The sequence below is a fragment of the Ferrovum myxofaciens genome, from assembly GCF_000735045.1.
Classification (GTDB): Bacteria; Pseudomonadota; Gammaproteobacteria; order Burkholderiales; family Ferrovaceae; genus Ferrovum; species Ferrovum myxofaciens.
The window spans coordinates 1-57,055 of the sequence record NZ_JPOQ01000074.1; the positions used below are offsets into that span (position 1 = coordinate 1).

The following is a 57,055-nucleotide window of genomic DNA, read 5'->3' on the forward strand; positions in this document are numbered from 1 at the left end:
AGGAAACAGAAGACGTGCGCCCAGACAAAGACGCAAAGCCCATCGCTCAGGCCCTTGGCCGCCCCCCTCCCCCAACCGGACCGGTTGCCCCCAACGCCCCCGAACGCCGGATCCGGGCTGTGGCAAACGCCGATAAAGCGCGTCCAGAGCACCGCGTTCCAAGGGATTTCCTGAAGCTCCGCACACTTCAAAGGAGAAAATAGTGGGATGCACATCCCACAGTTCCAGGTCACCGCTCCGCTCCAGCCTTGGCATGGATTCCAGGGCTACGGCGGGCCAACGTCCGACCTGCTGTTCTAATGCCGCCTGAAACCTTGCCAGATATCTGCCCAAACCCTCTTTTGGAACGAGGTGCCAGCGTTTCATTTCCGTCAGCGCCGCAACCCAACGCAACAGGACGCCCACGCCCAAAACCTGTTCCTTCGATTCAAATTCTTTATGACAGGTACGGGAATACAACAACGCCCCCGAAAAAGGAGGCCCTCCGATAAATTTTGACCCCGTGATGGCCACCGGCCAATCCCAGTCCAGATAATCTTTCACCCTCGACCAGGCAACACGTAACTGACAAGCATCCACCAACACGTGAAGTTGCCCAGGATAACGGGCGACCATTTCCCGCGTGCCGTCCACACCTGGAACCACCTGCCCCGTCTTGGTTCCATCCGTCAGTACCAACAAAACTTGTCTGCCGGACTTCAGCCAAGGAATCACCTGGGTCCAGCACAGTTCATCCCGCAGCGCGGCAGGAATCAAGTCCCCGCTCTTTGCGCGCACCGGCAGGGATATGACCTCTGCCGGCGTGCAACCCAAAGCATTCTGAAGCGCTTCGGGAACCCGACTTCCGGTTTCGCTGCCCTGACACAGGATCAGAACGGGGTTTTTCATCTGTCTGAGCAAATGCCGCCCTCCCTCGCCCAATGCCCCACTCCCCGATGAATACAGGTTCGCTCCATAATGAACCGCATCAAGTTCCATGACCTGCAACAATTCCTGAGCCAGGGTTTCTTGGATCTGGCGTCGTTCCGGGTTCTCTGCCACCGTGGGCCACCATTGTCTCAAAACTTGAAAACTTCTCTGGGACAGGGCGGAAGCCGTGGCCGAACCCCACTCCCCTACCTCGTCCTGGGGTAATGGAGGAATCCCGTAAGCATTGACACCAGTGTATGGGTCGAGGTGCAGACGGGGGTCAGCATCCTCAGCCAACAAACAGGCAATGCGCTGGTCCATGCTTCCCCTGTTTTTCAGTGATCGGATTTCGTGGGAGGACTGCAACGCTCGCAGTCCTTTCCCGAGCAATGGGAACTGAAAAAAACACGACGTATGGAGTAAACGATGGCGGCGGCTACGATGGTCAGGGTGATCAGGGTATCCCACATGGTTATGCTCCTGTGAAGGCCAATGCAACATGATAGGTGATAAAAGCCGCTCCATAAGCCAGTCCGAAGAGATAGACGAGCATGAGAGAGGGGATTCGCCAAGAGCCTGTTTCGCGCCGTACCGCGCTCAAGGTGGCGACACATTGGGGGGCATAGACGTACCAGGCCAGTAAGGCCAGTGCAGTGGGTAAACTCCAGGAATGAGCCAGCACGGGCGCGAGCGCCTCGCTGACGCTGTTACCTCCTTCCCCGGAGAGGGAATAGACTGTACCCAGTGCCCCCACCGCCACTTCCCGTGCGACCATTCCTGGAATCAGCGCAATACAGATTTGCCAGTTGAATCCGATGGGGGAAAAAAATACCCCGAGGACCTGGCCGATCATGCCTGCAAAACTGTGGCGGATGGCAGGGCCGACCAGACCCGGGGGAGGGGGAGGGAAAGCGCTTAAAAACCAGATGACGATGGTGATGGGCAAAATGATGGTGCCTGTGCGCATGATGAACAGGGCTCCCCGTTCTACCAGACCCATGACCAGATTGCGCAGATTGGGCAAGCGGTAGGCAGGCAGTTCCATCATCAAGGCCTGGTAACGATGGCGGGCACGTTGTTTCATGATCAGGGCAACGCCCATGGCTGAAATGATTCCGGCACAGTAAAGAATGAACAAAACCACCCCTTGCAGGTTGAATAGACCCAGTACCGGACGATTGGGAATGAAGGCCGAAATCAGCAGTGCATAGACGGGAAGTCGAGCCGAACACGTCATCAGGGGCGCAATCAGGATGGTGGTCAGACGATCCCTTGGGTTCTGAATGGTACGCGTGGCCATGATGCCAGGAATGGCGCAGGCGAAACTTGACAGGAGCGGGATGAAGGAGCGCCCGGACAGGCCGACGGTGCCCATGACGCGGTCCAGCAGGAAAGCCGCCCGAGGCAGATAGCCCGAGTCCTCCAAAGCCAGGATGAAGGCAAACAGGATCAGGATTTGGGGCAGAAACATCAGGACACTGCCGGCGCCATTCAGGACTCCATCGGCCAGAAGGCTACGCAGCAGGCCGGCGGGCAAGATTTGGTGTACCCAGTTCACGGCTATTCCCACCACTCCCTTGATCAGATCCATGGGAATGGTGGCCCAGGTAAAAACCGCCTGAAAAGTCAGGAACAGGACCAGGGCAAGAATGAGCATTCCCCACAAGGGGTGCATGACCACCCGATCGATGCGCTCGTTCCAGTGGTCATCGCGCTTCGACTCATCGCAGGTCGCTGCCAGAATGGTGCGCACGCGCAACTGAATGGACTGTAGTTCCTGAGGAGTCGGATCTTTCCAGGGCACGGTTCTTGCCGGAACGGCGAAGGGCGTATTTTGGTCGATGAAGGCCACCAGACCGGCTGCTCCGCCACTGTCCACTGCGATGGTTTCCACCACAGGCAGATCGAGTTCGCGGGACAAGGCGGGAACATCGATGAGGATACCGTGGCTCCGTGCCAGATCCATCATGTTGAGGGCCAGAACCAGAGGGCGTCCCAGGCGTTTCAGTTCCAGTACCAGACGCAGGTGCAGACGCAGGTTGGTGGCATCTACCACGCAGACCAGCAATTCCGGCGGGGTTTCCTCCTGCAACTGACCCAGGACAGCTCGGCGCGTGATGGATTCATCGAGAGAGGTGGGGGTCAGGCTATAGGTGCCTGGCAAGTCCACGATTTGAATTCGCTTGCCCTGAGGTGAAGTGAGAGAACCTTCCTTGCGTTCCACGGTGACGCCTGCATAGTTGGCCACTTTCTGGTGGCTTCCCGTGAGTCGGTTGAACAGGGCTGTTTTCCCGCAATTGGGAGCCCCAACCAGCGCAGCAACCGTGGAATGACTCATGCGTCGTCCCGAATGACCTTGATCGCTGCCGCTTCGGTTCGGCGCAAGGCGAATGTGGAATTTCCCACCCGTACGGCAATGGGGTCCCCGCTGGGGAAACCGCGCCGGATCACACGCAGATGCTCTCCAGGAATGAAGCCCAGTTCCACGAGGCGACGCACGCCCTCCTCGCCCAGACGGACATCTGCTCCCTCGTCCAGGCTGACCTGGGTAATGGTGCCGGATTCTCCAGGAGCCATATGGGTGACGCGAAAGATTCGGTTTTTCATGAATGCATAAACCCCCTATGGAGAGATTTTAAACGAGAATGCTTCCTATTTGCAAGTTCAGAGTCTGCCCTATAAAAAATGGTTCCCATCCTTCGGTTTTTTGAGGGGTTTCTCCCTTGACCCGCATCATTGCTTAGCCTATAGTGGCGAAAAGTAGGAATTAATGGGAATTTGTGGGGGGAACTTTTCCGGTTGGGGGGTATGTGTTCCAAGGGCCATCAGAAATCAGCCTGGATTCCAAAGGACGGCTAGCGATTCCCACGCGCTACCGCGAGATTCTTCGCGCCCAATCGGAAGGGCAGTTGGTGATTACAGCTCATCCTCATCGTTGCCTTCTCCTCTATCCTCGTCCCGCCTGGGAACCCATTCGGGATGCCATCATGAAAACTTCCGGTTTGGATCGTCAAACCACTTTGCTTCAGGGATTATTGGTGGGGCATGCCGACGATGTGGAAATGGACAGTGCCGGACGGGTATTGGTGTCGGCGGCCTTGCGTCGTTTTTCCCGCATAGAGCGAGAGGTAATGATGTTCGGACAGGGCAGTCACTTCAAATTGTGGGCACCGGCTGCCTGGGAAGAACAGTTTGCCGAAATCGAGCGTCTGGGGGCTGGCTTGGTGCCCGCCGGCCTGGAATCCCTTTCTTTCTGATCCTCATGGCCCAGTCATTCCATTCCGATATCCATCACAGTGTCCTGCTCCAGGAAGCGGTGCAGGCACTTGATCTGCGTCCGGAGGGTATTTATGTGGATGGTACCTTTGGGCGCGGAGGGCATAGTCAGCGCATTTTGCAGGAAATGGCTCCCACCGGCCAGATCGTGGCCCTGGATCGGGATCCGGCTGCCATCGCCGCAGGCCGACAAGCACTGCAGGATCCGCGCATGATTTTGCGTCAAGCGCGCTTCTCTCAACTGGAAGAGGTCCTTCTCTCTTTGGGGATCACGGGGGTGGACGGGATCCTTCTGGATCTGGGTGTCTCTTCACCCCAACTGGATCAAGCTGAACGTGGATTCAGTTTCCGTCAGGAAGGTCCCCTCGATATGCGGATGGATCCGGGTGAAGGGATGACGGCTGCGACCTGGCTCAATCAGGTGGATGAAAAAGAACTGGCCGAGGTCATTCACAAACTGGGTGAAGAGCGTTTCGCCCGCCAGGTGGCCCGTGCCATCATTCAGGCCCGTGCCCAGCGACCACTGGAAACCACCCGTCAACTGGCTCAAATCGTGGCCACCGCCGTGCGCACGCGGGAAGTGGGGCAGGATCCGGCAACCCGAACATTTCAGGCGATTCGTCTGCACATCAACCGCGAACTGGATGAATTGGCGGCGGTGCTTCCTCAGGCGCTGCGTGTATTGAAGAGCGGAGGGCGCCTGGTTATCATCAGTTTCCACTCCCTCGAAGACCGGTTGGTTAAACATTGTTTTCAGGCCCATTCTCGTCCACCAGAAATTCCTCGGGGCATGGCCGTGCGCGAATCCGATCGGCCTGCACCGCTTTTGCGTTTGGTGGGGCGGGCTCAACGTGCCGGTCGTGCCGAGGTGGTTCGTAACCCCCGTAGCCGGAGTGCCATTCTGCGCGTTGCGGAAAGGACGGGCGCATGACACGACGCGATGTACTGCTCTTTCTGTTGGTTATGGTCCTGGCTCTGGGTGTGATTCAAAGCCAGCAAGAGACCCGCCGCCGGTATATCGATTTGCAACAGGAAAAGGACCGTCAGGTGCAGTTACAAACCGAGGACGATCAGTTGCAGATCGAGGAGGGCACACTTTCTGCCAGTCACCGCATTGAAGCCCATGCCCTGCATGAACTCGGCATGCAATTGCCTACCCCCGCCCAGAAACATTTGCTGGTGGTGGCTCCACTGGCCCGAGGTGAGACGCGGTGAAAATGCGTAAGGGGATTCCCAAGGTCGGGAAACTGGAAATTCGACTGGAACGCTGGCGTTCATTCCTGATCCAGGGGCTATTGTTGAGCGGTTTTCTGGTGCTGGGCGTGCGTGCCTTCTGGTTGCAGGGGATACATGCAAATTTTCTGCAACAGAAAGGTGAAGAGCGCTACAGTCGGGTTCTGCCGATTCCTGCCAGTCGGGGCATCATTCGTGACCGCAATGGACAGGCTCTGGCCATCAGTATTCCCGCCGTATCGGTTTGGGCCAATCGAGAAGATCTTGAGATCGATGGGGCCCAACGCATCGCACTGGCCCACCTTCTGAACGAAAATCCTGTGGAAATTGCGCGCCGTTTGAAAGGTGAGGATGGGGTCGTGTACCTGAAACGGCAATTGCCGCTGGATGAGGCCCAGCGCGTGATGGATCTAAAGATCCCCGGAATCTATCTGCAGCATGGTTTTCATCGAGCCTATCCAAAATCCAGTGAAATGGCGCATCTCGTGGGCTTTACAGATGCGGATGACAAGGGTCAGGAAGGGGTGGAACTGACTTATCAGGCGCAACTCCAGGGATTGGCGGGCGCCCGTCGGGTGATTCGGGACCGGGCCGGGCATGTGATTGAAGATGTGGAAAACATTCGCTCGCCCCGTCAGGGACAAGATGTCTTGTTGAGCGTGGATGCGCGCATCCAGCACCTGGCCGCACGCGAACTTCATCGGGCTATTGAATCCAGTCACGCCAAGGCCGGGGCCATCGTGGTGCTGGACAGCCGTACCGGCGAGGTGCTGGCACTGGTCAACAGCCCTGACTATGATCCCAATCAACGGGGTGGCTTGTCAGGAACGGAATTACGCAACCGCGCCATTACAGATACCTATGAACCGGGTTCGACCATTAAACCTTTTACCATTGCAACCGCCTTGGAAGTCGGAAAAATTCGACCCGATACGGTGATTTCAACCCACGGAGGGGTGTTGGCCATTGGCAATCATCTGATTCATGATGATCATGTGGCCGAATCCTATACCGTCTCTGAAGTGATCGAACATTCCAGCAATGTGGGCGCCGCACGGATTGCCCTGGATTTGCCTCCGGTAAAGATGTGGGATCTCTTCACGGATGTGGGATTTGGCCAGAAACCTCGACTGGGCTTCCCCGGAGAGGCCGGGGGGCGGCTGCGTCCCTATCAGAACTGGAAGCCCATCGAACAGGCAACGATGGCCTTTGGCAATGGCATGAGCGTGAGTTTGGTACAGATGGCGCGGGCATATACCGTATTTCCCAATGATGGAATCTTGCGCCCTCTGTCCTTGATCAAGGTGAGTGCCCTTCCTCCAGGACGTCCGGTATTGTCTGTGCGCACGGCACGGGAAGTCACGGCCATGCTTGAAACCGTGGTGAGCGCAGAAGGAACGGCTCCTGAGGCACGGGTCGCAGGCTACCGGGTGGCGGGTAAGACAGGCACCGCCCATAAGGTCGTGGGGGGGCGGTATGTGAACAAGTATGTGGCGTCTTTCATCGGTTTTGCTCCGGTTTCCGCACCGCGCATCGTGGTGGCCGTCATGATCGATGAACCCGCGGGGAGTCGTTACTATGGGGGACAGGTGGCGGCTCCGGTATTTTCTGCACTGACCGGCGAAATCATGCAACTTCTGGACATTCCCCCCGATGCGCCAGAGCCCCCCACCATAGCCGGTTCTCCCGCTGTAACCGGGGGCCACCATACATGATCCTCCCTAAAGAAACTGTGCAAACAACGGGCCTGGACGGGAAGAATTTCGCCAGGCCCGAACCTATTTGGGTTGAGGGAATGCGTTGCCTGGACCTCTGTTCGGACAGTCGGCAGGTCCGCTCCGGAGGGACTTTTGTGGCGTATCCCGGAGAAGTCCGGGACGGGCGACGTTACATTCCGGAGGCCCTTGCGCGCGGCGCAGCCAATGTGCTGTGGGAAAGCGACTGTTTTGAATGGGATGAGGGATGGTCTGTCCCCCATCGGTCTGTATCGGGACTGCGGGGCAGGATCAGCACTCTGGCAGGACAACAATGGGGACACCCTTCCCGAGCGCTGCGGGTCATCGGGGTGACGGGGACCAATGGAAAAACCACCTGTAGTCACTGGTTGGCGCAACTACTGGAATGGCAGGGATATTCCAGCGCGGTAATCGGCACCTTGGGAAATGGTTTTCCAGGAAAACTGATGCCCACGACTCACACGACTCCCGACCCTATTCAGTTGCAAGAGTGGTTGGCACGAGTACGGGGCCAGGGTGCGCAACATTGCGTCATGGAAGTGTCGTCTCATGCGCTGGCGCAGGAGCGCGTGGCTGGAGTCACCTTCCGCGGAGCAATTTTTACCAATTTGACTCGGGATCATCTGGATTACCATGGGACGTTGGAGGCTTATGGGGAAGCCAAAGCACGCCTTTTTCGTGCATTTGATCTCAACTATGCCTTGCTCAACCTGGACGATCCGTTTGCGAAAATACTTTACGCGCAAGGGGGGGCTACGGACAGGGTGATCGGTTATACGCGCGGAACGGCACGAATAAATCTGGCGATCGAACAATTGGTGGCCAGTTCCGTCCATTGGACCCTTCAGGGAGTGAGTTTTGAACTTTCCAGTCCCTGGGGAAAAGCGCACATCGAGGCCCCCATTCTTGGGGACTATAACCTGTCCAATTTGCTCGCCGTATTGGGCGCGGCCTTGCTGGAAGGGATTCCTCTGGCGGCTTTGGTAGAATCCACTCCGCATCTGGTGGCTCCAGCAGGACGCATGCAAGGTTTTGGGGGGGGGGATCATCCGTGGGTGGTGGTGGATTATGCCCATACTCCCGACGCGCTGAGTCAAACACTGGAAACCTTGCGCAGTCGAGTGGCGCGGGGTGGAAAGTTATGGGTGGTATTCGGTTGCGGGGGTGAACGGGATGAGGGTAAACGACCGTTGATGGGACGGGTGGCAGAACAGGGGGCAGAACGTGTGGTTCTGACCAGCGACAATCCGCGCGATGAAGATCCCCGGCACATTCTTCAGCAGATCAAAAAAGGGATGGAGGCTCCTGCTTTTCTCATTGAGGAAGACCGGGCCAAAGCCATTCAGAGTACGTTGAGCGCAGCCCGTTCGGGGGATGTCGTGTTGATCGCGGGGAAGGGGCATGAAACGGTACAGATTTTGGCACAGGGCGAAGCGAAGCCCTTCAGTGATGTGGAAATCGTACAGGCATGGCTTGGAGATCATTCATGAACTGGACGTGGCACGAAGTGGTTCATCTTCTGGGGGGGGTACCCAAGGGCAGTAATCCGGAATTGTTGCGGATCACTACCGACAGTCGGGACTGTGGGCCAGGAGATCTGTTCATCGCCATCAAGGGTGAGTTTTTTGATGGGCACGATTTTTTGGGAGAAGTGAGAACTCGGGGTGTGGCTGGGGCCATTATCGAACGGGATGTGCCTGCAGTACAGGATTGGGACTGCTGCTGGCAGACGGATTCGACGCGCGTGGCATTGGCCCAACTGGCGCGTGCTCGGCGTCGCCAGGTTGATCCGCGTGTGGTGGCAGTGACAGGAAGTAACGGCAAAACCACCGTCAAGGAAATGGTGGCGGCCATTCTCCGTGCTTCTGACCCCGCTGGCGCACAGACAGTGTGGGCAACCCCGGGTAATTTCAATAATGACATCGGGTTGCCGTTGACTTTATTGGCCCTGCGTCCTGAACACCGCTGGGCCGTCATTGAAATGGGGATGAATCATGCCGGTGAAATAGCCCGGTTGACCCGGATCGCCGAACCGGAGGTGGCGGTGGTCACCAATATACAGCGTGCTCATCTGGGCCATTTGGGTTCATTGGCAGAGATCGCGCGGGCCAAGGGAGAAATATTTGAAGGGTTGGGTGTCACAGGAGTGGCCGTTCTTCCGGAAAACGGACCTTATGGCACAGTGCTGCGAAGTGCAGCGGCCCCCCACGAAATGTTGACCTTTGGCTTTGAAGAGAAGGCGAGCGTGCGCGGCGAATCTGAGCGTGGATTGCTGCACATTCGTGGGTCAGCGGAATCCGTGACGGTACGTTTGCAAGTTCCTGGGCGACATAACCAGGAAAATGCCTTGGCGGCCACGGCGGTTGCCTTGGCGCTGGGGGTGAACATGGGGGCTGTGCAGCGAGGTCTGGAAAATTTTGCCGGCATGCCGGGGCGGTTGCAAAGCCGTTTTTCTTCCTTGGGTGCCCTCATTCTGGATGATACCTATAATGCCAACCCGGATTCGGTGCAAGCAGCTTTGGAAGTTTTGGCCCAGCGTCCGGGACGGCGGATTTTTGTGCTGGGGGATCTGGGTGAATTGGGCCCCGAGGGACCCGCGCTCCACGCCGAAGTAGGGCAATTGGCGCGTACTTTGGGGATCGATGAATTCTATACCCTGGGGAATCTGGCGCGGGAAGCCAGTTTGGCCTTTGGCCCCTCGGCCCGGCACGAAACCGAAACCCGGCACCTGATCCAGGTGCTTCGTCCTCAGCTGAATGCGGACACAGTGGTATTGGTCAAGGGATCGCGTTTCATGGGCATGGAAGCGGTGGTGGAGGGATTGATTCAATGAACATTTATCAGGAAAAGGACTCATGTTATTGGCATTGACCCACTGGTTGGCAGCCGGCGTGAGAGGGTTTCACGTATTCGAGTACCTGACACTCAGGGCAGTGCTGGCGACACTGACTTCCCTGGGGATATCCTTTCTGTTTGGACCCGCCATGATTCGTCAGTTGACGGCATACAAGATTGGACAGGCGGTGCGCAATGATGGGCCTCAGACCCATCTGGTCAAAAGCGGCACGCCGACCATGGGCGGCGCTTTGATTCTGGTGGCGATCTCTGTGACGACGGTACTCTGGGCAGATTTGACCAATCGTTACATCTGGTTGGTATTATTGACTTTACTGGGCTATGGAGCCGTGGGTTGGGTGGATGATTACCGCAAGGTGGTTCATCGAAACCCCAAAGGACTGTCTGCCAAAACCAAGTATTTCTGGCAGTCCCTTATTGCAGTGGTGGTTTCGGTTGCCTTGCTGAAAATGGCGACCACGCCCGCAGAGACACAACTCATCGTGCCCTTTTTCAAGACGGTGGCTTTGCCTCTGGGTGGGGCGGGGTTCGTGATCCTGACGTATTTTGTCATTGTGGGTACCAGCAATGCGGTCAATCTGACCGATGGTCTGGATGGTTTGGCCATACTTCCCACCGCCATGATTTCAGGGGCTTTGGCTATATTTGCCTACGTGGCCGGGAACAAAGTGTTTGCGGGTTACTTGGGCTTTCCCAGTATTCCGGGGGCAGGCGAATTGGTGATCTTCTGTGCTGCGATGACGGGAGCGGGACTGGGTTTTCTCTGGTTCAACGCCTATCCGGCCGAGGTTTTCATGGGGGATGTGGGTGCTCTGGCCCTGGGAGGGGCCCTGGGGTTGGTGGCGGTGATCGTACGACAGGAAATCGTGTTGTTCGTGATGGGTGGTGTGTTCGTATTGGAAACTCTATCGGTGGTATTGCAGGTGGTATCCTTCAAATTGACGGGTACCCGTATTTTTCGTATGGCCCCCATCCATCATCATTTTGAACTGAAAGGCTGGAAGGAAAACCAGGTGGTGGTGCGTTTTTGGATCATTACCACCGTATTGGTTCTGGCTGGCCTTTCTACCCTCAAGATTCGCTGATCATGATGAAACCCTTTTACCCTTCTTTGATGCCTGCGGGACACCGGGTCCTGGTCCTGGGGTTGGGCGACACAGGTTGGGCCGCTGTGCGCTGGTTGGTACAGCAAGGATATGACGTACGCGTGGCGGATACGCGCATCCAGCCTCCCCATCGGCAGGTATTGGAAGAAACCTATCCGACCGTGGAGTTTATTGGCGGTCCCTGGCAGGACAGTTTGTTTCAGACGATGGATTGGGTGGTTATCAGCCCGGGAGTCGCGCTGGGTGATCCCCTGATTCATGGATGGCATGCGCGTGGGATGTCTTTTCTGGGTGATGTGGAGGTGGCCGCCCGGGTGTTGGCGCGACATCCCCAGCGCCCCAAAATTCTGGCGGTTACAGGGTCCAACGGGAAAAGTACGGTGGTCTCCTTGTTAGGCGATATGGCTCGAACCCAGGGCTTGCGTACCATCGTGGCAGGGAATATTGGCGTTCCCTTGCTGGAGGTCCTGATGACCTCGCCCTGGCCCGAAGTGTTGGTGCTGGAATTGTCCAGTTTCCAATTGGAAACCCTCGTTTCCCTGGCTCCGGACAGTGCCGTGGTCCTGAATGTAAGTGAGGATCACATGGATCGTTATCCGGACATGGCAACCTACGCTGCGATGAAAGCACGTATTTATCAGGGGTGTGAAAGCCCGCTGGGAAATCGTGAAGATCCCTGGGTGCAAGCCATGGTTTCAGCGGAGGCAATTACTTTTGGTCTGGATGCCCCCGTCAATACAGGGGATTGGGGGGTTATCCTGCAAAACGGGGAGCGCTGGCTGGTACAGGGGAATCATCGGGTTCTGCGGCGTACCGAAGTGCCCCTGTGGGGGGAACATAATGTGGCCAATGTATTGGCGGCGTTGGCCATGGGGCAGGTCTTGGGCTGGGCGGTACCGGCCATGCTCACTGCCGTCAGGGAATTTCGGGGGTTGCCCCATCGAGTGGAATGGGTTGCCGAGGTGGCGGGGGTGCGTTTCTTTGATGATTCGAAAGGCACCAATGTGGGGGCTACCGTGGCTGCCTTGAAGGGCGTGGATGCGCCAGTGGTATTGATTGCAGGCGGAGATGGCAAGGGCCAGGATTTCTCTCCTCTCCGTCCGGCAGTGGCGACTCATGCCCGGGCGGTGGTTTTGATTGGACGGGATGGCATGAGGATTGATGAAGTGCTCGAAGGACTGGCCGTTCCTCGTATCTTTGCGGCAGATATGCAGGATGCCGTGCAGCGGGCCTTTGCCCTGGCACGGCCGGGAGAGAGCGTCTTGATGTCTCCGGCCTGTGCGAGTTTTGATATGTTTCGCAACTACCTCCATCGTGCGGAAGTTTTTTGTGCGGCAGTGCATGCTCTGGCTCAAAGCGGGGAGGAAAAACGGTTATGAAACGTTTTAATTTCCCCCTCGGGATCGCGGAACAGTCCGAGTTTGATCTGCCCCTCCTGTGGGCCATCATGACCTTGCTGGCATTCGGGTTGGTCATGGTGTATTCCGCCTCCATTGCCAGTGCGGAAGCCGATCGCCATCTGGGGTTTCGCTCCACATATTTTTTTGTTCGTCAGCTCTTCTATGTAGGCATCGCCCTTCTGGCGGGATGGGCTGCATTTCAGGTACCTCTGGAACGCTGGAAACAATATGCACTCCCGCTTTTCGGGGTGGGAGCACTGGGGTTGTTGCTCGTGCTGGTTCCTGGCGTAGGCAAGGAAGTCAATGGCAGTCGACGCTGGTTGTCCTTTCTGGGATTTAATGTTCAACCATCCGAATTCATGAAGTTTTTCGTACTTGTTTATGCGGCAGATTATACGGCTCGCAAGGCCGCAGTCATGCATGACCTCAAGAAAGTGTTTTTGCCCATGTTGATCGTGATGTTTCTGGTGGGGTTACTCCTGCTCAAGGAGCCCGATTTTGGAGCCTTCGTGGTGATGATCGGGATTGCTGGCGCGATACTCTTTCTGGGGGGGTTTGACGGAAAATGGTTTGTATTTCTCATGGTTCTTTTGGCCATTTCTTTTGCTTTACTGATCGTTCTCTCTCCTTATCGTTTCAATCGGCTGATCTGGTTTTGGAATCCCTGGGCAGATCCTTTTGGCAAGGGTTATCAGTTGACGCACGCGTTGATCGCCTTTGGGCACGGGGGGTTATGGGGGTTGGGGTTGGGCGCCAGTGTAGAAAAACAACTCTATCTGCCCGAGGCGCATACCGATTTCCTGATGGCAGTGATCGCTGAGGAACTGGGGTTTCTGGGGGTGCTGGTGACTTTGGGCTTGTTTTCTTTCCTGATCGCGCGGGCTTTTGTCATCGGCCGTCGTGCGGCTTCCATGGAACGTTATTTTGAAGCCTTGCTGGCGCAAGGTGTGGGGGTATGGTTTGCCCTGCAAAGTTTGGTCAATATGGGCGTCAATATGGGGCTACTGCCCACCAAGGGTTTGACCTTGCCTCTGCTCAGTTATGGGGGCAGCGGAATCATGGCCAATGTGGTGACGCTGGCAGTGCTTTTACGCATCGACCATGAGACTCGTCAAAAAATGATGCGACGCGGAGGTTCGCGATGAGTCGTTGCGCCTTGATCATGGCGGGGGGTACCGGGGGTCATGTTTTCCCAGCCCTGGCTCTGGCAGAACAGTTGCGGACCCAGGGGTGGCGCGTGGTCTGGCTTGGTACGGCACAGGGGATGGAAGTGCAGTGGGTCGGCGCATGCCACTTCCCCTTGGAAACCGTTGCGATGGGCGGGGTGCGGGGCAAGGGATGGGGACGACGCCTATGGACTCCTTTTATGGTGACGCGGGCTGTTTTGCAAAGCATGGGGGTTATCCTGCGTCAACGTCCCCATGTGGTGGTTGGATTCGGTGGCTATGTGGCCTTGCCGGGAGGGCTGGCGACAGTATTGCTGCGTCTGCCCCTGCTCATTCACGAACAGAATGCGGTGGCAGGTTTGACCAATCGCATCCTGGGGCGCTTGGCCCAAAAGGTTTTCGAAGGATTTCCCGGAGCCTTCCGGCAGCCATCGGCTCATCCTCTGACGCCTTGGTTGGGTTATCCCAAGGTTGTGGAAACAGTGGGCAACCCGGTGCGGCGCAGGATCATCGATTTACCCGAACCCCGTCTGCGTTTTGCTTCACGCCAGGGTAATCTGCGGCTGCTGGTGCTGGGCGGCAGTCAGGGAGCCCAGGCCCTGAACCAGTGGATTCCCCGTGCACTGGCTTTGATTCCTCAGGCAGTACGTCCCATGGTGGTACATCAGGGCGGAGCGCACCATCAGGCCGAATTGGAAGCCAATTACCGGGAAATGGGTGTGCAGGGAGATTTGCGTCCCTTCATCGAGGATATGGCAGCGGCCTACGCCGAGTGTGATTTGGTGATTTGTCGGGCGGGTGCCCTGACCTTGGCCGAGTTGACAGCTGCCGGCGTGGGGAGCGTGTTAGTGCCCTATCCGGCGGCAGTGGATGATCATCAGACAGTCAATGCACGTTTTCTGGAAAGTGCAGGAGCTGCCCGTCTGTGGCCCCAAAGCCAATTGGAGAACGCTGACCTGGCACAGTGGTTACAGGGCCAGACCCGCCTCCTGTTGCTGGGCATGGCAGAGGCAGCTCGTTGCCTCTTTCAGGGAGCGGCGGTGGCGCGTTTGAGCCAGGCCTGTGAGGAGATGGCCGAATGAGGCACCGAATTCAACACGTGCATTTTGTAGGAATTGGTGGCGCAGGCATGAGTGGCATTGCCGAAGTATTGCTCAATCTGGGGTATGAAGTGACGGGGAGCGATGCCCTCCAGAACCCGGCCACTCGTCGCCTCGCCGGATTGGGCGCACGGGTATGGTTGGGACATGATGCGGGACACATCGAGGGGGCGGATGTGGTGGTTACTTCCACCGCCGTCCTGCCGGACAATCCGGAATTGAAGGCGGCGCGGACGGCTCAGATTCCCGTGGTGCCGCGTGCGCTCATGCTTGCCGAACTGATGCGCTTGCGCAAAGGGATCGCAGTGGCCGGGACCCATGGCAAAACCACCACCACCAGTCTGGTGGCCAGTGTGTTGTCCGAAGCAGGGCTGGATCCTACCTTTGTGATTGGAGGAAAGTTGAACAGTTCTGGTACTCATGCGGCATTGGGAACCGGTGAGTTCATGGTGGTGGAAGCCGATGAATCCGATGGATCTTTTCTTCTGTTGCAACCGGTCATGGCGGTGGTTACCAATATTGATCAGGACCACATGGAAACCTATCACCATGATTTTGATCAGTTGCAGGCGGCCTTCCTGAAGTTCCTCGAACATTTGCCCTTTTATGGGTTGGCTGTGCTCTGTTTGGAGGATCCTGTGGTACGCGCTTTGGTGGGTCGGGTGGGTAGGCCGGTACGGACTTATGGATTTGGTGCGGAAGCCCAGATCCGAGCCGTGGATGTGCGCGCCGAGGCAGGAGGAATGCGTTTTGGAGTGGAACTGCGCCTGGCTCGGGACGGTACTCTGGAACGTCGTCTGGAGGTGACTCTGGCTTTGCCGGGGCGACACAATGTCCTGAATGCCCTGGCTGCCATTGCGGTGGCCATTGAAGTGAATGCGGCCTATCCGGCCATTGTGCGCGCCCTTGCTTCTTTCAAGGGGGTGGGGCGGCGTTTTCAACGCTATGGAGATCTGCCCCTACCGCAGGGAGGCATCATTACGCTGGTGGATGACTATGGGCATCATCCGGCAGAAATGGCTGCTACTTTGGAAGCGGCACGGGGAGCCTTTCCGGGGCGACGTCTGGTATTGGCCTTCCAGCCTCACCGTTATACCCGTACCCGCGATCGCTTTGCAGAATTTGTGAAAGTGCTGGGGGAAGTCGAGCAGGTTGTTCTGGCTCCAGTTTATGGAGCGGGCGAAACGCCCATTCCGGGAATGGATTCTTCGGCTTTGGCACAGGCTCTGGCGCAGAAGGGCGTTGTGGTGGCCGCAGGGATGGACGTCATGGGGGATCGGGTGCTTGAGCAGGTATGTGCCGGAGATGTGGTGATTACCATGGGAGCGGGAAATATCAGTCAACTCCCCGGACAGTTATGTGAACGACTGGGGGAAGGAATGCACACATGATGCCGGCACATCAGGGGGATTCAGGTGAATTGCGGCGGAATGAACCCATGAGCCAACACGTCAGTTGGCGGGCCGGAGGGAGGGCCCGTCAATTCTATCGTCCCCGTCACCGGGAGGATTTTCTGGAATTTTTGCATGCCCGACCAGCGCAGGAAACCCTGTTTTTGCTTGGGTTGGGCAGTAATCTGCTGGTGCGAGAAGGGGGAATCGATGCGACCGTGGTCCAAATGCATGGTGCGTTGAAAGAAGTGAAGTGGGAAGAAGGGTGCCTGAGGATAGAAGCCGGTGTTCCTGCCCCCAAGGTGGCTCGTCTCGCGGCCCGCGCTGGTTGCTCGGGCGCGGAGTTTTTGGCGGGGATACCGGGCACCATGGGGGGGGTTTTGGCCATGAATGCAGGATGTTATGGGGCAGAGATCTGGAACTTCGTGTGTCAGGTGGAAACCGTGGATCGACTGGGTGTGCTGCGCTGGCGAACCCCCGGTGATTATGACATTGGTTATCGTTCCGTGCGTCTCCGGGAGGAATGCCGGTTAGGCCCGGAAGAATGGTTTTTGTCCGTGTTGCTGCATTTTCCGGAAGGGGATGCTGAAACGGCCAGGACACGCATCCGTTCTTTGCTGGCGCAGCGGGTGGCTGACCAACCCCTGGAGTTTCCCAATGCCGGCTCGGTATTCCGTAATCCGGCAGGGGGTTACGCAGCGCGTCTCATCGAAGGTTGTGGTCTCAAGGGAAAACGTATCGGAGGAGCTGAAGTATCCCTGAAACATGCCAATTTCATTGTCAACCGGGGGCAGGCTACGGCAACGGATATAGAAATACTGATTGCGGAGATTCAATCCCGGATTCTGGCGGAAAAGGGGGTATGCCTGCATCCGGAAGTGCGCATCGTGGGAGAAAGGGCATGAATCAAAAAACGAGGAGATCGAGGTGGCCGTAAGCGGTATTTCCTGGGACAAGAACTCAGGGACAAAAAGGGAATTGAGAAACTCTGGTCGGCAAGGATCGTCCCAACGCCATTCCGCGCTGGAAACCCCGGGTTTTCTGGGGCGGGTACGGAGTTGGGTGGGCGCCCACTGGCGTGGGTGGGTGGCGGTGTGCCTCCTGCTGTTTTTTATTGCGGGGGTGAAAGTGGGCCTGCACTGGGTGATTCATCGTCCCTTTTTTCAGATTCAACACACGGTGATTCGTGGAAACCTGCATCAAGTCGACCCGGCGTTGGTTACCAAGGCCGCACAACGGGTTCAGGGGGATTTCTTTACGGTGGATCTGGGGGCGGCTGCGGCAGAATTGAAAACCATTCCCTGGGTACGGGTGGTTCATTTGCACAGGATCTGGCCCAATGCCCTGGAAGTACAGGTGGAGGAACAAATCCCTGCCGCTTATTGGGGGGATGAGGGACTGCTCAATATTTTCGGCGAGCCCTTTGTGGCGGACTATCTGGGGGAGTTGCCCCATCTTTCCGGACCGCGCGAGGCGGGTCCGGAAATGCTCCAGGCCCTGAATAGATTCAACCGCGATCTTGAACCCCTGGGACGGTCTGTGGCAGGCCTGGTGCTGAGCGAACGGGGCGCCTGGACCTTGACGCTGGATGACGGTTCCCATTGGTTGTTGGGACGTGAACCCGACGCAGCACGCTGGCAACGCTTTTTGAAGGCATGGCCTGAATTGCATCAAAATGGCGTGATCCCTGCAGGGGGCACTGTGGATTTGCGTTATGCCAATGGATTTACGGTGCGCGGTCCAAGACCCGTGTCAAAAGAGGACTGAGAAATGTTGACGACACATCGTGAAAACCGTTCTCTGATCGTGGCTCTGGACGTGGGTACCTCAAAAATTGTTGCGGTGGTGGCTGAGATTAATCCGGAGGAAACGGCGTACGAAATCATTGGATTCGGACAAGTACCTTCCAAGGGTTTGCGCCGTGGCGTGGTCGTGGATATCGAGTTGGCCGTCCAATCCATCCAGCGTGTGCTTGAAGAGGCCGAATTGATGGCCAATGTCAAAATTCGGGAAGTCATCACCGGAATTGCGGGAAGTCATGTCAGAAGCAAGAACAGTCATGGGATGGTGGCGATCCAGAACAAGGAAGTGACTCCGGGAGATGTGGAACGGGTCCTGGAAACGGCACGGGCGGTGAATATTCCTAACGATGAACAGGTATTGCATGTTTTAACCCAGGAATTCATCATCGACGGCCAGGAAGATGTGCGCGAACCGGTGGGAATGAGTGGATTGCGCATGGAAGTACGCGTGCACATCATCACGGGATCGGTCTCCGCCACTCAGAACATTATGCGGTGTATCCGGCGTTGTGGGCTGGAGGTGAGTGAATTGATCCTACAGCCCCTGGCTTCTGCCCGGTCTGTGGTGACTTCCGATGAAAAGGATCTGGGGGTCTGTCTGGTGGACATCGGAGGCGGAACTACGGATATCGCGGTATTCGTCAAGGGAGCCATTCGCCATACTGCGGTGATTCCTTTGGGAGGAGACCAGATCACCAGCGATATTGCCATGGCTCTGCGCACCCCCCTGGCGGCGGCAGAGGAGATCAAAATTCAGCAGGGGTGTGCCTTGCGTCAACTGGTGGAAGGCGATCAAAAGGTGGCTGTTCCTGGGGTAGGAGAACGGGGGATGCGTCAGATGGCGCGTCAGACACTGGTAGAAGTGATCGAACCGCGGGTGGAAGAGATGTTTTCCCTGGTGCTGACCGAGTTACGTACCAGTCGGCAGTTGGACCTGATTCCCTCCGGAGTGGTGCTGACGGGGGGGAGTAGTGCCCTGGAAGGAATGCTGGAATTGGGGGAAGAGATTTTTCATGTCCCCGTGCGGTTGGGCGTGCCTTTTTATCGCGGACCGTTGGCGGATGTGGTGCGTAAGCCCCAGTTTGCCACGGTCATGGGATTGTTGGCTTTTGGCTTTGAGGAACACCAGAAGGCGCGGGGGGGGCGATCCAGCCTTCTGACGCTGGGGTATTCCTGGGAACGAATCAAGCACTGGTTCAAAAGTTCATTTTGAGTGGTGGAGTTGGGTACAATCTGTGGAGAGAGGTGAATCATGGCAAACTTTGAAATTCAGGAATGTCCAATGTTGGATGCGGTAATCAAGGTAATCGGCGTGGGGGGGTGCGGAGGAAATGCCGTGGCCCATATGGTGGAACAGGGGGTATCCGGGGTCGAATTCATTGCCATGAATACCGACAGTCAGGCACTGCGACGCAGTCGTGCGACCCATCAGGTGCAACTGGGTGAAACTCTTACCAAGGGACTGGGTGCCGGGGCAAATCCTGACGTGGGACGGCAGGCGGCTCTGGCGGATCGTGAACGGATCGCGGAAATGGTGTCCGGTGCAGATATGCTTTTCATCACGGCGGGAATGGGCGGCGGGACCGGAACCGGAGCTGCGCCTATCGTGGCTGAAATTGCTCGTGAAATGGGAATATTAACAGTGGCTGTGGTGACCAAACCTTTCGAGTTCGAAGGGCGACGGATGAAGTCAGCCCTCGAAGGAATCGAGCAGTTATCCCAGTATGTCGATTCGCTGATCATCATTCCCAACGAGAAATTGCTGCAGGTATTGGGCAATGAAGTGAGCATGCTGGAAGCTTATCATGCCGCCAATGATGTCCTTCAGGGGGCCGTGGCCGGGATTGCGGAAGTGATCAATTGTCCGGGTATGGTTAACGTGGATTTTGCCGATGTGCGTACGGTTATGTCGGAAATGGGGGTGGCCATGATGGGCTCCGCCAAGGTTGGAGGTATCGATCGGGCAAATATGGCTGCTCAACAGGCCATTGCCAGTCCCTTGCTGGAAGATGTGAACCTGACCGGAGCGCGGGGTGTACTGGTGAATATCACGGCCAGTGCCAGCATGAAACTGAAGGAAGTTCATGATGTCATGAATACGATCCGTTCCTTTACGGCTGAGGATGCGACGGTGATTTTTGGCAGTGTGGTGGATGAAACGATGGGTGACGAACTGCGGGTCACCATTGTGGCCACGGGATTGGGGGGGAGTGCGCGGCGGGCACAGAAGCCATTGACCGTGGTTCGGACGGGAACGGACAATGCGCCGCTGATTTTGGGGCAGGAAGGAACCCACGCCTCCGTGATTCGCACCGCCCGCAATAGCCATAACGTTGTGGAAGCCATGCGCGAAAATGGTGTGGATCTCTATGATATCCCGGCATTTCTCCGGAAGCAGGCAGATTAATCAGAATAGAAACGTTTATACTGGAAGCATGGGACAACAGCGTACACTCAAGTCTTCTGTCCGGACCAGCGGCGTAGGGCTCCACACGGGAGTCAAGGTGGAAATCAACCTCTGTCCGGCGGGTGTGGACCAGGGCATTCGTTTCATTCGGACCGATTTGCCTGGGCGGCCCGAGGTCCCTGCCCTGGCGGATTTTGTGACGGATACCCGTCTTTCCACCCTGATCGAGCAGGGCGAGGCCAAGGTCAGTACGGTGGAACATTTGATGTCCGCGCTGGCTGGTTTGGGCGTGGACAATGCCCGGGTGGAAATTTCAGGGCCGGAAGTGCCCATTCTGGATGGGAGTTCGGCGCCTTTCGTCTTTTTGTTGCAATCCACCGGATTGGTGGAGCAGTCTGCGCCCCGTCGTTATATCCGGATTCTCGAACCGGTGGAAGTAGTGCAGGGCGACAAGGTGGCACGTTTTGAACCCTATGATGGGTTTCGCGTTACCTATGAGGGGCATTTCGATCATCCTGCCATTACCGCGACGGGGTCCTCCGTGACTGTCGATTTTACGCACACCTCTTACGTTCGTGAGGTGGCGCGGGCACGAACTTTCGGATTTACGCGCGAAGTGGAGTATCTGCGTCACCAAGGGTTGGCGCTGGGAGGAAGCATGGACAATGCCATCGTGATGGATGAATTTCGGGTGCTCAACGCAGATGGTCTGCGTTATGCCGATGAGTTTTTGAGGCACAAGATACTGGATGCAGTGGGCGATCTTTATCTGCTGGGGCATCCGCTGATTGGGTCGTTCACCGGTTTCAAATCGGGACACGCGTTGAATAATCTGGCAGCACGTGCCCTGTGGTCGCAACGTTCGGCCTGGACTTGGGTGACCCTGGCCCCAGGACAACAGGCCCCTTCCTCTTTCATAGAACCTTTGCCGCAGATTCAGCCCTCCTTTTGAGGACGGCCACGCTGGCGGAGGAGGGAATGAATGGCGTTTTGCAAGGGGGAGGGCGTCAATACCTCGGCCAGTTCTTCAAATTCCTGCAAGGTACGCACCGTGAGATCCTGCGTAGGGGATGAGGGAAAGCGAGTAACGGTGGGACGCAGGGTAACTTTCAGTGTGGGGGAGGGTGCGAGTCCCAGTTTGGCGACCAGTGAGGGGCCGAGTTGCCGTAAGCGTGCGGCTACCGCATTGAGGGAAGTTTCAACGCGGAGCACAGCTCCTTCATCTTCCAGACGGGTAATGTAGGCTAAATTTTTCAATTCCTGGGGAAGGCACCGTTGAAAACGGCTATTCAGTTCCCGGATTTGTTCGATCTTTGGCAGGTAAGGCGCCAAGCCTTCTTGTTGGTTCAAAAGATGTGATAGGGACAAAAAAGGCATGGCCAGGTCGTGCTCACTTGAAAGACTCATCTCAAACCCCCTTAGTTTACCCTGATTTGGTCTCACTCTCTGGTAGAATCATGGTTTTACCGTCTGCCCGCGCGCCATGTTGACCTCCGTCCTCAAAAAGATTTTCGGCAGTCGTAATGAACGTCTGCTTAAACAATATCGCAAGATTGTCACGCGCATCAATGCACTGGAGAGCAATACACAGGGGTGGGATGATGCGACCCTACAGAGGGCGACGGAAGATTTTCGCCAGCGACTGAAGGCGGGGGAAACGCTCGATGCCCTTTTGCCAGAGGCTTTTGCGGTGGTGAGAGAGGCCTCGCGCCGAGTTCTGGGAATGCGCCATTTTGATGTGCAACTTCTTGGGGGGTTGGCGCTACATTATGGAAAGATTGCAGAAATGCGTACCGGGGAAGGAAAAACCCTGGTGTCTACCTTACCTGCCTACCTCAATGCATTGACGGGGAAGGGCGTCCATGTGGTCACCGTGAATGATTATCTGGCCCGTCGCGATGCAGAATGGATGGGGCGTATTCACCGTTTTCTGGGGTTGTCTGTCGGGGTCAACCTGTCTCAAATGAGTCATGACGACAAGGTGACGGCCTATGCTGCCGACATTACCTATGGGACCAACAATGAATTTGGTTTCGACTATTTGCGCGACAACATGGTGTCCCAAGTGGGTGAGAGGGTACAGCGTTCACTACATTTTGCCATTGTGGACGAAGTGGATTCGATTCTGATCGACGAGGCTCGCACCCCCCTGATCATCTCCGGGCAATCCGAAGACAATACCACGCTGTATCTGCAAATCAATCAATTGATTCCGGAATTGCAACCGCAGGCCACGGAAGAAGGGGAAGGGGATTATTGGGTCGATCTCAAGGCGCATTCGGTCACCCTTTCGGAGCAGGGCCACGAGCGAGCAGAAAATCTGCTGGGCGAGGCCGGACTGTTGCCGGATGGCGCCAGTTTGTACGATCCCGCCCATATTTTGCTCATGCATCATGTGTACGCCGGATTGCGTGCCCACGCCCTGTACCATCGCGATCAGCACTACGTGGTCCAGAACGGAGAAGTCGTGATCGTGGATGAATTCACGGGGCGCATGATGCCGGGGCGCCGTTGGTCCGAAGGAATCCATCAGGCCATTGAAGCCAAGGAGCAGGTGGATATTCAGAATGAATCTCAAACTCTGGCTTCCATTACTTTTCAGAATTATTTCCGACTCTACGAGAAATTGGCGGGAATGACTGGGACAGCCGATACCGAGGCTTTCGAATTCCAGCATATCTATGGCCTGGAAACCGTTTTGATTCCGCCGCACCGTGTGCTCAAACGGCAGGACCGGATGGACCAGGTGTTTCGCAGTGGACGGGAAAAGTTTCAGGCCATTGTGGCGGATGTGCGGGACTGTCATCAACGGGGTCAGCCGGTCTTGGTGGGGACGACCTCCATCGAGGCTTCTGAACTGGTTTCCCGGATGTTGCAACAAGAAAAATTGCCCCATCAGGTGCTGAATGCCAAGCATCATGCCCGGGAAGCCGAAATCGTGGCGCAAGCGGGGCAACCCGGCATGATTACCATTGCGACCAATATGGCAGGGCGAGGAACGGATATCGTGTTGGGGGGAAATCCGGAAGAGGACCAACAACGCATCGAGCAGGATCCTGATTTGACGCTGGAACAACGTCAGGAAAAACAGGTTCTGCTCACGGCCGAATGGAAAGTGCGGCACGAGCAGGTGGTCAGTTTGGGCGGTTTGCACATCATAGGAACCGAACGGCATGAATCCCGGCGTATCGATAACCAGTTGCGCGGGCGTTCGGGAAGGCAGGGAGACCCTGGGTCCAGTCGTTTCTATCTGTCTCTGGAAGATCCGCTTTTGAAAATATTTGCTTCTGATCGGGTGGCCGCCATCATGGACCGATTGAAAATGCCCGAGGGAGAAGCCATTGAACACCCTTGGGTGACTCGTGCCATCGAAAATGCCCAGCGCAAGGTGGAAGCCCGCAATTTTGATGTGCGCAAGCAGTTGCTCGAGTACGATGATGTGGCCAATGATCAGCGCAAGGTTATCTATGGCCAGCGCAAGGAATTGCTGGAAGCCCAGGATATCGCTTCGACTATCCAGGCCATGCGTCAGGATGTACTGGCTATCGAAGTGGCTCGTGCCTTGCCGCCCGATGCGCCGGAGGAAGTTTGGGATATGGAGGGGTTACAACATGCGCTGCGGGAATTTTCCCTTGATTGTCCGATCCGGGATTGGTTGAGCGCAGAGCCCACCCTTAACGATGCGCAAGTGCTGAGCAGAGTTCAGAACATGGCGGAAACGGCTTATCAAAACAAGATTGCGCCCATCGAACCGGGGCTTTGGCACGGTTATGAGCGGGCCGTCATGTTGCAGGTCCTCGATTCCCATTGGCGTGAACATCTGGCCGCCCTCGATCACTTGCGTCAGGGAATACACCTGCGTGGTTATGCCCAGAAGAACCCCAAGCAGGAATACAAGCGTGAAGCATTTGAACTGTTTGGTCTGATGCTCGATGCCATCAAGCGCGAAGTGACCAGGGCGCTTTGTCGCGTGGAAATCACCACCTCGGAAGCGGTGGCGGAGGCCACCGAGCGAGTGGTGGAAGAGGATGAACCGGGACAGGTCAGTTATCAACATGGCGCACTGGCGGTGGGTGACTCTGAAGAGACGATGGACGAACCCCCTGAAAAGCGTGTGCTCTCCGCAGAAGCAAGAATGCGGGTGGGACGCAATGATCCTTGTCCCTGTGGGTCTGGTAAAAAATACAAGCACTGTCACGGTAGATTGTGAGGTCGGAGCATGGGTATTGAAATCAAAGGAAACAAGGTCCTGTACCCGGTGGCAGGGGTGGGTTTGGGGGCCGTGGCGGCAGGTATTCGCAAGACAGGTCGACTGGATTTGCTGTTGGTGACGTTGAGGGAAGGGACCCGGGTGGGTGCGGTATTTACCCGTAATCGGTTTTGTGCGGCACCCGTTCAGATCTGTCGTGAACATTTGAGTCAGAATTTGCCGCGGGCCTTGATCATCAATACGGGATGCGCCAATGCCGGGACGGGCCAGGCCGGACGGGCCGATGCACTACAAACCTGTGCGGAAGTGGCTGCCCAACTGGGACTGAGTACCCAGGCCGTCCTGCCCTTCTCTACGGGGGTCATTCTCGAACGTTTGCCCATGAAGCCCCTCCTGGAAGGAATTCCTCTTGCCGTCGGTCAGTTGAGGGCGGACGCATGGGAAGAGGCTGCGCGCGCGATCATGACCACGGATACTTTTCCCAAGTCGGCTTCTCGTCAAATGACGCTACAGGGACGAAGGGTAACTTTGACGGGTATTTCCAAAGGGGCAGGGATGATTCGTCCCAACATGGCCACCCTGTTGAGTTTCATTGCCACCGATGCCTGTATTTCTGCGCCCTTGTTGCAGCAACTGACGCGGGATGTGGCCGATCAGACCTTCAATCGCATCACGGTGGATGGAGATACGTCGACCAATGATTCCTTTCTTGTCGTGGCCACAGGAGAAGCAGGAAACGAGGAAATCGCCCGGGTGGATGAGGCGTACGAACAACTGTTCGAAGCCGTGAGTGCCCTGGCGCTGGAACTCGCTCATGCGATCATTCGAGATGGGGAAGGGGCCACCAAGTTCATCACGGTGCAGGTGGAAGGCGGGCGGGACGAGGCCGAATGCTTGCAGGTGGCCTATGCCATCAGTCATTCTCCTCTGGTCAAGACGGCTTTTTTTGCCAGCGATCCCAATCTTGGGCGAATTCTGGCCGCCATCGGTTATGCCGGGATCATGGATCTGAACGTGGAGGGGATCCTCTTGTACCTGGATGAGGTTCTGGTGTCTGAGGACGGTGGGCGGGCCTCCAGTTATCGCGAAGAAGAAGGGCAGCGTGTCATGGCGCGCCCCGAGATCACCGTCCGGGTGGTGTTGGGACGGGGTACGGCCACGGCACGGGTCTGGACCTGTGACCTGTCCCATGAATACGTCAGTATCAACGCCGACTATCGGAGTTGATCCATGATTCTTCCGGTGGTGGCCGGAATCCTGTTGAATGGGCGCGGTGGCTATCTTTTGGCGCAACGTCCGCCGGGCAAGATCATGGCGGGATTTTGGGAATTTCCCGGTGGGAAAGTGGAAGCGGGCGAAACCCTGCGCCAGGCACTGGACCGCGAACTGGAAGAAGAGTTGGGCATTCGGGTGAACTGCGCCACGCCCTGGATGAGTCGGCAGTTCGACTATCCCCATGCTCGGGTAGTGGTGAGTTTCTTTCGTGTTCTGGCTTGGTCCGGTACACCCCAGGCTTGTGAATTTCAAAAATTGAGTTGGTTTGATCCGGAAGAGGCTTTGCCCGAAGGGTTTGCTCTTCTGCCGGCTAATTTACCTTTGATTCGTGCACTGTCCCTGCCCCCCGTTTATGGTTTGACACGGGCTCATGAATTGGGGGAGGAGCCTATGCTGGCGGTGATCGATGACGCATGCAGGCGCGGTTTGCGTCTGCTTCAGGTGCGCGAGAAATTTTGGTCGGCTGTACAAATCGCATGCTTTGTACAGAAGATCCGGCAGCGCACCCAACCCTGGCCCCTCCGAATTCTGGTCAATGGAGATCCTGAACTGGCGCAGAGGACGGGGGCCGATGGCGTTCACTTGCCTGCCCGTCTTTTGGAGATCCTGAAAGGTCGTCCGGACTTGCCCTGGGTGGGCGCTTCCTGTCATTCCCGGACTGAGTTGGAACAGGCTCAGGGGTTGGGTGTGGATTTTGCGGTGTTGGGGCCGGTATGTCCCACCCAGACACACCCGGCAGCCCACCCTTTGGGGTGGCCTGAGTTTACAGCCCTGCGGCATGAATCTCCCCTGCCTGTCTATGCCCTAGGGGGGCTCACCGGTCTTGCATTGAATCAAGCCATACAGCAGGGAGCCCAGGGTATTGCCGTGATGCGTGGATTGGAAGATTGGGCAGAGGAGAAGATTCCCTCACATCTCTGTGGTCAGGAATCGGTCTAATCGAGGGGTTGGGGCCAGCGATAGAAGTTGGGGTCGGCAGGAGAAGGGCGTGTGCGGAATCGTTTATGGCTCCAGTAGTATTCTTCCGGATATTGACGGGCCATGGTTTCGATGAACCGATTCATGCGCTGAAGATCCTGAGTCAGATCTGCGCCGGGAAAATCTTCCCAGGGGGGGAAAAACTCCACCTCGTAGCCTTCATGATTGGGCAGGCGGTGGCAAGCGCAGGGGATGACCCGAGCATTGCACTGGCGCACCAGCCAAGGCAGGGTGGGTACCGTGGCTGCGGGAATGCCAAAAAACGGGACGAAGTGGGAGTCCCGTTCCCCAAAATCCATGTCTGGCAGGAAATAAAGTAACCGTCCATCCCGAATGGCCCGAATCAGAGGGCGTAATCCTTTTTTTCGTTCCAGCATGAGCACATCGCCCAAACGGTTACGGGCTGCACGCAAGCGCTGATCGATGAGCGGATCCTTATGGGGGGTAAAAAAGCCCACCCCGCGAAAATGCATTCCGATCAGGGCCCCCTGCATTTCAAGGCCCACCATGTGCGGACTCAGACAAATCACTGGACGGTCGCTGTTCTGCGCATAGTGGGCATTTTTGAAGCGCACGAGGCGTTGGATGCGGGCGGGAGGAGACCACCACAGGATGCCAAGTTCCAGGACACTGCGGATCAGTGCGGTGAGATGGGCACGGGTCAGGCGTTGACGTTGGGCGTGCGACATCTCGGGAAAACAGGCATGCAGATTGATCGCGGTGGTGCGCCTGGCCCGTCCCTGTGCTGCGATAAACCCGAGGGGGATGGCCAGAGCCGCAATGACCCGTAGGGGGAGGCCATGGATCAGCCAGAGCAGTCCCAGGAGCAGACGGGTTCCCATGTTTCTTTCGGTCAGTCAGAAAGAGCGTAGGGCAGCGGGAGAATGCGCAGGGCCTGGGGTGCGGCTTCCTCGGTGACGAGGTTTGAAGATTCCTCGCCAGCGATAATGGCCAGCCCTTCGTATTTGCCCTGCTCGTTTTTGATGCAGGAGAAAACCTCTCCCGTCACTTCACCTCCATGCAGGATCGAGGTTCCCACCGGAACCGCCGAATCCAGAGCAATGTGCAGGGCGCGCCGTTTGACCTTGCCGAGGTAGTGGGTGCGCGCTACGATTTCTTGTCCAGTGTAACAGCCCTTGCGAAAACTGATTCCCCCAATCCGGTCCCAATTCAGCCATTGGGGGATATACCGGTCGGTGGTCAGGGGGGTGACTTCAGCAATGCCTTCGCGCACATTGCCCAATTCCCAGAATTGGGAGGACAGATCAAGGGGAACAGACAGTTCGGCCAGACGCTGGGGTGGAGCAATGATCAGAAGTCGGTCAGGGGAAAGACGCAGGCACCGGACTCCTGGCTGCTCGTCCTGTCGTCCCACCGCCGGTAAAGGGTTCAGGCCGGCAGATTTGGCGACTTCTTCCAGATCCTGTCCCATCAGACCCAGGGCACTGAAATGGGGATGGGCCTCCTCGATCCGTACCTTGGAACGAAGGATGAATGGGCGTAGCCGGGACAGTATGAGTTCACTCATACCCATAGGTGCATCCAGCAGGAAAGTTTCTCCTGTTTTAACGACAAGGGTGGTGAATAAGACCTTTCCCTTGGGAGAGCAATGGGCAGCCCAGCCGAAATTGTCCGGGCCCAGGGTCAATAGATCAAAGGTCAGTTGACCCTGGAGAAAGTGCAGGGCATCCGAACCCGTTACCTGGATCAGGGTACGGTCCTTCAGGGAGATCCAACCGGCAGAAAAATCAAACATGGCAAAATATCCTAAGTGTTCTTGAGCATGCTTCGCTCCACCGTTGTTATGCTTTGATCCACGGAGGGAGGAGCATGACTTCTTCAAGTGCAGAGGGTTTGGAAAGCGCCGGCATGGTCCGGGTCATTCTCGGGCCAGCAGGTTTCTTGTGGGTTCCTTGGAGTCTGGGCAATCTGGTGGGACTCTGGACCCTTTGCCATTGTACCGCCCGTTTGGGGATTCTGGCTTGTTTTGGGGGCTGTGTGCAAGGATTGATTGCTGGATGGGAAGCACGTTCTTTGGCAAAGCGAAGCCAGCACGCAGTGAATCGCCTGGATTTGTCCTGTCGCGGCGAGGTGCTGGTGCATCGTTGTTCTGGGGAGCGGCAGCGTGGACGGGTAGGCGTGGGATGCCGAGTGAGTCCCTTTCTCGTCATTCTGTATTGGCGCGAGGAAACAGGGCGGTATGCGGAACCCGTGGTTTTGGATGAACAGAGTGCTGCCCCGGAAAAATTGCGTAAACTGCGGGTCTTGTTGCGGCATCCGTTATAATTGGAGGTTTATTCCCTCTGAGGGTCCCCGCCCATGACCTCTTCCCTGGTTACCCTGCCTGGCCCTCGTGCCCTTTCCAAATTTCGTGTGACGCGTGAGTTGGCGCGGTTTCAGGCACAACAGATCCCTGTGATTCATTTGGACGCAAACTTTTTTCACTGTGCGGAGGTGGCAGGGGCCTGGAATGAAGAAAAGCACCGACGTCTGAAAGATCTCCTGACTTATGGATCCAGGGAAAACGAGGATACTTCCGGCCCACACCATGAGCCTGAATTGAAACTATGGGTGGTTCCGCGTTTGGGTACCCTCTCCCCTTGGTCGAGCAAGGCCACGGAAATCGCCCAGCGTTGTGGTTTGAGCGAAATCAACCGGATCGAGCGCGGCATTTTGATTCAGGTATGGGCAAGACGTGCATTGACGACCGGGGAACAGGACGGGGTGCGGATTCAGTTGCATGACTCCATGACCGAATCGGTCCTGGGGGATATGTCTGAAATCAAACGCCTGTTCGAACTTCAGGCGCCTCAGCCCCTGATTTCCATCCCTCTTCAAGGGCAAGGACGAGGGGCCCTGGAAGCAGCCAATGGAGACTATGGCTTGGCCTTGGCGGAAGATGAAATCGACTATCTATTGAAACTCTACCAAACCGCAGGACGGGATCCGACAGATGCGGAATTATTGATGTTTGCCCAGGCCAATTCCGAACATTGCCGACACAAGATCTTCAATGCCTCCTGGGTGATCGATGGAGAACCTCAGACGGAGTCGTTATTTTCCATGATTCGGGCGACCCATGCGGCTCACCCCGCAGGGACCGTGGTGGCATACGCCGATAATGCTGCCATCCTGCAGGGGGGGGAGAGTGAACGTTTTTATCCGGAACCGGATTCCGGAATTTATCACTTTCATTCCCAGTTGACCCACCCCCTCATCAAGGTGGAAACGCACAATCACCCCACCGCCATCGCGCCCTTTCCGGGGGCTGCAACGGGCAGTGGTGGAGAGATTCGGGACGAAGCTGCTACCGGTCGAGGGGCCAAGCCAAAGGCCGGATTGAGCGGATTTGCCGTTTCGAATCTCCATCTGCCCAATTTTGCCCAACCCTGGGAGTCGGGTACGGACAGCAAGCCCGCCCGCATGGCCTCCGCTCTTTCCATCATGATCGAAGGGCCTCTGGGCAGTGCTGCTTTCAATAACGAATTCGGTCGCCCTCAACTGGCCGGCTTCTTTCGTACCTTCGATGCCTGGGTACAGGGGCAGCGCTGGGGGTACCACAAACCCATCATGCTGGCTGGTGGACTGGGCGCCATCGATGACCGACAGGCTTTCAAACGTCCCCTTGATCCGGGTTGTTTGTTCATTCAACTGGGGGGACCCGGTCTGCGTATCGGCTTGGGTGGTGGAGCGGCCTCTTCGGTGCACAGTGGCGCCAATACGGAAGCCCTGGATTTTGATTCCGTGCAACGGGCCAACCCGGAGATGCAGCGCCGGGCTCAGGAAGTGATCGATCGTTGTTGGCAGATGGAGGAGCACAACCCCATCCTGGCCATTCACGATGTGGGAGCGGGCGGTCTGTCCAACGCTTTCCCTGAATTGGCTCATGACGGAGGAGTGGGTGCTCACTTCGATCTGCGTCGGATTCCTTCCCTGGAGCCGGGGATGTCGCCCCGTGAAATCTGGAGTAACGAGGCCCAGGAACGGTTCGTTCTGGCCATCGATCCCCTCCGTCTGGAAGAGTTTTCTGCGCTTTGCGCCCGGGAATCCTGTCCCTTTGCCGTCGTGGGCAAGGGGACCCGGGAGAAACTTCTGCAGGTAGAGGATCCCCTTCTGGGTCAGATACCGGTCCACATGGAACTGGAAGCACTGCTGGGCAAACCTCCCCGTATGGTACGTTCTGTCGTACACGAAAGTCGGCTTCTGACAGAACTCGAATTGCCGCCCGTGGCCGAGAACTTCCTGGAAGCGTTGACCCGCGTCCTGCATTTGCCCGCCGTAGCAGACAAGACTTTTCTCGTTACCATCGGGGATCGGACGGTGGGGGGGCTCTGTGCGCGTGACCCTTGTGTCGGGCCGTGGCAGGTACCGGTGGCGGATGTGGCGGTGACGGCGGCAGATTTTGTGAATACGCGAGGGGAAGCCTTTGCCCTGGGCGAACGCTCACCCCTGGCGCTCCTCTCTGGTCCGGCTTCCGGGCGCATGGCCGTGGGAGAGGCTCTCACCAACCTGGCTGCTGCACAGGTTTCTTTGGAACAGGTGCGACTTTCCGCCAACTGGATGGCAGCGGCCGGAGCGCCCGGAGAAGATGCCCTGCTCTTTGATACGGTACGGGCTACTCGCGACCTGTGTATCGCCCTTGGGGTCAGTATCCCGGTGGGAAAGGATTCTCTGTCCATGCGCACGCGCTGGCAAGATGATCAGGGATCGGTGCAGCAGGTAACCTCTCCGCTGTCCTTGGTGGTGACGGCTTTTGCCCGCTGTGCAGATATTCGGACCACCTGGACACCGGAACTGAATTCGGATGCGGAGCCCACGGAGTTATGGTTGATCGACCTGGGTCGTCAACGTCTGGGAGGAAGTGCACTGGCTCAGGTGTATGGGCAGGTGGGACATCAGGCACCGGATCTGGAAGATCCCGCATTACTGAAAGGGTTTTTTGAGTCTTTGCAGGCGCTTCGTCAGGCGGACATCATTTTGTCCTACCATGATCGATCCGATGGGGGGGTGGTGGTCACGCTTCTTGAAATGTTATTTGCGTCAAGGCGGGGGATGACCCTCGATCTTGGGGCAGGAGTCCCTTCTGAACAAGGGTGGGCGTTCTGCTTCAACGAGGAATTGGGGGCGGTGGTTCAAGTGCGTCAGGTGCACCGGGCTCTATTCAAGGAAACGCTGGCGCGTCATGGATTGGGCGAGGCCGCGTACCTTCTGGGCGTTCCCGATGAGGGCGGACGCTTTCGAATTCAGTGGAGACACCAGGTTTGGCTGGATGAAGCGGTATCGGATTTGCATCGTCGTTGGGCGGAAACCTCTTTTCGCATCCAGCAATTGCGGGATCATCCAGACTGTGCGGCAGAAGCCCATGCTCGGATTGGTCAGGAGGCAGGGTTATCTAGCGCACTCACTTATGGGACGGATCAGGATATCGCCCTTCCTTACCTCCTCAAGGGAGCACGGCCCCGTGTTGCGATTCTGCGCGAGCAAGGGGTCAATGGACAGGTGGAAATGGCCATGGCTTTTGATCGTGCGGGGTTCGAGGCGGTGGATGTGCCCATGAATGACCTGCGTTCCGGTCGTCAGGATCTTCAGTCCTTTGCGGGTTTTGCTGCCTGTGGCGGATTTTCTTTTGGCGATGTGCTGGGAGCTGGCGGGGGCTGGGCAAAATCCATCCTGTTCGATGAAGCCATGCGGGCACGTTTCGAGACCTTTTTTCAGCGCAGTGATACGTTTGCACTGGGCGTATGCAATGGGTGTCAGATGATGAGTGTGCTCTCTCCCCTGATTCCGGGAGCTTCCCACTGGCCTCGATTTGAGCGCAATCGTTCGGAGCAGTTTGAGGCACGACTGATCATGGTGGAAGTGCTGGATACGCCTTCGCTCTTTTTGAAGGGTATGGCAGGAAGCCGAATTCCCGTGCCGGTAGCCCATGGCGAGGGACGGGCAGAATTTCATGGTGAAGCGCAACGAATCGCTGCACGCCCCTGGGTGACCCTGCGTTATGTGGAGGGGGATGGGCAACTCGCCAAAACCTATCCCGCCAATCCCAACGGTTCGCCGGAGGGGATTGCCGGACTGACGACGCCCGATGGCCGGTTTACCATTTGCATGCCGCATCCGGAAAGATTGGTTCGTTCCGTGCAAGGGTCCTGGAAAGCCCCGGAATGGGGTCAGGATGGCCCATGGATGCGCATGTTTCGAAACGCACGGGCTTTTCTGGGCTAGTCTAGTCTGCTCCCAGGAAAGCCCGTGTTTTACAAGGCACCGCCCGACCCACTGGCCGGGCGCGGATTAAACAAGGATTACTCGCCTTCCACCTTGGCTTTGCTGCGCAATTGCTGGATATACTCGCCAAAAGCCTGTTGTTCCCGCGCCTGAGCCAGGCGACCCTTCATTTCGTCAAAGGGAGGAGCTTTCAGGGGGCGAATGTCCAGTACGCGGATGACGTGGTAACCAAAGGGCGATTTCACCGGGGTGGTGGAAGTTTCGCCTTTCTTTAATTTGACCATGGCGTCGCCAAAGTTTTTGTCGTAGGTGGCGGGAGCAGCCCAATCCAACTTTCCGCCATTGGCCTTGGAGCCGGGATCGATACTGTTTTCCTTGGCTAATTTCTCAAAACTGGCGCCTTTTTTGAGTTGATCGATGATTTTCTGGGCATCTCCTTCTTTGGCAACCAGAATATGCTCGGTCAAGTATTCGTGATCCCCCAGTTCGGCCTTCATGCGGTCATAGTCGGCATGAATGGTCTGATCGCTCACTGGGTGGTCCTTGATCCAGCGAGACTGGAAGGCTCGGACCGTGAGTTGTTGACGCATCAGGTCGATTTGGGCTTGCAGATTGGGGTCCTTGGTAACACCCTCTTTGCGCGCCTGATCATTGATTAATTCCAAAGCCACCAGATTGTCGCGTACGGCATGATCCAGTTCGGGACCTGCGGCATGTCCCTGAGCGATCTGCATATCGGTGACGAGTTTGATGCGTGCGCTGGGAATGGTGCTGCCGTTGACCACAAGCGGAGCGCTGGAAACTGCGGATGAATTAGGGGAGGTCGGCTGACTTTGCTCGGCATAGGCGAGGGTCAAGGCCAAAGATCCACCAACCAGTGTCAGGGACAGGAGGGTTTGCTTCAGTTTCATCAATGACATTCCTTTTAGGAGGGAAGGGAGATAATTACACTCAGGGGCTCTGCACGTCAAGTTGCAGGGCATGAATTTCTTTGCTCATCAGAGAACTCAGTGCGGTGTGGACCATGCGGTGAGCCTCCAGGCGGGAACGATGACGAAAGGCTTCTGCCACGATCTTTACCCGATAATGCCCCCCACCCTCCCGTGCGCCGGGATGACCCAGATGCTGGGCGCTGTCATCCTGTATTTCCAGGATTGACGGGGAAAGGTGAATCAAGCAGGCGCGGATCTGTTCTGCCGTGGAAGTCATGTGCGATCCTCGAGAAAGCGAGAGAGATAAATTCCCTGGGCGATCACGAAGACCACCATCAAGGCCATCAGTCCAAAGACCTTGAATTTGACCCAGATGGCCTCAGGATAGGAAAAGGCTACATAAAGGTTGAGCAGTCCCAGTACCATGAAAAAGAAACTCCAGGCCAGATTCAGACGGGTCCAGATGGGTTCTGGCAGGTGCATCTGGTGGGACAGAACGGCTTTGAGCGGATTGCGTTTGAGTAACAAGGGACCCAAGGCCAGAATGGCGGCAAAGATCCAGTAGAGAACCGTGGGTTTCCAACGAATGAATACGGTGGCTTCGAGTCCGGGAATCGGGTGCAGGTGTGTCCAGAGAGTCAGGCCGCCAAAGATCGTGATGACCGAGAAACCGATCCAGGCGGTGAGATCCACGGGTTTGCGGCACAGGAGCAGACTGCCGATCTGGAGGATGCTGGCTGCAATGGCCGTACCGGTGGCCCAATAAATCCCTCCCCACTGATAGGCGATGAAAAACAGAACCACTGGGAAAATATCAAACAGAAATTTCATACGCACGCAGTAGAAGTCGGGAATGAAAGCAATGTACCATAAAAACAGTTTGTTATCTAAGTTCGTGGAATCGTGGGATGAGGTTGATTCGCGCATCATCGAGGAGTTTGATATGATGGTCCTCCTAAAGGCTTACCTATTTTAATGAAAAACATAGACTTGCATAACCATTCCCAGATTTCTGATGGGCTCCTGACACCACGCGCCGTGGTGGAGTTGGCGGTGGCCAATGGGGTGACGGGGTTTGCTTTGACCGATCATGACAATCTGGCTGGACTGGACGAGGCTCAAGCCGTGGCCACTCAGTTGGGGCTGGACTTCATTCCGGGTGTGGAAGTGTCAGTGACCTGGAATCGTCACACGATCCACGTAGTGGGATTGGGGGTGGTGCGTACAACTCCTGTCTTGCAGGAGGGATTGGCCAAGCTTCGTCTGGGGCGCCAGGATCGAGCGGAACGCATTGCCTATGAACTGGCGCGCGCGGGAATTTCAGGGGCTCTGGAAGGCGCGCGACGCCATGCGCATAACCCGGAAATTCTGGCGCGTCCCCATTTTGCGCGTTATTTGGTGGAGCAAAAGGTGGCGCGGGACGTGGCCACGGTATTCAAGCGCTTTCTGGTCAAAGGGAAGCCGGGTTATGTCAGCCATGTTTGGGCGGAATTGGGGGATGCGGTATCGTGGATTCAGGCGGCCCATGGGTTGGCGATCCTGGCGCATCCCGGCCGTTATCCCTTGTCTGGAAAGGAATTGGCACAGTTGCTCGATGAATTTGTCGAGGCCGGGGGGCGCGGGTTGGAAGTGGTGACGGCCAACCATACCCGTGAGCAAGTCGATGAATTTGCGCACCAGGCCAACAAGCATCAATTACTCGCCTCCCGAGGGTCGGATTACCATGGTCCTGGTGAAAGTCGTTTTGAGCCGGGGCGTTTACCCCCCTTGCCCGCGCATTGTCATCCGGTCTGGGAAGATCCGTCTTTGAGCAACTATTTTCATCCTGAACTCCAGGGAGTTTGATGTATGTATCCTGATCGCGTGTTGTCGGGCATGCGCCCCACAGGGGCACTTCACCTAGGTCATTATCACGGGGTTTTGAAAAACTGGATCAAGATTCAGCATGAATTCGAATGCCTGTTCATGGTGGCCGACTGGCATGCCTTGACCACACATTACGACTCTACCCTGGGGTTGGAGAACCATGTCTGGGAGATGGTGGTGGACTGGCTGGCTGCCGGAGTAGACCCCAATCAGGCTACCCTGTTCATTCAATCCAGAGTTCCGGAGCATGCAGAGTTACACCTGCTTCTGTCCATGGTGACGCCGGTGGGATGGTTGGAACGGGTGCCCACCTACAAGGAGCAGCAGCAGAAACTAACCGATCGTGACCTGTCGTCTTACGGTTTTCTGGGCTATCCGCTCCTGCAGGCTGCGGATATTCTGTTGTATCGCGCCAATCGGGTGCCGGTGGGCGAAGATCAGGTACCTCACATCGAGTTTGCACGGGAAGTGGCGCGCCGTTTCAACCATTTTTATGGGCGTGAGAAGGATTTTGAAGCTAATGCCCTGGAAGCGGCACGCAAGATGGGCAACAAGAGGTCACGCCTGTATCTGGAATTGCGCACCCGTTATACGGAACGGGGCGATGCAGAGGCGTTGCTGGCGGCCCGTGATTTACTTGCCGAAGCTCAAAATCTTTCCCTGGGAGACCGTGAACGTCTTTTTGGCTACCTGGAAGGGAATGCCAAGCCCATTCTGGCCGAGCCCCAGGCGCTCTTGACCGAGGCCTCGCGCTTGCCAGGCCTGGATGGCCAAAAAATGGCTAAATCCTACGGAAACACCCTGCCCCTGCGTTTGTCGGAAGAGGCTTTGGCCCACAAGATCAGCACCATGAAAACCGACGAAGCAAGAAAATTACGTACGGATCCCGGAGAGCCAACCCGTTGTCCCGTCTATGCTTTTCACAAACTTTACAGCGATGAAAAAACCCTGACGTGGGTGGAGGATGGATGTCGGACTGCCGGGATTGGGTGCGTTCAGTGCAAGCAACCGATCATCGAGCAGGTCATTCTCGAATTGCGCCCCTTGCGTGAGCGGGCTCAGTTGTATCAGGAAGATCCCACCCTGGTGCGTAATATCATTGCGGATGGATGCGAGCGAGCCCGCCGTCTGGCCTGCGATACCCTGCGTGATGTCCGTGAAGCCATGGGCCTGGTGTATTCATGAACCAGGAAGTGGTGGCCTTCGAGTATCCGGAGGCCAGGGTCAAGGGAGCATTTTTCTCGGCCTGGCCCAAAGATCTCTATATCCCTCCCGAAGCCCTGGAAATTTTTCTCGAACAGTTTGAAGGGCCTTTGGATTTGTCGTCCTCTCCGATACTCAAAACACTGGAAGAACGTGGATGGATCGAAGCCGTGGGCCAACGGGAAACACCGGGGCGCCCCACGCTGTTTGGTACGACCCGAAATTTTCTGGATCATCTCGGACTGCGCACCTTGCGCGATTTGCCTGCACTGGATGGACACACAGAAGGAAATGAAAATGGAACCCCAGCGCTTACATAAGGTATTGGCCCAGTCCGGAGTCGGTTCGCGGCGGGAAATGGAAGCTTTGATCGAAGCAGGAGAGGTTCGGGTGAATGGGGCAGTGGCCCAGGTGGGGTCGCAGGTGAGCCCTGGGGATCGGGTCACCGTACGGGGACGGCCGGTACGGCTAAAGTTTGCCGAAGCGCAGGTTCGAATCCTGCTTTACCACAAGCCTGAGGGTGAAATCGTCAGTCGTGATGATCCCGATGGGAGAGCTACGGTGTTTGCCACCTTGCCCAAACTCAAAGGGGAAAAATGGGTCAGCGTGGGACGACTGGACTATAACACCAGTGGACTTCTGATTTTTACCACCAGCGGCGCTTTGGCGCATCGCCTGACCCACCCCAGTTTTGAAATTGAACGGGAATATGCTGTGCGTGTCGTGGGTGAATTGAACGACCTGCAAATGCAGCAGTCCTGTCATGAAATCTTGTTGGAGGATGGTCCGGCTCGTTTTGAAGCCATTCGGGATCAGGGGGGAGAAGGGACCAATCACTGGTATCAGGTGGTATTGAAGGAAGGAAGAAACCGTGAAGTACGGCGGATGTTTGCCGCATTGGGGTGTATGGTGGGGCGTTTGATGCGCGTTCGTTTTGGACTCATTGGATTACCCCCCCGCCTCAAGCGGGGCCATTTCGAAGAATTGGATGCGCGCGCCGTGCAACGGGTTCTGGACTGGGCAGGGATGACCCCGGTCATTCAGGAAGAAAAGAGGGCACCGGGGCAACCCAACTTGCGTCCTAAGACCCCAAGGCCGCGTACGGGAGTGCAAAGACAAACCGGTTCCCCGCGGAAAGATCGAGCCAGATAAAAGGCAAGTGCGGAAAAGCGGCTTCCAGTGCATCGGCCTGATGGCCCACTTCCACCACCAGCCAGCCCTCTGGGCTGAGATGGCGGTGGGCCGTTGTGAGGATTCTCCGTACATGATCCAGTCCGTCGATACCGCTGGCCAGAGCGGCGATGGGTTCTTGGCGGTACTCGGCAGGAAGGTTTTCCATGGCGGCCTGATCGACGTAGGGCGGGTTGGAAATGATCAAATCGTAGATACCTTCCTCCAGCGGTTCGAGCAGGTCTCCCTCAAACAGATGGATCTGCGCTGAAAGTCCGTATTCGGCACAGTTGAGACGAGCCACCGCCAGGGCATCCGGGGAAATATCGGCAGCATCCACACGGGCCTCGGGGCAGTGGAGCGCCAGCAGGATGGCCAGAGAGCCCCCTCCTGTACAGACGTCTGCCACCCGTTGCAGGGTATGAAAGTCCTCGATCAGGAAAACCAAGGCATCTTCCAGCGCCTCTGCGATGAAAGAACGGGGAATCAGGGTACGCTCGTCGCAGTAAAAGCGGTGCGGACCGAGCCAGGCTTCGTGGGTCAGGTAGGGCACGGGAATGCGTTCTTCGATGCGCCGTTGGAGAAGGCCCAGAAATTCTTCTCGTTCGTGGGGCAGGATGTGCGCATCGAGCCAAAGGGTGGGGTCCTGATCCCGGGGAAGGGAAAGGCTGAACAGGAGCAGGTGCCTTGCTTCTTCCTGAGGGGTGGGATAACCATGCCCAAAAAACACACCGCTGCGCTGCAGGATCGTGACACCCCAACGCCATAGATCGCGCAGGGTGTTCAGGGGAAGAATTTCATGGGAATTGGGAAAGGGTTTCATGGGGTCAGCAGATTCAGGAGCAAGCGTTGGTAGATGGCAGACAGACGGGCCGGATCGGTGCTGGCAATGCATTCATTACGTTGGTGAATGGTACTGTTGCAAGGCCCCAGTTCAACCACCTGGGAACCCAGCGTGACCAGAAAGCGACCATCCGAGGTTCCGCCACTGGTGGACAGTGTGGGGTGTAATCCCGTGACGTGCCGTACCGCTTCTTGGACTGCGGCAACCAGAGTGCCTTGCGGTGTCAGGAAGGGCTGAGCGCCCAGTGACCATTGCAGGTCGAACTCCAGACCATGCCGTTGCAGGATTTGCTGTGTCCGTTCCTGCAGGGAATCTGCTGAACTGGCGGTGGAAAAACGAAAATTGAACCAGGCGGTCAATTCACCGGGGATGACATTTCCAGCACCGGTTCCGCTCTGCAGATTGGATATTTGAAACGTTGTGGCAGGAAAATCTTTACTGGCCTGATCCCATACCGTGCTGGCCAGTTCGGCCAGGGCAGGGGCGGCCAGGTGGATGGGATTACGGGCCAGATGGGGATAAGCCACGTGACCTTGTGTGCCACGTACTGTCAGTACGCCGGACAGGGATCCGCGGCGTCCGTTTTTGATGGTATCGCCCAGTTGATCTACGGAAGTGGGTTCCCCCACCAGACAATAGTCAGGAATTTGCCCTGTTTCCTCGAGCCATTCCACCACACGTACGGTGCCATCCAGAGCGGGTCCTTCTTCGTCCGATGTGAGGAGCAGTGCGATGGAACCTGGCAGGTCCGGGTGAGTACTCAAAATGCTTTCGATGGCGGTTACAAAGGCTGCCAGGGAGGTCTTCATGTCAGCCGCGCCGCGTCCGTACAGAAATCCATCTCGTATCGTCGGCAGGAAGGGGAGAGAATGCCAGCCGGATTCGGGGCCTGGGGGGACCACGTCTGTATGTCCTGCCAGAACCACCAGTGGGGACCCGGTTCCCCGTCGCAGCCACAGATTGCTGACCTCGCCCCGGTCCAGAGGGGTGGCCTTGAAATCCAGAGGGGCCAAGCGGCGGGCAATGAGTTCCTGACATCCGCCATCTTCGGGGGTCACTGAAGCATGGCGGATCAATTCCGCGGTGAGTTCCAGAGTGGGGTCGGTCATTCAGGCGCCCCGCAACAATTCATTGATGCTGGTTTTGGAACGAGTCTTGGCGTCCACTTTCTTGACGATGACCGCACAGTACAAACTGTAACTACCATCGGTGGAGGGAAGGTTGCCAGACACCACCACGGAGCCGGCCGGAACCTGTCCGTAGGTGACGATGCCGGTTTCGCGATCAAAGATTTTTGTGCTTTGGCCGATATAGACGCCCATGGAGATGACCGAGCCTTCACCCACGATGACCCCTTCCACGATTTCCGAGCGAGCGCCGATGAAGCAATGATCTTCGATGATGGTGGGATTGGCTTGGACCGGTTCCAGAACGCCGCCGATGCCAACCCCTCCGGACAGGTGAACATGTTTGCCGATTTGGGCGCATGAACCCACGGTTGCCCAGGTATCAACCATGGCGGATTCGTCTACATAGGCACCGATATTGACGTAGGAAGGCATGAGCACCACATTGCGGGCGATGAAACTGCCGCGCCGAACCAGAGCGGGTGGGGCCACTCGAAAACCGCCCAGAGAGAAGGCCGCATCATCGTAGTGCGCAAACTTGCTGTCCACCTTGTCCCAATATTGGGTGAACCCTCCATCCATACGGTGGTTGGCCTGAAGACGGAAAGACAGAAGCACGGCTTTTTTAATCCACTGGTGGGTGACCCAACTTCCGTCTTTTTTTTCGGCGACCCGCAGAAGACCCTGATCCAGAGCCGTGATGACTCGTTCAATGGTTTCGTGCAGTTCGTCGGGGGGGGCGCTGGGACTCCAGTGCTCCCGTTGTTCAAAGGCATGTTCGATCAAGGTTTGTGCGTCAGACCACATGGGGTAAATTCTCCTCAGGAGGGGTAATGGGCAAGAAAGTCGAGCAGACGTTCAATCGCTTCCCCGGTTTCTTCGAGGGATCCCACCAGGGCAATACGCACCTGTCCGGTTCCGGGGTTGAAGCCGTGGGCAGTTCGTGCCAGATAACTGCCGGGCAGGACTGCAACGTTACGTTTCAAATAGAGGGCGCGTGCAAAGTCCGTATCTGAACCAGGGACCTGAACCCAGTAGTAGAAACCGGCCTGTGGTCGTACCAAAGGGAGGTGAGGGTGAACACAGTCGTAGAACCGGGTCATCTTTGCCTGGTAAAGCCGGCGGTTTTCCTGAACATGGGTCTCGTCCCGCCAGGCCGCCACGCTGGCCGCTTGTACCGCCGGGTTCATGGCGCTGCCATGATAGGTACGATAGAGCGCAAACCGCCTGAGCAAATGCCGATCTCCTGCCACGAAGGCCGAGCGTAATCCCGGAACATTGGAGCGTTTGGACAGGCTGCCCATGACGAGGAGGCGCGGATAACCCGAACGACCGAGACGCTGGGCAGCTTCCAGTCCACCCAGCGGAGGTGCACTGTCCAGAGGGTAGATTTCCGAATAGCATTCATCGCTCACGAGGGTGAACCCATACCGGTCAGAGAGGGCGAACAGCCGGGTCCACTCCTCCATGCTCAGGACTCCTCCGGTGGGGTTACCAGGAGAACAGATAAAGACCAGACGGGTATGGGTCCAGACGGATTCGGGAACCTGGCTGTAATCGATGCGGTACCCTTGAGCGGGGTCGGCATTGACAAAGTAGGGACGTCCTCCCGCCAGCAATGTGGCTCCTTCGTAGATTTGGTAAAAAGGGTTGGGACAGACCACCCTTTCTTCAGCCCCCGGGTCGAGCAGGGTTTGGGTAAGGGAAAACAGGGCTTCACGACTGCCCAATGTGGGCAGTATTTCCGTATCCGGATCCAGGGGGGGGAGGTGAAAACGATGTTCCAGCCAGCCTGCCAGGGTTTCGCGCAACACTTGGGAACCCAGGGTCTGCGGGTAGCGGGCCAGTTCGTCCAGATGCGCACACAGCGCCTCCTGAATGAAACGTGGAGTGGGATGACGGGGTTCTCCGATGGACAGTGCGATGGGGGTATGATCGGGGCAGGGAGACTGCGCTCCGATCAGGCTTCGCCAGCGTTCAAAAGGATAGGGCTGAAGTGTGTCAAGACGAGGGTTCATGCCAGAGGAGGGGCCCAGGGAGTCGCGCCTGCAAAGTGCACTGGCGGCAAAGAACAACGGGGCTGCCACCCTTCCTGACGGTGTTCGCTCAGTACGTGGGTAAAGATGCCGCCGCGCACGTTCCAGCGACTCAAGAGACGCAGGAAACGGGGTTGTGTCGCTGCGACCAGGTCATCGAGAATGCGTTGCGTCACGGCTTCATGAAAGGCCCCTTCATTTCGGAAAGACCACAGATACAGTTTGAGGCTCTTTAATTCGACATTGGTCTGATCCGGGACATAGTCGAGACTCAACCAGGCAAAATCGGGTTGCCCGGTCTTGGGACACAGACAGGTGAATTCGGGCAGTTCCATATGAATCAGGTAATCCCGTTCCGGACTTGGATTCGGGAAGGTTTCCAGAGTACGACTGGGTTGTGCGGGCATTGGGGAGATCCTGTCTGATGGAGTAGAATCTTCTTATTCTAACTTCTTTGTGGACAGCAGCGCATTTAGTGCATCTCAAACACATTAAACTGGCGGGTTTCAAATCCTTTGCCGATGCGGTTCATATCCCGATTCCCGGGCAACGGGGTGTCCCGTTACACCATCAACGAGACCACGGTGCGTCGGCGTGATGCCCCTCTGGATGATACGAATACCGAGCGTTTTGCGCGCATGGTGCAGAGGATGTCCGAGCATACCCAGTTTCTCTTTAACACCCACAACAAGGTAGCAATGGAAATGGCACAACAGTTGATTGGTATTACTATGGCAGAATCCGGGGTATCGCGTATGGTGGCAGTGGATGTGGAAGAAGCCCTGCGTTTGACGGAACAAGTGATCCTTTGAGGAAGGCATGATGAGTGAATTGCGGATAATGGCTGGGGTATCGGCTTTGGCCTTGGTAGTGGGAGTGGTATTGTGGGGACGCTGGCAGGAGCAACGCCAGCAGCGGTTGACCCGGGACTTGATTCCGACTTCGGTTCATGATCCTTTGCTGGATGAGGTATCCGAAATTGCCGTTCGCGAGGAACCAAAATTGGGCGAAATCCCTGTTTCCACGGATCAGGGTTCCACGAGCCTTGCCCAGGCTCCCGATCTTCGTTTTGAATACGACGTGGTATTGCGGGGGCATTTCACCGGGAATGACCTGCGCCAAGCCATTCATCGATCCCGCTTGATGACCCAGGGATTGCGTTGGGTAGGACAGCATCAGGGACAATGGATGGACGTGACAACTCAGGGGGGCGTGAATTTTGAGCAGTGTCATGGGCTGTTGCCTCTGGTTAGTCGGGCAGGACGGATCAGTGAGGCAAGACTCACGCTCTTTGCAGATGAAATGCGTGCCCTCGCCAGTCATCTGGGGGCAACCATCGAGCCTGGAGAAGTGGGCCAGGCGGCGGAACGTGCCCAACAACTGGATCGATTCTGTGAACAGGTAGATATCATCGTGGGAATCAATGTCCGCTTTTCTCCCATCAAAAGTCCTCTGGGGTCACGGCTCCTGAAATATTTGACGCAGGAAGGAATAAGTTTGGGTGAGGATGGGGGATGCCATGCCCGTACGGCGGATGGACAGGATCGCTTCACCTTGATTCGTCAGGATGGTGCCCCTTTCCTACCCGTGAATCTGGATCATGAACCCATCAGCGCCGTGACCCTGTTATTGGAAGTGGTGCGTGTACCGGATCCTGTGACGATTTTCAAAGAGATGTTTGCGGTGGCTGAACGGCTTGCCCTGGTGCTGGAAGGAGAGGTGGTGGATGATCAGGGAGAACGTCTGGGGGTGCGTCAATGCACCACCATCGAGAAGCAACTGGCTCAGGTGATGGGGACTTTGGAAACTCAGGGGATTCCCTGCGGCAGTACACTGGCACGGCGTTTCTTTTCCTGAAGGGGGGGCACATGGATGAAATTGCCCGTCTGCATCTTCTGCAGGATAAACTGAAGCATTACAATCAGGAATACCACGGGTTCGATGCGCCCACGATTCCCGATGCGGAATATGATGCGCTGTATCGGGAACTGGCGGCATTGGAAGCCCGGCATCCTGATCAGGTCAGGGCGGATTCCCCCACTCAGCAAGTGGGATCTCTGGATTTGCGCCGCAACGTGCGCCTGGTTCGCCACCGTGAACCCATGCTGAGTCTGAATAATGGATTTGATTTTCACGATCTCCAGGAATTTGATCGGCGGGTTCGAATGGGATTGGGCGTGGAGGCGGTGGCCTATTGTTGTGAACCAAAATTCGATGGTCTGGCCATCAACCTGTTGTATCGTGGGGGCACTCTGGTGCAGGGTGCCACGCGCGGCGATGGTGAGAAGGGAGAAGAGGTAACTGCCAATCTGATGACGGTGAAAAGTATTCCCCGGCGTATGCAGGGTTCTGAACCCTGGCCAGAGTGGTTGGAGGTGCGCGGAGAAGTCCTGATGCTCAAGAAGGACTTCGAACAACTCAATCAGCGTCAGACAAGGGCAGGAGAACGAGCCTTCGTCAATCCGCGCAATGCCGCCGCAGGCGCTTTGCGCCAACTGGACCCGGCAGAAACGGCCCGTCGTCCCCTGGTCTTTCTGGCTTATGGTGTGGGCGGAGTCTCTCCTGGCTATGAACTGCCGGATCATCAGGATGCGTTACTGCGTTGGCTGGGCACGCTGGGGTTTCCCGTGGCAGAAGAGGTCCAGGTGGTCCAGGGCGAAAGCGGGCTCCGGGCGTTTTTTGAGAATCTGGGCGCGCGCCGCGCTTCCCTGCCTTACGAAGTGGATGGGGTGGTCTATAAGGTCAATGCACGCATTGCCCAGCAGAGGTTGGGGTTTGTCACCCGTGCGCCGCGTTTTGCTCTGGCGCACAAGTTTCCTGCCGAAGAGGCATTGAGTACGGTGGAAGCCATCGAGGTTCAAGTGGGGCGTACCGGTACGTTGACTCCTGTGGCGCATTTGAAGCCCGTATTCGTGGGGGGAGTGACGGTAATGCGCGCAACCCTGCATAATGACGAGGAAATTCGTCGTAAGGATATCCGGGTGGGAGATCAGGTCTGGGTCCGCCGTGCAGGCGATGTCATTCCGGAAGTGGTACGGGTGGTTCGGGAACTTCGCCCTGCAGACACAGTGGCTTTTGAGATGCCCCTCACCTGTCCGGTATGTGGATGTCCAGCGCGACGGCTTCCGGAGGAAATTTCCTGGCGCTGTAGTGGAGGCCTCCACTGCCCGGCTCAACGCAAGCAGGCATTACTGCATTTTGTCGGACGACGTGCCATGAATGTGGAAGGACTGGGTGAGAAACTGGTGGATGCTCTGGTGGAACGCGCCTGGGTGACGGAACCTGCCGATCTTTACCGCCTGACCCTCGAACAATGGGCTTCATTGCCCCGCATGGCGATGAAATCCGCAGAAAATCTGGTGCAATCCCTGGAACGTAGCAAGGAAACCACCTTGGCACGGTTTCTGTTCGCCTTGGGAATTCGCCAGATCGGCGAACGCACGGCCCAGGATCTGGCACTTCATTTCGGGACGCTGGAAGACGTGATGGAAGCCGACGAAACCCGTTTGCAGGAAGTGGTGGAGATTGGTCCCGTGGTAGCCCAATCCCTGCGAGAATTTTTTTCCGGAGAACGCAATCGGCAGATCATCGCGCACCTGCGTGCCCAGGGTATCCACTGGTACGAAAATACCCGGAATCGGCAGGCTGTGCAGGTTTTGGCGGGTTTGACCTTTGTCTTGACCGGAACTCTGGCCCGTTATTCCCGGGAGGAAGCCAGGGAACGTATTGAGCAAGCCGGGGGAAAGGTGGTGGGCAGTTTGTCCCGTTCGACTCATTATCTGGTGGTGGGGCGGGATCCGGGCAGCAAGGTCGCGCAGGCACAAAAATTGGGCATCCCGATGCTTGATGAGGATCAGTGGGATAAACTTTTCAAGGAAATCAATGCATGATCAAAAAAATTCGTAAAGCAGTATTTCCGGTGGCAGGAATGGGGAGCCGATTTTTACCTGCGACCAAGGCCAGTCCCAAGGAAATGTTGCCGGTGGTGGACAAGCCATTGATTCAATACGCAGTGGAAGAAGCCGTGGCGGCGGGCATCACAGAAATGATTTTTGTGACGGGTCGCGGTAAGAGAGCAATAGAAGATCACTTCGACAAAGCTTATGAATTGGAGGCTGAACTGGCTCAACGGGGGAAAGACCGAATGTTGGAAATCGTTCGTAATCTGCCGCCCTCGGGGGTAAGTTGTGCCTATGTCCGACAGCCGGAAGCCTTGGGATTGGGCCATGCCATCTTGTGTGCGGCGCCTTTGGTGGGGGATGAACCTTTTGCCGTGGTACTGGCAGATGATTTGATCGATTCAAAGGTTCCGGTGTTACGTCAGATGATGGAATGGTACGAAAAAAGTGGTTCCTCTGTTCTGGGGGTGCAGCAAGTGCCCCGTGCACAGACCGGACAATATGGTATCGTCCAGACGGAACATGGGATGGGCGAGTATTTGAGGGTTACGGGAATCGTGGAGAAACCCGCGCCGGATCGGGCTCCTTCAACTTTGGCGGTGGTTGGGCGTTATATTTTGACCCCGTCGGTTTTCGACACCCTGCGCGAAGTGGCACCGGGGGCGGGCGGGGAAATTCAGTTGACCGACGGGATTGCCCGTCTGCTGGAGCGTGAAATGGTTCTGGCTTGTCCCTTTGAGGGAGTACGTTATGATTGCGGAAGCAAGTTGGGTTATCTCAAGGCAACGGTGACCTATGGTTTGCGCCACGAAGAAACCGGGACTGCTTTTGCCCATTGGCTGGCAGAGCGAACCTGAATGGCGGTGCGTCCTATTGTGAGAATGGGCCATCCTGCCCTGTGCTCTCCCGCTGTGTCGGTGGCGGAGGAGGAATGGCCCTGCTTGCCCGAGTTGGTTCAGGATCTGGAAGACACCTTGCTCAAGGCGGAGGGGGTGGGGCTGGCCGCGCCACAGATTGGTGTGGGGTGGAGAGTCGTCTTGTTTGGTTTCGAGGCCAGTGCACGTTATCCCGATGCGGCGCCGATTCCCCGCACCCTCCTCATCAATCCGGTCTGGCGACCTTTGGGGGATGACCAGGAAGAGGGATGGGAAGGGTGCCTGTCCGTCCCGGGGATGCGTGGCTGGGTTCCCCGTGCCCAACATCTTTATTACGCGGGCTGGAATCTGCAGCGGGAATGGATCGAACGAACCGTCAGTGGTTTTCATGCGCGGGTAGTACAACATGAATGTGACCATCTGGACGGGATCCTCTACCCCAGTCGAATTCGGGATTTCAGCCGTTTCGGTTTCATCGAGGAATTGTTTCCCGACCCCGAACTACGTCCGGCTGGTGACTGATTCTGTGGGCATGGGAGACTGTTCCTGAGAGACTTCGTGCAGCAGGTCGTCATGCAGACACTGGCGTTCTGTCGGATTATCCAGGCGTGGAGAAGAAATCAGAAAGACGTCTTCCACCCGTTCGCCCAAGGTATTGATGCGGGCCCCGTGCAGATCGATGTCGTGGCGCAGAAAAACGCAGGCCAGTCGGTACAGCAAGCCGGGGCGGTCACCGGCTACCACGGTCAGGGGGACCTGACCATCGCGTTCCGGATCTCCCAACAGGATGCGCGCGGGATAGGGAAAATGGCGAAGTTGGCGGGGCAGGCGTGACCTGCGCGGGGTAGGAAGAGGACCGGGATGATCCAGTTGTTCCTGTAATTCGTTTTCTATGCGTTTGAGTTGCGTTCGATAATGTTCCACCGAACTGTGGTGGGGCAGCACCTGAAAGGTGTCAAGGGCATGCTGATCCAGGGTGGTGTGGATGCGGGCGGCAACAATGGCTTGGCCGGAACGCTCGAAGTATTCGCAAAGGTGGGCAAACAAACCGGTTCGATCCGGGCTGTAGATCAGAACCTGGAATCCTTCCCCCACCGGTGAAAGACGTGCCCGTACCCGGGGTTTCGAAGATCCGGTGCAACCTTGCAAACTGCGGGCATGCCATGCGATGTCCCGGATTTCATGGCGTCGGAAATAGCCGTCTTCCAGGGTCTTCCACAAGGTCACTTCGGAAACCTCTTGCAAGCCATAGTGTTTCAGAATCTCCAGGGCCTGAGTTTGGCGATTTGTGCTGGGTTCGTCATGAGTTATTTGTTCTCCTTCCAGAACCTGTGCGGTCAGGCGATACAGATCCTCCAGTAGTTTTCCTTTCCAGGCATTCCATACCTTGGGACTGGTGCCCCGGATATCGGCCACGGTGAGCAGGTAGAGGGCAGTCAGACGACGCAGGTTTCCCGTTTGTTCCGCAAAACGGCAGATTACTGCAGGATCTGAAAGGTCCTGTTTCTGGGCCACTGCAGAAAAATTGAGATGTTGTTCCACCAGCCAGGCCACCAACTGTGTATCGGTTCGGGGCAAATGGTGTTGGCGACAAAAATAGAGGGCATCCGAACGACCAAGTTGGGCATGATTTCCGCCCCGACCTTTGGCAATATCATGAAAAAGTGCCGCCAGGATCAACAGATCAGGCCGGTCAAATTGTTGCATCAGGGTGGAGCAGAGAGGGAATTCATGATTAAAACGGGGCAGGGCAAAGCGACGCAGGTTACGGATGACCTTCAGAGTATGCTCATCCACGGTATAGGCATGGTACAGGTCATGCTGCATTTGTCCCACGATGCGTCCAAAGGCGGGCAGGTAACGTCCCAGAACCCCCAGATAATTCATGCGTTTCAGGACATCGGCGGTTCGTGCCGGTTGCCTGAGGATTTCGAGAAACTGCTGCTGATGCACCGGGTTGGAACGAAAAGCCGCATTGATGTGGCGTTTTCCCCGCCAGACGGCACGCAGAACATCGGGTGTGAAACCACGCAGGTCAGGGTATTGCTGGAGAAGAAGGAAGGCATTGAAGAGGAGTTCCGGTTTCTGATCCAGAAGGGTACCGGGGGTGGTGCCCAGCAAATCTCCCTGTCGTACGAAGGGATCTTGCAGGAGAACAGGAGGTAGGTGCACAGGGCGGGTGCGTGCCTCAATTTGCTCCACTAGAATGGCATTCATCAATAGAACAGATTTGGCGGTTTTGTAGTAGGCTTGCATCAACCCTTCGCTGGCGCGTCGTTGTGCGCTGTCTTGCCAACCGAGCTGAAGCGCGAGGGAGGTCTGATAATCGAAGAGGAGGCGGTCTTCGCGGCGTTGCGCAAGACCCTGCAGACGAATCCGCAAATCCTGTAAAAACCCCCAGCGTGTACGGGCCTGTCGTGCTTCTGCTGCGCTGATCAGTCCCGCCTGGGTGAAAGAGGCCCACCCAGGATTCAACCCCGCTCCCCATGCGATCCAGGAAATGGTGTGCAGATCCCGCAGTCCGCCCGGACTTTCCTTGAGGTTGGGTTCCAGGTTGAAGGCCGTATCGTGGTGTTTGTGATGACGCTGGCGCTGTTCCTGGATCTTGCCGGCTCTGAAGGCGTTCAGGTCCAGAGTGGCGGGAAGTTTTTGACAAAGTTCCTGTTGGGCCCGTCGTTTCCCGCTGAGAAATCGTTGTTCGGACAGATTGGTGGCGATGGTCAGGTCCTGAACGGCTTCTTTCAGGCATTCGGCTTCGGTGCGGACGCTGTGACCGACTTCCAGTCCAATATCCCAGAGGGTACCAATGAAAGATTCGATGCGTTGGGTGAGGAAGCCGTTTTCTTGACCGGGCAACAGGATGAGCAGATCGATGTCGGAATAGGGATACAACTCCCCGCGTCCATAGCCGCCCACAGCCACCAAGGTGGCATCTTGTTTGAAGTCGTGGGTGCTCCAGAGTTGGCGCAGGGTTTCATCCACGACGGCACACCATTGCTTGAGCAGGCGTCGAGGGGAGGGTTGGCGCAGGTAGGCTTCAAAAAGTTCGGCTCTTTTCTTTTGAAGTTGGGATTTGAGCGTGGCAGTGGCGTGCATGGTCAGGGGGCGGGAGGTGTTCCGGAAGAGAGGGTCAGAACTTCGAACCCCTCTGGTGTTACCAGGATCGTATGTTCCCACTGGGCAGACAGGCTATGATCTGCGGTGACAATGGTCCAGCCATCGCCCAATGGTCGGATATCCCGCCGCCCGGCATTGATCATGGGTTCGATGGTGAAAATCATGCCGGCTTCGAGGCGCAAGCCGCTGCCTTTTTTGCCGTAATGGAGGACCTGAGGTTCTTCGTGAAAGTGACGCCCGATGCCGTGACCACAAAACTCGCGGACTACGCTGTACCCCGCTTTTTCGGCAAAGGTCTGAATGGCATGGCCGATGTCTCCCAGATGGTGGCCTGGAGCGACGGCCCGGATGCCGTGCCAGAGAGATTCATAAGTCAGGTCGCAAAGACGGCGGGCCTGTTTGCTGATTTCTCCCACACAGAACATGCGGCTGGTATCCCCATGAAATCCTTCCTTGATGACGGTGATGTCGAGATTGACGATGTCTCCATTCTTGAGGATGCGGTCGCCGGGAATGCCGTGACAGACCTGATGGTTGACCGAAGTGCAAATCGAACGGGGATAGGGCCGATGTCCCTTGGGCGCATAATTCAGGGGGGCCGGGATGGTGTGTTGAACCTCGACCATGTAGTCATGGCACAGGCGATCCAAATGGTCGGTGGTGACGCCCGGAACCACGTGGGGCGTAATGTAGTCCAGCACTTCGGCAGCGAGGCGACAGGCGATACGCATTTTGTGAATTTCTTCGGGGTTTTTCAGAGTGACTGCAGAAGAAGACATGAGTTCGGAATTTGGCTTGGTTGATTATTATGAAGTCGGGATGGTATCATAAAGGGCTTTATAGCAATTTCACACGCCGGTTAAAACACAGGGTGCCTTGGAAAAGGTGAAATGGACCGGCGGCGGCTCAACCCTCGATCAGGAGTTTTACCATGTCAGTCACCATGCGACAAATGCTGGAAGCCGGAGTTCATTTTGGACACCAGACCCGTTACTGGAATCCCAAGATGGCTCCTTTCATTTTTGGTCACCGCAACAAGATCCACATCATCAATCTGGAGAAGACCCTTCCTCTTTATCAGGAAGCCATGAACTTTGTGCGTCGTTTGTCTGCCAATAATCAGTCGATCCTGTTTGTGGGGACCAAGCGTCAGGCTCGCGATATCGTGCGCGAGGAAGCGCTGCGGGCGGGGTCTCCTTTTGTGGACCACCGCTGGTTGGGCGGGATGCTCACAAATTTCAAAACGGTCAAGCAATCGATCAAGCGTCTCAATGAACTTTCCTTGATGATCGAAGATGGTTCCATGGATCGTTTGTCCAAGAAAGAAGCCCTCACCTATCAGCGCGAAAAAGACAAACTGGCGCGCAGTCTGGGGGGGATCGTGTCCATGAATGGTGTGCCGGATGCATTGTTCGTGATTGACGTGGGCTATCAAAAAAATGCCGTGGTGGAAGCACGCAAGTTGGGGATTCCCATCATTGGCATTGTGGATACCAATAACTCCACGGAAGGCATTGATTATGTCATTCCGGGGAACGATGATTCGACGCGCGCCATTCGACTCTATGCCCGCGGGGTAGCAGATGCCATTCTGGAAGGACGTGCCCAAAGCCTTAACGAGGCCATTTCAGGGGAAGAATTTGTCGAAGAGGAAAGTGACGTATCCGAGGTCTGAAGAGTCGGGCACTGACGCCCCTGCCAGGCAGGGGTTTCCAGATTAATTGTAAGGAGTGGGCTATGGCGGAAATTACCGCATCGATGGTGAAAGAACTGCGTGAACGTACAGGCTTGGGGATGATGGAATGCAAGAAGGCTTTGACCGAGGCTCAGGGAGATATGAAAGCCGCGGAAGACCTGTTGCGCATTCGGAGCGGAGCCAAGGCCAGCAAAGCCGCCACCAGGGTGGCGGCGGAAGGTGTGGTGGCGGTGGCTATCCATGCCGATGCCCGGGTTGGCGCGCTGGTGGAAGTCAACTGCGAAACTGACTTTGTGGCCAAGAATGAAGAGTTCATGGACTTTGCGCGCGCGGCAGCCGAGTGTGTGGTGCACAACAACCCGGTGACAGTGGAGGCATTGGCTCAGTGTTCTCTGCCCGGTGGCGGCGTTCTTGAAGACGTGCGGCAGGCTCTGGTCATGAAGTTGGGTGAAAATATGACCTTGCGTCGTTTTACTCGTTACGAGACCACGGGGCATCTGGCTCAGTACAAGCACGGGCAAAAAATTGGCGTGTTGGTGGATATGATCGGGGGAGATGGGGCGCTGGGCCGTGACATTGCCATGCATATTGCAGCCAGCAAACCGGTATGTGTTTCCAGGACAGAGATTCCCGCTGAGTTGCTCCAGCACGAGCGCGAAATTTACACGGCGCAAGCAGCAGAGTCAGGAAAACCTGCAGAGATCATCGCCAAGATGGTGGAGGGGCGGGTTCAGAAATATTTGGCCGAGGTAACCCTGGTTGGGCAACCCTTTGTCAAGAATCCGGACCAAACCGTGGAAGTTTTGCTCAAAAGTCGGGGTGCCAGCGTGCAACGCTTCTCCATGCTGGTGGTGGGCGAGGGTATCGAGAAAAAAGTCGAGAACTTTGCCGATGAAGTCGCCGCAGCCGCAGGTACGATGGCTTAATCAGGGAAGACCATGAAACTTGCTTACCAACGCATTCTCTTGAAATTGTCGGGCGAAGCTCTGATGGGGGAGGATGCGTACGGCATCAATCGAGCCACGATCGATCGTATCGTGGCCGAGATTGCCGCCGTTGTACGACAGGGTGTGCAAGTTGCCGTGGTGATTGGAGGGGGCAATATTTTTCGGGGGCTGGCACCTGGTGCCATAGGAATGGACCGTGCCACCGCCGATTACATGGGAATGCTGGCCACGGTCATGAATGCCTTGGCTTTGCAGGATGCCATGCGTCGGGTGGAGGTGGTTAGCCGGGTTCAGTCGGCCCTGAATCTGGAGCAGGTGGCTGAACCTTACATTCGTGGCAAGGCATTGCGTTATCTGGAAGAAGGCAAGGTGGTGATTTTTGCTGCGGGGACGGGCAATCCGTTTTTTACGACGGATACGGCAGCGGCGCTGCGAGGAGCAGAGATCAGTGCTGAGGTAGTGCTCAAAGCAACCAAAGTAGACGGGATTTATACGGATGATCCGAAAAAGAACCCGGATGCTCGCCGCTATTTACGCCTTACCTTTGAAGAGGCCATTGTCAACAATCTGAAAGTGATGGATGCGACGGCACTGACTCTGTGTCGGGATCAGAACCTGCCCATTGGCGTGTTTAGCATTTTTAAACCGGGTGCTTTGATGCGTGTTGTTCGGGGCGAACCCGAAGGCACCTTCGTGACGAATTGAAAGGGTCATGTCAGATGATTTCCGATATCAAAAAGACTACCGAACAGAAAATGGCCAAATCCGTGGAAACCCTCAAGGCGGATTTGGCCAAGGTGCGAACGGGGCGAGCCCATGCCGGTTTGCTGGATCACATTCGAGTGGATTATTACGGAACCCCTACTCCGCTTAGCCAGGTGGCGAGCATCAATCTGGTGGATGCCCGAACCATTGGGGTCAATCCCTACGAGAAAAAAATGGGTGCGGTGATCGAAAAGGCCATCCGGGAGTCTGACCTCGGTCTCAATCCTTCCTCTCAGGGGGATCTGATTCGGGTGCCCATGCCTTCTTTAACCGAAGAACGGCGGCGCGACCTGACCAAAGTGGTCAAGGCTGAATCCGAAGGCGGACGCGTGGCGGTACGAAATATTCGAAGGGATGCCCTGGCACAGTTCAAGGATATGGTCAAAGCCAAAACTCTTTCGGAAGATGAGGAGCGGCGTGCGCAGGAGGACATCCAGAAAATGACCGATCGCTTCATTCAAGAAATCGACAAGATGCTGGCCGTCAAGGAAGCCGAGTTGATGGCGGTTTGACGGTTCGGCGCGAACCTGCCATGGTCAGGGTAAAAAGTTCCACCCAGACGATTCCGGACGTCGCTACGATTCCTCGCCATATTGCCATCATCATGGACGGCAATGGGCGCTGGGCTCGTCGGCGTCTTTTGCCGCGGATTGCAGGACATCGCAAGGGAAGCGAGGCGGTGCGTACCCTGGTGGAATCTGGCTTGCAACAGGGCATTCCCTACCTGACCCTGTTTGCTTTCAGCAGTGAAAACTGGCGCCGTCCAGCAGATGAGGTCAGTTTGCTCATGCAACTTTTCATGCACATGCTGGAAAAAGAAATTCAGCAACTGCACGGGGCTGGAGTGCGTTTACGCGTGATCGGAGACCGCTCTCCCCTGGGTAAAAAATTGCAGGCGCTGATCGAAGAAGCAGAACGTTTGACTTTGGATAACCAGGCGCTGACCTTGACACTTGCGGTGAATTATGGGGGACGTTGGGATATTCTGCAGGCAGTCAACGCCTGGCACCGAGCCAATCTTTCCTCGGTGCACTCCATGACCGAAGCGGATTTGCAGGCGCATCTCTGCCTGGGTGACTTACCAGAACCCGACTTGTTCATTCGCACCGGGGGTGAGCAGCGCATCAGCAATTTTCTGCTTTGGCAATTGGCCTACACAGAATTTTATTTTACCGAAACTCTCTGGCCAGACTTTGATCGGGTTGCGCTGGATCAGGCCATTCTTTCCTATCAGAGCCGTGAACGACGTTTTGGTCGGACCAGTGAACAATGCTCCGCACACGGCTCCTGACCGCGTCTGTACTTTTATTGGTGGTGGGTCTGAGTTTGTTCTGGGCTCCCCCTCAAGTCTGGGATGGCCTGGTGGCTGGGGTCATGCTTTGGGCGGGTTGGGAGTGGGCAGGGCTGGCGAAAGCGATTTTCTGGCAGCGCTGCCTGTATGCCCTGCTGCTCCTGCTGTTTTATCAGATTGGAGGGGAGCCTTTCTGGCAAAACCTGTGGATGGAAGTATCTCTGGTCTTCTGGGTTGCCCTGGTTCCGCTGTGGATGAAACAGCAATGGCAGGTCAGTGGAATCCCTCTTCTCGCCGTCGGTTTCCTGGTACTGCTTCCCACAGGCTGGTCCCTCACACTGCTACAACATCAGGGTAACCTCGTGCTTCTGGCCCTCATGGCCGTACTCTGGATATCCGACAGCGCGGCTTATTTTACCGGTCGTATCTGGGGGAAACACCGATTAGCCCCCTCTATCAGTCCGGGAAAAACCTGGGAAGGCGTGGCGGGTGCAGGGCTGGCAGCGACGGTCTATGGAGGGGTCTGGTGGAAACTGGCATCCATGGGATCCTCCCCCATGGCCCAACTGGTCAATCACCTGGGATGGGTCTGGTTCCTGCTCATTTGGGGCCTGGTGGGGTTGGGTATTTTGGGAGATCTGTTTGAATCCTGGATCAAACGTTGTGCCGGCGTCAAGGACAGCGGCAGTGGATTGCCGGGGCATGGCGGGGTTCTGGACCGAATCGATGCGCTGACGGCGACGCTTCCCCTGGCCGCCCTGAGCATTCATCTGCTGGGGGGAGCATGAAGCAACACTTGACCATTCTGGGCGCCACCGGCAGCATCGGCGTAAGTACCCTGGAGGTCCTTCGACGACATCCGGAATGCTATGAAATTCATGCCTTGACCGCGCATCGTAATCTACTTGGATTGGCACGTCAGTGCGTGGACTTTCGTCCCCGTCTGGCTGTGGTGCCCGAGGCGGCTCAACTGGATGAACTGGCACGGATCCTGCGCATGTTGGACCCCCACTGTCCCACGGTATTGAGGGCAGGGGAAGGGGCCCTCGAAGAGGTTGCTTCGGCTCCGGAAGTCACCACGGTGATGGCGGCCATTGTAGGCGCTGCGGGTTTGGCATCCACTTTGGCAGCGGCCCGCTCGGGGAAAAAAATACTTCTGGCCAATAAAGAATCTCTGGTCATGTCCGGTCCCTTGATGATGCAGGCCGTTGTACAGGGTGGCGCTTGTCTGCTTCCCGTGGACAGCGAGCATAATGCCATTTTTCAATGCTGGCCGAAGGACGAAGGAGGTCGTTCTGGCGTGGAAAAAGTACTATTGACGGCCTCCGGGGGCCCTTTCCTGAACACTCCGTTGCAGGATTTGGTAAAAGTCACGCCGGAACAAGCGTGTCAGCACCCCAAATGGCGTATGGGTAAAAAGATTTCGGTGGACTCGGCAACCATGATGAACAAGGGGTTGGAGTTGATTGAAGCCTGCTGGTTATTTGGCTTGCCGCCTGAAAAAGTTGAAATCGTCATTCATCCCCAGAGCCTGATTCACTCTCTGGTGGGGTTCATCGATGGTTCGTTCTTGGCCCAATTGGGACACACGGACATGAGAATTCCCATTGCCCATGCCTTGGCCTATCCCCAACGTCAATCCTCCGGTGTGCCTTTGCTGGATTTGACCGTGGCGGGGCCTTTAACTTTTTTGCCTTTGGAGCGGCAACGTTTTCCAGCAGTGGCACTGGCAGAACAGGCCATGCAGGCCGGGGGAACGGCTCCTGCCCTGCTGAATGCAGCCAATGAGGTAGCGGTGGCGGCGTTCCTGGCGGGACACTTGAATTTTCGGGCGATTACCGACACCATTGCGCAGGTGCTCGACCAACTTCCCACTCAAGCATGTACCACCTTGGAAGAAGTCATGGAGGCGGATCGACGGGCGCGACACTCCGCTGAGTTGATTCTGTCCGGGAGAAACCCGTGTTGAATGGGGGCGTGGGTACCCTTGGGGCTTTCTTGCTGGCGCTCAGTTGTCTGATCTTCATTCACGAGTTGGGGCATTTCGCGGTGGCCCGATGGGTTGGAGTCAAAGTCCTGCGTTTTTCCATCGGTTTTGGGCGTCCGATATGGCGTCGACAAGCAAAAAACGGAACTGAGTGGGTAGTGGCTCTCATTCCACTGGGTGGATACGTACGCATGCTGGACGAACGTGAGGGGCCAGTGTCTCCGCGAGAAGTC

At 56.5% G+C, this 57,055-nt stretch carries 52 protein-coding genes and 3 pseudogenes (1 of these 55 cut by a window edge); 38 read left to right on the forward strand and 17 right to left on the reverse strand.

Annotation, left to right across the window (positions count from 1 at the left end; all coding sequences use genetic code 11):
• From IV91_RS0109020 to IV91_RS15840, 4 genes and pseudogenes are all read right to left on the reverse strand, one after another.
• Positions 1-1,230, reverse strand: a pseudogene (locus IV91_RS0109020) (hypothetical protein); the annotation flags it as partial.
• 14 nt (positions 1,231-1,244) lie between these two features.
• Positions 1,245-1,379: a hypothetical protein gene (locus IV91_RS19525; RefSeq protein WP_267880967.1), complete on the reverse strand. Its 135-nt coding sequence runs from the start codon at positions 1,377-1,379 to the stop codon at positions 1,245-1,247.
• Between the two features lie 2 nt (positions 1,380-1,381).
• Positions 1,382-3,247: a ferrous iron transporter B gene (gene feoB / locus IV91_RS0109030; protein WP_031597757.1), complete on the reverse strand. Its 1,866-nt coding sequence runs from the start codon at positions 3,245-3,247 to the stop codon at positions 1,382-1,384.
• A complete protein-coding gene (locus IV91_RS15840; protein ID WP_035417588.1) occupies positions 3,244-3,516 on the reverse strand; it encodes a FeoA family protein in 273 nt (90 codons plus the stop codon). Before IV91_RS15840 ends, feoB begins: the two co-directional genes overlap by 4 nt.
• Positions 3,517-3,719: 203 nt before the next feature.
• Here IV91_RS15840 and mraZ point away from each other — a divergent pair, with 203 nt between their 5' ends.
• The 16 genes from mraZ to lpxC all read left to right on the forward strand — a co-directional run bounded on the left by mraZ (position 3,720) and on the right by lpxC (position 21,334).
• Positions 3,720-4,166 carry a division/cell wall cluster transcriptional repressor MraZ gene (mraZ, locus tag IV91_RS0109040; protein WP_031597758.1) on the forward strand — a complete coding sequence of 149 codons (447 nt, stop codon included), beginning with the start codon at positions 3,720-3,722 and terminating at the stop codon, positions 4,164-4,166.
• A gap of 5 nt (positions 4,167-4,171) precedes the next feature.
• Entirely contained in the window at positions 4,172-5,116 is a 945-nt protein-coding gene (rsmH, locus tag IV91_RS0109045) for a 16S rRNA (cytosine(1402)-N(4))-methyltransferase RsmH (RefSeq protein ID WP_031597759.1), read from the forward strand.
• The gene (ftsL, locus tag IV91_RS0109050) at positions 5,113-5,400 is read left to right on the forward strand and encodes a cell division protein FtsL (RefSeq protein WP_031597760.1); all 288 of its coding nucleotides are present in this window, start codon (positions 5,113-5,115) and stop codon (positions 5,398-5,400) included. The genes rsmH and ftsL overlap by 4 nt, the downstream gene beginning before the upstream one ends.
• Positions 5,401-5,402: 2 nt before the next feature.
• Complete coding sequence (locus IV91_RS0109055) at positions 5,403-7,133, forward strand: peptidoglycan D,D-transpeptidase FtsI family protein (RefSeq protein WP_031597761.1); 1,731 nt, start codon at positions 5,403-5,405, stop codon at positions 7,131-7,133.
• Between the two features lie 80 nt (positions 7,134-7,213).
• Positions 7,214-8,644: a UDP-N-acetylmuramoyl-L-alanyl-D-glutamate--2,6-diaminopimelate ligase gene (locus IV91_RS0109060; protein WP_160171557.1), complete on the forward strand. Its 1,431-nt coding sequence runs from the start codon at positions 7,214-7,216 to the stop codon at positions 8,642-8,644.
• Entirely contained in the window at positions 8,641-9,987 is a 1,347-nt protein-coding gene (locus IV91_RS0109065; protein ID WP_031597763.1) for a UDP-N-acetylmuramoyl-tripeptide--D-alanyl-D-alanine ligase, read from the forward strand. The genes IV91_RS0109060 and IV91_RS0109065 overlap by 4 nt, the downstream gene beginning before the upstream one ends.
• 22 nt (positions 9,988-10,009) lie before the next feature.
• Complete coding sequence (gene mraY / locus IV91_RS0109070) at positions 10,010-11,095, forward strand: phospho-N-acetylmuramoyl-pentapeptide-transferase (RefSeq protein ID WP_031597764.1); 1,086 nt, start codon at positions 10,010-10,012, stop codon at positions 11,093-11,095.
• A gap of 2 nt (positions 11,096-11,097) precedes the next feature.
• Positions 11,098-12,495 carry a UDP-N-acetylmuramoyl-L-alanine--D-glutamate ligase gene (gene murD / locus IV91_RS0109075; RefSeq protein WP_084190019.1) on the forward strand — a complete coding sequence of 466 codons (1,398 nt, stop codon included), beginning with the start codon at positions 11,098-11,100 and terminating at the stop codon, positions 12,493-12,495.
• Positions 12,492-13,661, forward strand: coding sequence for a putative lipid II flippase FtsW (gene ftsW, locus IV91_RS0109080; protein ID WP_031597766.1), 1,170 nt, complete (start codon positions 12,492-12,494; stop codon positions 13,659-13,661). The genes murD and ftsW overlap by 4 nt, the downstream gene beginning before the upstream one ends.
• A complete protein-coding gene (murG, locus tag IV91_RS0109085; protein WP_031597767.1) occupies positions 13,658-14,764 on the forward strand; it encodes an undecaprenyldiphospho-muramoylpentapeptide beta-N-acetylglucosaminyltransferase in 1,107 nt (368 codons plus the stop codon). The genes ftsW and murG overlap by 4 nt, the downstream gene beginning before the upstream one ends.
• On the forward strand, positions 14,761-16,173 hold the full coding sequence (murC, locus tag IV91_RS0109090) for a UDP-N-acetylmuramate--L-alanine ligase (protein ID WP_031597768.1): 1,413 nt from the start codon (positions 14,761-14,763) through the stop codon (positions 16,171-16,173). The genes murG and murC overlap by 4 nt, the downstream gene beginning before the upstream one ends.
• A complete protein-coding gene (gene murB, locus IV91_RS0109095) occupies positions 16,170-17,078 on the forward strand; it encodes a UDP-N-acetylmuramate dehydrogenase (protein ID WP_031597769.1) in 909 nt (302 codons plus the stop codon). The genes murC and murB overlap by 4 nt, the downstream gene beginning before the upstream one ends.
• A 73-nt stretch (positions 17,079-17,151) precedes the next feature.
• Positions 17,152-17,940: a cell division protein FtsQ/DivIB gene (locus tag IV91_RS0109100; RefSeq protein ID WP_160171558.1), complete on the forward strand. Its 789-nt coding sequence runs from the start codon at positions 17,152-17,154 to the stop codon at positions 17,938-17,940.
• A gap of 3 nt (positions 17,941-17,943) precedes the next feature.
• Positions 17,944-19,188: a cell division protein FtsA gene (gene ftsA, locus IV91_RS0109105; RefSeq protein WP_031597771.1), complete on the forward strand. Its 1,245-nt coding sequence runs from the start codon at positions 17,944-17,946 to the stop codon at positions 19,186-19,188.
• A gap of 39 nt (positions 19,189-19,227) precedes the next feature.
• The gene (gene ftsZ / locus IV91_RS0109110; RefSeq protein ID WP_035417592.1) at positions 19,228-20,382 is read left to right on the forward strand and encodes a cell division protein FtsZ; all 1,155 of its coding nucleotides are present in this window, start codon (positions 19,228-19,230) and stop codon (positions 20,380-20,382) included.
• A 28-nt stretch (positions 20,383-20,410) separates the two neighbouring features.
• Entirely contained in the window at positions 20,411-21,334 is a 924-nt protein-coding gene (gene lpxC, locus IV91_RS0109115) for a UDP-3-O-acyl-N-acetylglucosamine deacetylase (protein WP_031597773.1), read from the forward strand.
• Here the strand turns inward: lpxC and IV91_RS0109120 are convergent.
• Positions 21,319-21,789, reverse strand: a complete 471-nt coding sequence (locus tag IV91_RS0109120; RefSeq protein WP_031597774.1) for a DciA family protein — start codon at positions 21,787-21,789, stop codon at positions 21,319-21,321. The two genes, lpxC and IV91_RS0109120, sit on opposite strands and share 16 nt — an antisense overlap.
• 76 nt (positions 21,790-21,865) lie before the next feature.
• On the opposite strand from IV91_RS0109120, the gene secA reads away from it, so the two are divergent.
• Genes secA through IV91_RS0109135 form a run of 3 tightly spaced genes read left to right on the forward strand, consistent with a single transcriptional unit; the run spans position 21,866 to position 26,806 of the window.
• Positions 21,866-24,592, forward strand: a complete 2,727-nt coding sequence (gene secA, locus IV91_RS0109125; RefSeq protein WP_031597775.1) for a preprotein translocase subunit SecA — start codon at positions 21,866-21,868, stop codon at positions 24,590-24,592.
• Between the two features lie 9 nt (positions 24,593-24,601).
• Positions 24,602-25,819, forward strand: a complete 1,218-nt coding sequence (argJ, locus tag IV91_RS0109130) for a bifunctional glutamate N-acetyltransferase/amino-acid acetyltransferase ArgJ (RefSeq protein ID WP_031597776.1) — start codon at positions 24,602-24,604, stop codon at positions 25,817-25,819.
• A 3-nt stretch (positions 25,820-25,822) separates the two neighbouring features.
• The gene (locus tag IV91_RS0109135; protein WP_035417595.1) at positions 25,823-26,806 is read left to right on the forward strand and encodes a Nudix family hydrolase; all 984 of its coding nucleotides are present in this window, start codon (positions 25,823-25,825) and stop codon (positions 26,804-26,806) included.
• Here the strand turns inward: IV91_RS0109135 and IV91_RS0109140 are convergent.
• The gene (locus tag IV91_RS0109140; protein WP_031597778.1) at positions 26,803-27,687 is read right to left on the reverse strand and encodes a lysophospholipid acyltransferase family protein; all 885 of its coding nucleotides are present in this window, start codon (positions 27,685-27,687) and stop codon (positions 26,803-26,805) included. The genes IV91_RS0109135 and IV91_RS0109140 overlap by 4 nt on opposite strands.
• 11 nt (positions 27,688-27,698) lie before the next feature.
• Complete coding sequence (gene ygfZ, locus IV91_RS0109145; RefSeq protein WP_031597779.1) at positions 27,699-28,601, reverse strand: CAF17-like 4Fe-4S cluster assembly/insertion protein YgfZ; 903 nt, start codon at positions 28,599-28,601, stop codon at positions 27,699-27,701.
• Between the two features lie 74 nt (positions 28,602-28,675).
• Between ygfZ and IV91_RS0109150 the strand changes: the two genes are divergently transcribed.
• Both IV91_RS0109150 and purL read left to right on the forward strand, forming a co-directional pair.
• Entirely contained in the window at positions 28,676-29,131 is a 456-nt protein-coding gene (locus IV91_RS0109150; protein ID WP_031597780.1) for a hypothetical protein, read from the forward strand.
• A gap of 33 nt (positions 29,132-29,164) precedes the next feature.
• Positions 29,165-33,067: a phosphoribosylformylglycinamidine synthase gene (gene purL, locus IV91_RS0109155; protein ID WP_031597781.1), complete on the forward strand. Its 3,903-nt coding sequence runs from the start codon at positions 29,165-29,167 to the stop codon at positions 33,065-33,067.
• A 77-nt stretch (positions 33,068-33,144) separates the two neighbouring features.
• On the opposite strand, the gene IV91_RS0109160 is transcribed toward purL, so the two are convergent.
• Genes IV91_RS0109160 through IV91_RS0109170 form a run of 3 tightly spaced genes read right to left on the reverse strand, consistent with a single transcriptional unit; the run spans position 33,145 to position 34,830 of the window.
• Positions 33,145-33,978: a peptidylprolyl isomerase gene (locus IV91_RS0109160; RefSeq protein ID WP_035417597.1), complete on the reverse strand. Its 834-nt coding sequence runs from the start codon at positions 33,976-33,978 to the stop codon at positions 33,145-33,147.
• A 40-nt stretch (positions 33,979-34,018) separates the two neighbouring features.
• On the reverse strand, positions 34,019-34,276 hold the full coding sequence (locus tag IV91_RS0109165; protein WP_031597785.1) for a BolA family protein: 258 nt from the start codon (positions 34,274-34,276) through the stop codon (positions 34,019-34,021).
• Positions 34,273-34,830 carry a septation protein A gene (locus IV91_RS0109170; protein ID WP_031597787.1) on the reverse strand — a complete coding sequence of 186 codons (558 nt, stop codon included), beginning with the start codon at positions 34,828-34,830 and terminating at the stop codon, positions 34,273-34,275. The genes IV91_RS0109165 and IV91_RS0109170 overlap by 4 nt, the downstream gene beginning before the upstream one ends.
• A gap of 144 nt (positions 34,831-34,974) precedes the next feature.
• On the opposite strand from IV91_RS0109170, the gene IV91_RS0109180 reads away from it, so the two are divergent.
• The 4 genes and pseudogenes from IV91_RS0109180 (at position 34,975) to IV91_RS0109190 (ending at position 38,220) form a co-directional block, all read left to right on the forward strand.
• Positions 34,975-35,844: a 3',5'-nucleoside bisphosphate phosphatase gene (locus IV91_RS0109180; RefSeq protein ID WP_031597788.1), complete on the forward strand. Its 870-nt coding sequence runs from the start codon at positions 34,975-34,977 to the stop codon at positions 35,842-35,844.
• Between the two features lie 3 nt (positions 35,845-35,847).
• The gene (locus IV91_RS0109185; protein ID WP_031597790.1) at positions 35,848-37,050 is read left to right on the forward strand and encodes a tryptophan--tRNA ligase; all 1,203 of its coding nucleotides are present in this window, start codon (positions 35,848-35,850) and stop codon (positions 37,048-37,050) included.
• Between the two features lie 140 nt (positions 37,051-37,190).
• Positions 37,191-37,343: pseudogene (scpB, locus tag IV91_RS19745) on the forward strand (SMC-Scp complex subunit ScpB); the annotation flags it as partial.
• 22 nt (positions 37,344-37,365) lie between these two features.
• Positions 37,366-38,220 (forward strand): pseudouridine synthase, encoded by an 855-nt coding sequence (locus IV91_RS0109190; RefSeq protein WP_051862445.1) that lies wholly within the window; start codon positions 37,366-37,368, stop codon positions 38,218-38,220.
• Here IV91_RS0109190 and prmB read toward each other — a convergent pair.
• From prmB to queF, 5 genes are read right to left on the reverse strand one after another with little or no spacing between them, the layout of a single operon-like run.
• Positions 38,150-39,061: a 50S ribosomal protein L3 N(5)-glutamine methyltransferase gene (prmB, locus tag IV91_RS0109195; RefSeq protein WP_031597793.1), complete on the reverse strand. Its 912-nt coding sequence runs from the start codon at positions 39,059-39,061 to the stop codon at positions 38,150-38,152. The genes IV91_RS0109190 and prmB overlap by 71 nt on opposite strands.
• On the reverse strand, positions 39,058-40,191 hold the full coding sequence (gene dapE, locus IV91_RS0109200; protein ID WP_031597795.1) for a succinyl-diaminopimelate desuccinylase: 1,134 nt from the start codon (positions 40,189-40,191) through the stop codon (positions 39,058-39,060). Before dapE ends, prmB begins: the two co-directional genes overlap by 4 nt.
• Complete coding sequence (gene dapD, locus IV91_RS0109205; RefSeq protein WP_031597797.1) at positions 40,192-41,016, reverse strand: 2,3,4,5-tetrahydropyridine-2,6-dicarboxylate N-succinyltransferase; 825 nt, start codon at positions 41,014-41,016, stop codon at positions 40,192-40,194.
• 14 nt (positions 41,017-41,030) lie between these two features.
• Positions 41,031-42,227, reverse strand: coding sequence for a succinyldiaminopimelate transaminase (gene dapC / locus IV91_RS0109210; protein WP_031597799.1), 1,197 nt, complete (start codon positions 42,225-42,227; stop codon positions 41,031-41,033).
• Complete coding sequence (queF, locus tag IV91_RS0109215; protein WP_031597800.1) at positions 42,224-42,652, reverse strand: preQ(1) synthase; 429 nt, start codon at positions 42,650-42,652, stop codon at positions 42,224-42,226. Before queF ends, dapC begins: the two co-directional genes overlap by 4 nt.
• 189 nt (positions 42,653-42,841) lie before the next feature.
• On the opposite strand from queF, the pseudogene IV91_RS0109220 reads away from it, so the two are divergent.
• From IV91_RS0109220 to IV91_RS0109240, 5 genes and pseudogenes are all read left to right on the forward strand, one after another.
• A pseudogene (locus IV91_RS0109220) lies at positions 42,842-43,057 on the forward strand (hypothetical protein); the annotation flags it as partial.
• 7 nt (positions 43,058-43,064) lie between these two features.
• A complete protein-coding gene (locus IV91_RS0109225; protein ID WP_082783150.1) occupies positions 43,065-44,102 on the forward strand; it encodes a cell division protein ZipA C-terminal FtsZ-binding domain-containing protein in 1,038 nt (345 codons plus the stop codon).
• A gap of 11 nt (positions 44,103-44,113) precedes the next feature.
• Positions 44,114-46,135: an NAD-dependent DNA ligase LigA gene (ligA, locus tag IV91_RS0109230; RefSeq protein ID WP_035417600.1), complete on the forward strand. Its 2,022-nt coding sequence runs from the start codon at positions 44,114-44,116 to the stop codon at positions 46,133-46,135.
• Positions 46,135-47,001: a UTP--glucose-1-phosphate uridylyltransferase GalU gene (gene galU, locus IV91_RS0109235; protein WP_031597804.1), complete on the forward strand. Its 867-nt coding sequence runs from the start codon at positions 46,135-46,137 to the stop codon at positions 46,999-47,001. Before ligA ends, galU begins: the two co-directional genes overlap by 1 nt.
• On the forward strand, positions 47,002-47,541 hold the full coding sequence (locus IV91_RS0109240) for a peptide deformylase (protein ID WP_031597805.1): 540 nt from the start codon (positions 47,002-47,004) through the stop codon (positions 47,539-47,541).
• Here IV91_RS0109240 and IV91_RS0109245 read toward each other — a convergent pair.
• Together IV91_RS0109245 and map are read right to left on the reverse strand one after the other, a co-directional pair.
• A complete protein-coding gene (locus IV91_RS0109245; RefSeq protein ID WP_051862447.1) occupies positions 47,521-50,115 on the reverse strand; it encodes a [protein-PII] uridylyltransferase in 2,595 nt (864 codons plus the stop codon). The two genes, IV91_RS0109240 and IV91_RS0109245, sit on opposite strands and share 21 nt — an antisense overlap.
• Before the next feature lie 2 nt (positions 50,116-50,117).
• Positions 50,118-50,915, reverse strand: coding sequence for a type I methionyl aminopeptidase (gene map, locus IV91_RS0109250; protein ID WP_031597807.1), 798 nt, complete (start codon positions 50,913-50,915; stop codon positions 50,118-50,120).
• 152 nt (positions 50,916-51,067) lie between these two features.
• On the opposite strand from map, the gene rpsB reads away from it, so the two are divergent.
• From rpsB to rseP, 8 genes are all read left to right on the forward strand, one after another.
• Positions 51,068-51,811 carry a 30S ribosomal protein S2 gene (gene rpsB, locus IV91_RS0109255; RefSeq protein WP_031597808.1) on the forward strand — a complete coding sequence of 248 codons (744 nt, stop codon included), beginning with the start codon at positions 51,068-51,070 and terminating at the stop codon, positions 51,809-51,811.
• 62 nt (positions 51,812-51,873) lie between these two features.
• The gene (gene tsf, locus IV91_RS0109260; RefSeq protein ID WP_031597809.1) at positions 51,874-52,758 is read left to right on the forward strand and encodes a translation elongation factor Ts; all 885 of its coding nucleotides are present in this window, start codon (positions 51,874-51,876) and stop codon (positions 52,756-52,758) included.
• A gap of 12 nt (positions 52,759-52,770) precedes the next feature.
• Positions 52,771-53,484 (forward strand): UMP kinase, encoded by a 714-nt coding sequence (pyrH, locus tag IV91_RS0109265; protein ID WP_031597810.1) that lies wholly within the window; start codon positions 52,771-52,773, stop codon positions 53,482-53,484.
• A 14-nt stretch (positions 53,485-53,498) separates the two neighbouring features.
• Positions 53,499-54,056 carry a ribosome recycling factor gene (gene frr / locus IV91_RS0109270; protein WP_031597811.1) on the forward strand — a complete coding sequence of 186 codons (558 nt, stop codon included), beginning with the start codon at positions 53,499-53,501 and terminating at the stop codon, positions 54,054-54,056.
• Positions 54,057-54,076: 20 nt separating this feature from the next.
• Positions 54,077-54,835, forward strand: a complete 759-nt coding sequence (gene uppS / locus IV91_RS0109275) for a polyprenyl diphosphate synthase (protein WP_031597812.1) — start codon at positions 54,077-54,079, stop codon at positions 54,833-54,835.
• A complete protein-coding gene (locus IV91_RS0109280; RefSeq protein WP_031597813.1) occupies positions 54,814-55,623 on the forward strand; it encodes a phosphatidate cytidylyltransferase in 810 nt (269 codons plus the stop codon). Before uppS ends, IV91_RS0109280 begins: the two co-directional genes overlap by 22 nt.
• A complete protein-coding gene (dxr, locus tag IV91_RS0109285) occupies positions 55,620-56,804 on the forward strand; it encodes a 1-deoxy-D-xylulose-5-phosphate reductoisomerase (RefSeq protein ID WP_031597814.1) in 1,185 nt (394 codons plus the stop codon). The genes IV91_RS0109280 and dxr overlap by 4 nt, the downstream gene beginning before the upstream one ends.
• A protein-coding gene (rseP, locus tag IV91_RS0109290; RefSeq protein ID WP_051862449.1) for an RIP metalloprotease RseP crosses the window boundary here: on the forward strand, positions 56,798-57,055 show its start. 1,107 nt of this gene lie beyond the right edge of the window; only the first 258 of its 1,365 coding nucleotides appear in the window; the start codon lies at positions 56,798-56,800; its stop codon lies beyond the right edge, outside the window. The genes dxr and rseP overlap by 7 nt, the downstream gene beginning before the upstream one ends.

Bases quoted from the DNA above. Each gene is read 5' to 3' on its own strand.
- ftsW (WP_031597766.1), top strand. From the start codon at position 12,492: ATGAAACGTTTTAATTTCCCCCTCGGGATCGCGGAACAGTCCGAGTTT.
- queF (WP_031597800.1), bottom strand. From the start codon at position 42,652: ATGCCCGCACAACCCAGTCGTACTCTGGAAACCTTCCCGAATCCAAGT.
- dapE (WP_031597795.1), bottom strand. From the start codon at position 40,191: ATGACCGACCCCACTCTGGAACTCACCGCGGAATTGATCCGCCATGCT.
- IV91_RS0109245 (WP_051862447.1), bottom strand. From the start codon at position 50,115: ATGCACGCCACTGCCACGCTCAAATCCCAACTTCAAAAGAAAAGAGCC.
- purL (WP_031597781.1), top strand. From the start codon at position 29,165: ATGACCTCTTCCCTGGTTACCCTGCCTGGCCCTCGTGCCCTTTCCAAA.
- ygfZ (WP_031597779.1), bottom strand. From the start codon at position 28,601: ATGTTTGATTTTTCTGCCGGTTGGATCTCCCTGAAGGACCGTACCCTG.
- rpsB (WP_031597808.1), top strand. From the start codon at position 51,068: ATGTCAGTCACCATGCGACAAATGCTGGAAGCCGGAGTTCATTTTGGA.
- murD (WP_084190019.1), top strand. From the start codon at position 11,098: ATGATGAAACCCTTTTACCCTTCTTTGATGCCTGCGGGACACCGGGTC.
- IV91_RS0109190 (WP_051862445.1), top strand. From the start codon at position 37,366: ATGGAACCCCAGCGCTTACATAAGGTATTGGCCCAGTCCGGAGTCGGT.
- argJ (WP_031597776.1), top strand. From the start codon at position 24,602: ATGGGTATTGAAATCAAAGGAAACAAGGTCCTGTACCCGGTGGCAGGG.
- murG (WP_031597767.1), top strand. From the start codon at position 13,658: ATGAGTCGTTGCGCCTTGATCATGGCGGGGGGTACCGGGGGTCATGTT.
- IV91_RS0109160 (WP_035417597.1), bottom strand. From the start codon at position 33,978: ATGAAACTGAAGCAAACCCTCCTGTCCCTGACACTGGTTGGTGGATCT.
- IV91_RS19525 (WP_267880967.1), bottom strand. From the start codon at position 1,379: ATGTGGGATACCCTGATCACCCTGACCATCGTAGCCGCCGCCATCGTT.
- frr (WP_031597811.1), top strand. From the start codon at position 53,499: ATGATTTCCGATATCAAAAAGACTACCGAACAGAAAATGGCCAAATCC.
- IV91_RS0109060 (WP_160171557.1), top strand. From the start codon at position 7,214: ATGCGTTGCCTGGACCTCTGTTCGGACAGTCGGCAGGTCCGCTCCGGA.
- secA (WP_031597775.1), top strand. From the start codon at position 21,866: ATGTTGACCTCCGTCCTCAAAAAGATTTTCGGCAGTCGTAATGAACGT.
- tsf (WP_031597809.1), top strand. From the start codon at position 51,874: ATGGCGGAAATTACCGCATCGATGGTGAAAGAACTGCGTGAACGTACA.
- murC (WP_031597768.1), top strand. From the start codon at position 14,761: ATGAGGCACCGAATTCAACACGTGCATTTTGTAGGAATTGGTGGCGCA.
- IV91_RS0109170 (WP_031597787.1), bottom strand. From the start codon at position 34,830: ATGAAATTTCTGTTTGATATTTTCCCAGTGGTTCTGTTTTTCATCGCC.
- feoB (WP_031597757.1), bottom strand. From the start codon at position 3,247: ATGAGTCATTCCACGGTTGCTGCGCTGGTTGGGGCTCCCAATTGCGGG.
- ftsA (WP_031597771.1), top strand. From the start codon at position 17,944: ATGTTGACGACACATCGTGAAAACCGTTCTCTGATCGTGGCTCTGGAC.
- IV91_RS0109165 (WP_031597785.1), bottom strand. From the start codon at position 34,276: ATGACTTCCACGGCAGAACAGATCCGCGCCTGCTTGATTCACCTTTCC.
- dxr (WP_031597814.1), top strand. From the start codon at position 55,620: ATGAAGCAACACTTGACCATTCTGGGCGCCACCGGCAGCATCGGCGTA.
- IV91_RS0109120 (WP_031597774.1), bottom strand. From the start codon at position 21,789: ATGAGTCTTTCAAGTGAGCACGACCTGGCCATGCCTTTTTTGTCCCTA.
- IV91_RS0109140 (WP_031597778.1), bottom strand. From the start codon at position 27,687: ATGGGAACCCGTCTGCTCCTGGGACTGCTCTGGCTGATCCATGGCCTC.
- IV91_RS0109065 (WP_031597763.1), top strand. From the start codon at position 8,641: ATGAACTGGACGTGGCACGAAGTGGTTCATCTTCTGGGGGGGGTACCC.
- mraY (WP_031597764.1), top strand. From the start codon at position 10,010: ATGTTATTGGCATTGACCCACTGGTTGGCAGCCGGCGTGAGAGGGTTT.
- ligA (WP_035417600.1), top strand. From the start codon at position 44,114: ATGGATGAAATTGCCCGTCTGCATCTTCTGCAGGATAAACTGAAGCAT.
- IV91_RS0109280 (WP_031597813.1), top strand. From the start codon at position 54,814: ATGCTCCGCACACGGCTCCTGACCGCGTCTGTACTTTTATTGGTGGTG.
- uppS (WP_031597812.1), top strand. From the start codon at position 54,077: ATGGTCAGGGTAAAAAGTTCCACCCAGACGATTCCGGACGTCGCTACG.
- IV91_RS0109180 (WP_031597788.1), top strand. From the start codon at position 34,975: ATGAAAAACATAGACTTGCATAACCATTCCCAGATTTCTGATGGGCTC.
- map (WP_031597807.1), bottom strand. From the start codon at position 50,915: ATGTCTTCTTCTGCAGTCACTCTGAAAAACCCCGAAGAAATTCACAAA.
- dapC (WP_031597799.1), bottom strand. From the start codon at position 42,227: ATGAACCCTCGTCTTGACACACTTCAGCCCTATCCTTTTGAACGCTGG.
- rsmH (WP_031597759.1), top strand. From the start codon at position 4,172: ATGGCCCAGTCATTCCATTCCGATATCCATCACAGTGTCCTGCTCCAG.
- IV91_RS0109135 (WP_035417595.1), top strand. From the start codon at position 25,823: ATGATTCTTCCGGTGGTGGCCGGAATCCTGTTGAATGGGCGCGGTGGC.
- pyrH (WP_031597810.1), top strand. From the start codon at position 52,771: ATGAAACTTGCTTACCAACGCATTCTCTTGAAATTGTCGGGCGAAGCT.
- ftsL (WP_031597760.1), top strand. From the start codon at position 5,113: ATGACACGACGCGATGTACTGCTCTTTCTGTTGGTTATGGTCCTGGCT.
- dapD (WP_031597797.1), bottom strand. From the start codon at position 41,016: ATGTGGTCTGACGCACAAACCTTGATCGAACATGCCTTTGAACAACGG.
- IV91_RS0109240 (WP_031597805.1), top strand. From the start codon at position 47,002: ATGGCGGTGCGTCCTATTGTGAGAATGGGCCATCCTGCCCTGTGCTCT.
- IV91_RS15840 (WP_035417588.1), bottom strand. From the start codon at position 3,516: ATGAAAAACCGAATCTTTCGCGTCACCCATATGGCTCCTGGAGAATCC.
- prmB (WP_031597793.1), bottom strand. From the start codon at position 39,061: ATGAAACCCTTTCCCAATTCCCATGAAATTCTTCCCCTGAACACCCTG.
- ftsZ (WP_035417592.1), top strand. From the start codon at position 19,228: ATGGCAAACTTTGAAATTCAGGAATGTCCAATGTTGGATGCGGTAATC.
- IV91_RS0109055 (WP_031597761.1), top strand. From the start codon at position 5,403: ATGCGTAAGGGGATTCCCAAGGTCGGGAAACTGGAAATTCGACTGGAA.
- IV91_RS0109185 (WP_031597790.1), top strand. From the start codon at position 35,848: ATGTATCCTGATCGCGTGTTGTCGGGCATGCGCCCCACAGGGGCACTT.
- lpxC (WP_031597773.1), top strand. From the start codon at position 20,411: ATGGGACAACAGCGTACACTCAAGTCTTCTGTCCGGACCAGCGGCGTA.
- murB (WP_031597769.1), top strand. From the start codon at position 16,170: ATGATGCCGGCACATCAGGGGGATTCAGGTGAATTGCGGCGGAATGAA.
- IV91_RS0109225 (WP_082783150.1), top strand. From the start codon at position 43,065: ATGATGAGTGAATTGCGGATAATGGCTGGGGTATCGGCTTTGGCCTTG.
- IV91_RS0109150 (WP_031597780.1), top strand. From the start codon at position 28,676: ATGACTTCTTCAAGTGCAGAGGGTTTGGAAAGCGCCGGCATGGTCCGG.